We start from the raw sequence: 57,055 nt of genomic DNA on the forward strand, positions 1-57,055 counted from the left end.
ACCCGGTGCGCACCGGAGTCGCCCTGCTCGTGACCGCCCGGCGCGTGTGGCCGGGCTTCGCCTGGCGCCCGGACCTGTGGATCGACCGGCTCGCGGGGACGGCGGCTGTGCGCACGATGACCGACGCGGGGGCCTCGGTCGACGACATCGTGGAGGCGTGGCAGCCCGGCCTGGAGGCCTTCCGTACGACGCGCGAGGAACACCTCCTGTACGACTGAGCCGCCGCGTACGGGCCCGGGGCGCACGGGGCACGGACACGGAAGCGTGAACGGCGTGACGGGCGTCTGGACAGGCCCTCTTGACGGCGGGACGATGCGCCAGCACCGGACCGCTCAAGGGGGAATGCCATGTCCGGCATGAGTGTGGATCCTTACTGGGAGCTCACGTTCGACGCCGACGGGGACGTCGACGCGGGCGAGTACGACGCCCTGATACGCGGAGTCGCCGAGGCCGGTCTGACCGACCTGGTGGTCTTCGCGCACGGCTGGAACAACGACAGGCCGATGGCCACGCGCTTCTACTCGCGCTTCTTCGAACCCTTCCCGGGCCTGCTCGCCGGCGCGCCCGGCGCGCGCGTCGGATACGCCGGCGTGATCTGGCCGTCCATGCGCTTCCCGGGGGAGGCCGTTCCCGACTTCCCGTCGGCGGCGGCCGCCGGCGGCCCCGACGGCGTTCCCGCCCCGCCCGTACTCGACGCCGCCACCCGCGAGGCGCTGGTCAGGACCCTGCCGTGCGATCCGGCCGTGGCGGACCGGCTCGCGGAGCTGGCGGCCGGGCAGCCCGACGACCCCGCACGCCTGGAGGAGTTCGTCTCCCTCGTGCGCGGCCTCGCCCCCGCCCTGCCGCAGGGAGCGGCGGCGGCCACGGGGGAACCGGAGGACGGGGACGCCGAGCCCTACCTGCTCACCGGTGACACCCAGGAGGTGTGCGAGGCGTTCGCCTCCGCCCTGGGGCACCTGGGCGCCCTGCCGCCCGCCTTCCTCGGCGGCGGCCTGAAGCGGCTGTGGGGAGGCGCCCTCGAAGTGCTGCGGCAGATGTCGTACTACACGATGAAGAAGCGGGCGGGCACGGTCGGCGAGAAGGGCCTCGGGCCCGCGCTCGCCCGGCTGGCCGCCTCCGCCCCCGCCCTGCGCGTCCACCTGGCGGGGCACAGCTTCGGCGCGCGCCTGGTGTCGTTCGCGCTGCGCGGACTGCCCGACGACAGCACCTGCCTGGCCGGCGTGACCCTGCTCCAGGGGGCCTTCTCCCACTACGCCTTCTCCTCGCGCCTGCCGTTCGACACCGGCAACGGCGGGGCGCTCGACGGGCTGTACCGGCGGGTCCGCGGCCCGCTGGTCTCCTGCCACTCGCTCCACGACTCGGCCCTGGGCGTCCTCTACCCGCTCGCGTCCCGCGTCTCCCGCCAGGACGACAGCGTGCTCGGGTCCGACGACAGCCGGTGGGGCGCGGTCGGCCACGACGGCATCCAGGCCGTGGACCCCTGCGCGCGGCTCGGCCTGGACGAGGCGCTGCGCGGCGGACTGCCCGCCGGGGGCTGCGTGAGCGTGGACGCGTCCTCCGTCGTCGCGCGCGGCGGCCCCCCGTCGGGCGCGCACAGCGACATCTGCCACGAGGAGCTGGCCCGCGTCATCCTGCTGGCCGGCCGGCTCCTGCCTCCGTGAACGACGCCCCGCGTCTGTGAACGAGGCTCCGGCGTCCGTGAACGAAAGGTGAGCGGAGAGTGAGGATCCGCCACCTTCGCGCGTTTCCACATCCCCGCGCGACTTCGGGGTAGCAGAGCGGAGTCGGCCGTGCACCGCGGCCGATGGATCCGAATGGCGATGAGTTACGTCCCTTCCATGTCGATCCGAGTCCGCGCTGTCGGAGGTGGGATGCAGTGGCAGGTTTCAGAGCACTCGCACGAGAGGTGCGCAATCCACGGAACACCATCGCCTTGCGGCGGACCTCCCTGCGCAAGTGCCTTGAGCGCTTCGCCCCGTACGGTCACCGGGCGACCTGGCACCACCTGTGCGACCTCGCCGGGATGGACCCCGCCGACCGGGCCCCCGACCCGGCCCGGCTGGTCGTGGCGCTGACGGAGCTGGAGGAGGCCCGCGCGGTCTGGCTCGCCTACGAGGCGGGGTTCGCCGACCGCCGCAAGCGCGAGAAGCACGACGGCATCCGGCAGCCCGCCGGTGTCGACGCCTGGCACCGCCACACCTGGGGCGGATGCGACATCGTCCCCTGCGTCAGCCCCACGGCCTACCCGGCCGCACGCCTGTCCGACGTGCTGCGCCGGGTGATCGCCGCGATGGAGGCCGAGCCCGGGGACGCCTGCCCCGTCTGCTCGCAGGACCGCCTCGAATGGCGGCCCGACCTGGACCGCTGCCCCGCGCAGGGCCCCGTCTGCGCGGACTGCGGCATCGTGGTGCCGGCGCCCGTCCTCACCGCGGGGGCGCTGGCCGCGGCGCGCCGCCGGCTGCTGGAGGACCGGTACGCGGCGGTGTGAGGCGGGCACGCGGGAAGCCGCACGGAAGCAGGTCCGCACGAGCGGACGGCAAGACCGCAGGGACAGCCGAGGCGACCGGGAACAGGGTGTCCGCCGTCGGCCGGTGGTGCGAGGATGCGCGCACGGCACACCGGTTCGAGGAGAAGGCGGACGGCATGGCGCAGTTGCACGATCTGACCGCGTTGGAGCAGGGGGAGGCGGTGCGGACGGGGCGCGTGTCGCCCGTGGAGCTGACCGAGCACTACCTGGAGCGCATCGGCCGGCTCGACGCCACCGTAGGGGCCTTCATCACCGTCACCCCCGATGTCGCGCGCAAGCAGGCGGCCGACGCCGAGAGCACGGCCTCGGCCGCCCGGCGCGAAGGCCGCGCACTGCCGCCGCTGCACGGTGTGCCCGTGCCGGTCAAGGACCTGAGCCAGGTCGCCGGGGTGCGCTGGACGATGGGTTCGGCGGCGATGGCCGGGCACGTCGCGACCGTGGACGACCACGTGGTGACCAAGCTGCGGGACGCGGGGACGATCCTGCTGGGCAAGACCAACACCCCCGAGTTCGGCCTGCCGGCCCACACCGAGAACGCCGTTGCGCCGCCCGCCCGCACCCCCTGGGACCTCGGCCGGTCGGCGGGCGGGTCGAGCGGCGGGGCGGCGGCCGCGGTCGCCGCGGGGCTCGCGCCCCTGGCGCACGCGAGCGACGGGGGCGGCTCCATCCGCATCCCGGCGTCCGTATGCGGCCTGTTCGGCATCAAACCCAGCCGCGGCCGGGTGAGTCCCGGCCCCGTCCTGGACGACGTGACCGGCCTGGTGACGTCCGGGCCCCTGGCCCGTACGGTCGCGGACGCGGCCGCGCTCCTCGACGTGCTCGCGGGGCCGATGCCCGGCGACCCCTACGCCGCTCCCGCGCTCCCGCCCGGTGAGACCTTCACCGGCCACGCCCGGCGCGCCCCGGGGCGGCTGCGCATCGCCCACATCACGGAGGCGCCGATTCCGGGCGTCGAGCTGCACCCCGAGTGCCGGCGGGCCACGGAGGAGGCGGCGGGACTGCTGCGGGAACTCGGCCACGAGGTCGAGGAGTTGACGCTCCCTGCCGACGAGGCTCTCGGCCGGGCCTTCACGACCGTGTGGGAGGTGCTGTCGACGCTCGTGCCCGTACCCCCGGGCGGTTCGGAGCACTTGCTTCCGCTCACCCGGCACCTGCGCGAGCGCGGCGCCCGCGTCACCGGCACGGAGTTCGCCGCCGCCCTGTACCGGATGCGCGGGCTCGGCAGGCTCGTCGCCGACGCCCTCCAGGCGCCCGGCACGGGCTACGACGTGCTCCTGTCACCCACCCTCGCCCAGCTGCCGCTGCCCGTGGGCGCCCTGCGCAACGACGACGACCCGGAGGGGGAGTTCGCCGCCATGGCCGGCTTCACGCCCTTCGCCCCGCTGTACAACGCGACCGGGCAGCCCGCCGTGAGCGTGCCGCTGCACTGGACGCCCGAGGGCCTGCCCGTCGGGGTCATGCTCGGCGGCCGCTACGGCGACGAGGCCACGCTCATCTCGCTCTCCGCGCAGCTGGAGGAGGCCCGCCCGTGGGCCGGGCGGCGGCCCGCCGTGTGGTGACGCGGTGCGGTGCGGGCGCCCGGCGGGCTCAGTGTTCGACCAGCAGGCGGGAGCCCGCGCCCCGCAGGCCGTTGAGGTCGTCCGGGTTGGACAGCGCGCAGTTCTCCAGCGACAGGCAGCCGCAGCCGATGCAGTCGTCCAAGTGGTCGCGCAGCCTGGCCAGCTGCGTGATGCGCTGCTCCAGCTCGCCGCGCCAGGTCTCGGACAGCCGCGCCCAGTCCTCCCGGTTCGGGGTGCGCTCGTCGGGCAGCTCGGAGAGCGCCTCCCGGATCGTGGCGAGCGGGATGCCGACGCGTTGCGCGGCCCGGATGAACGCGACGCGGCGCAGGGCGTCGCGGTCGTAGCGGCGCTGGTTGCCGGACGTGCGGCGGCTGCTGATCAGGCCCTTGGTCTCGTAGAAGTGCAGGGCGGAGACCGCTGAGCCGCTGCGCGCGGACAGCTGACCGACGGTGAGTTCCTGGACCTTGTTCGAAATCTGCGGCACAGCTCAGACCTTACGTGACGGGCGGCCCCCGGCATTGAGACGACGGCCACACCGGCGGCCACCGTGCCCCCTGGTACGCCTTGCGTCCCCGGCGTTAGCTTGGGACCACAGCTGCGGGGGACCTGAGCTGCTGGGACCTTTGATTCCGCTTCCGCGAGGAGACGATCAGTGAACGCGCACGACGGCATGTACATCGACGGAAGCTGGCGGCCCGCCGCGGGGAGCGGCACGATCGAGGTCGTGAACCCGGCCGACGAGCAGGTCATCGCCACCGTCCCGGCCGGGGACGCGGAGGACGTCGACGCGGCCGTACGCGCGGCCCGCGCGGCGCTGCCCGGCTGGGCGGCCACCCCGCCCGCGCGCCGCGGCGAGTACCTCGCCGCCCTGCGCGACGCCCTCGCCGCCCGCCAGGAGGAGATCGCCGCCACCGTCACGGCCGAGCTCGGCGCGCCCACGGGCTTCGCCACGCGGGTCCACACCGGGCTGCCGATCGCCGTCGCCGGCTCCTACGCCGAGCTGGCCGCGAGCCACCCCTTCGAGGAGCGGATCGGCACCTCGACGGTGCTGCACGAGCCGGTGGGCGTCGTCGGCGCCATCACGCCCTGGAACTACCCGCTCCACCAGGTCGTGGCCAAGGTCGCCCCGGCGCTGGCCGCGGGCTGCACCGTCGTCCTCAAGCCCGCCGAGGACACCCCGCTGACCGCCCGGCTCTTCGCCGAGTGCGTCCATGCGGCCGGGATCCCCGCGGGCGTCTTCAACCTCGTCACCGGGCTCGGCCCGGTCGCCGGCCAGGCGCTCGCCGAGCACCCCGGCGTCGACCTCGTCTCCTTCACCGGGTCGACGGCCGTGGGCAAGCGGATCGGTGCGATCGCCGGTGCGGCCGTCAAGCGCGTGGCCCTCGAACTGGGCGGCAAGTCCGCGAACGTCATCCTGCCGGGAGCGGACCTCGCCAAGGCCGTTGCGGCCAACGTCGCCGACGTGTGCCGCAACACCGGCCAGTCCTGCAACGCCCTCACCCGTACGCTCGTCCACGCCGACCAGTACGAGGAGGCCGTCGCCCTCGCGGCGGCGGCGGTCGCGGAGTTCGTGCCGGGCGACCCGACGGACCCCGGGGTCCGGGTCGGCCCCGTGGTCAACGCCAAGCAGCACGCGCGCGTGCGCGGCTACATCGACCGGGGCATCGAGGAGGGCGCGCGCCTCGTGGCGGGCGGCCCGGTCGTCCCGGAGGGCCGGGACAAGGGCTACTACGTCGCCCCGACGGTCTTCGCCGACGTCACCCCGGAGATGACCATCGCCCGGGAGGAGATCTTCGGCCCGGTCCTCTCCTTCCTCAAGTACGAGGACGAGGAGGAGGCCGTCCGGATCGCCAACGACACCGTCTACGGGCTCGCCGCGGCGGTCTGGGCCGCCGACGAGGAGCGGGCCGCCGCCTTCGCCCGGCGCCTGGAGGCCGGCCAGGTGGAGGTCAACGGCGGCCGGTTCAACATCCTGGCGCCCTTCGGCGGCTACAAGGAGTCGGGCGTCGGCCGCGAGCTGGGCGTGCACGGCCTGGGGGAGTACCTGCAGACGAAGTCGCTCCAGTTCTGATCCGACCGGTTCCCGCTGCAGAAAGAGGAATGGCATGGTCCGCGCCGCCGTACTGCCCGCCGTGGGTGCACCGCTGCAGATAGCCGAGATCGACCTGCCCGCGCCCGGCCCCGGCCAGGTGCGGATCCGCCTCGCCGCGGCCGGGGTCTGCCACTCCGACCTCTCGCTCTCCAACGGGACGCTGCGCCAGCCCGTGCCCGCCGTCCTCGGCCACGAGGGCGCGGGCCGGGTCACCGCGGTCGGCGAGGGGGTGACCCACGTGGCGCCGGGCGACCTGGTCGTCCTCAACTGGGCGCCATCCTGCGGCGGCTGCCACTTCTGCGGGCTCGGCGAGCCCTGGCTGTGCGCGGGCTCCGCGGCCGCCGCCACGGTGCCTTACGCGAGCCTCGCCGCCGACGGCAGCGCGCTCTACCCGGGCCTGGGCACGGCCGTCTTCGCCGAGGAGACCGTCGTCCGGGCGGATGCGGCCATTCCGCTCCCCGAGGGGATCCCGCCCGTGGAGGCGGCCCTGCTGGGGTGCGCGGTGCTCACCGGCTACGGCGCGGTGCACCACTCCGCCCGGGTGCGGCAGGGAGAGTCGGTCGCGGTGTACGGCGTGGGCGGGATCGGCCTGGCCACCCTGCAGTCCGCGCGGATCGCCGGAGCGGGCACGATCGTCGCCGTGGACGTCTCCCCGGAGAAGGAGGAGCTGGCCCGGGCCGCCGGCGCCACCGAGTTCGTCGTCGCGGGCGCGGACACGGCCAAGGCCGTCCGGGGGCTCACCGGAGGGCAGGGCGCGGACGTCGCCATCGAGTGCGCCGGACGGGCCGACGCGATCCGTACGGCCTGGTCCTCGACGCGCAAGGGCGGCCGCACCACCGTCGTCGGCATCGGCGGCATGGACCAGCAGGTGACGTTCTCCGCGCTGGAGCTGTTCTACTTCGGACGGACGCTCTCGGGCTGCGTCTACGGCAACAGCGACCCGGCGAAGGACCTGCCCGTCATCGCCGGGCACGTGCGCGCCGGGCGCTTCGACCTGTCCGCCCTGGTGACGGCCCGGATCGGCCTCGACGGCATCGCCGGTGCCTTCGAGGCGATGCTCGCCGGGCGCGGCGGGCGGTCGCTGGTGGTGTTCTCCGAGGAGGCGTAGGCGGGCGGCGGTCCCCCGGGTGCGGCGGTCCTCAGCCCTCGGGGGAGTGCCACTGCGGTGACGGGAGATGGATCAGCACGAGCACGAACCCGGCCACCAGGAAGTTCCGCCCGGCGGCCTCCAGGCCGTTCCACTTCTGGGACTGCCACATGGCGAACCACTCGCCGCCGATGCCGATGAAGCCCGCCCCGAAGAGCAGCAGGACCATCACCAGCCCCAGCGTGCTCACCCGCCGCGCACGCCGGTAGCCGGCGCCCCGCCCCGTGAGGCCGCGTGCCCACAGGACCGTCCCGGCCACGAGCACGGCGGCGGCCAGCGTCTCCCAGATGATGATCGCGACGTAGGCGATGTCCTGCAGGGTGCGGTCCGTGACGGCCCGCCACATCAGGTCGTCGTCCTTGAACGTCGTGTCCATCGCCAGGACGTGGCGGACGAACTCCTGGTTCGTACCGAAGTCGGTGACGTTGCCGAAGGCCACGAGCGCCATGTAGAGCGCGACGGTGGCGGTGAGGGCGGCCGCCGCGAACGGCAGCCCTCCCAGCCGCACGGCGCCCCTCGGTCCGTTCCACCTGGTGGCCATGCGATACCCCCGGTCCGCCGTACGTACGGACTATGTCTGCCCGCTTGTGCGGCCGGTACGCGGGCCGACCGCCGCCCGCGCTAGCGGTACCGCCGCAACTCCCGGCGCGCCAGCGACCGCTGATGCACCTCGTCCGGCCCGTCGGCCAGGCGCAGCGTCCGCGCGGCGGCCCACAGCTCCGCCAGCGGGAAGTCCTGGCCCACGCCGCCCGCCCCGTGCAGCTGGACCGCCCGGTCGATGATGCCGGCGACGGTCCGCGGGGTGGCGATCTTGATGGCCTGGATCTCGGTGTGCGCGCCGCGGTTGCCGACGGTGTCCATCAGCCACGCCGTCTTGAGCACCAGCAGCCGCAGCTGCTCCACGGCCACCCGCGAGTCGGCGATCCACTCCTGGACGACGCCCTGTGCGGCCAGCGGCTTGCCGAAGGCCGTACGGTCCAGCGCGCGCCGGCACATCAGCTCGATCGCCCGCTCGGCCATACCGATCAGCCGCATGCAGTGGTGGATGCGGCCCGGGCCGAGGCGCGCCTGGGCGATGGCGAAGCCGCCGCCCTCCTCGCCGACGAGGTTCGCCGCGGGCACGCGCACGCCGTCGAAGAGGATCTCGGCGTGGCCGCCGTGGTAGTGGTCCTCGTAGCCGTAGACCCGCATGGCGCGGCGGACCTGCAGGCCCGGCGTGTCCCGGGGGACCAGCACCATCGACTGCTGCCGCCGCGGATCGGCCCCGTCCGGGTCGGTCTTCCCCATGACGATGAAGATCTCGCAAGCGGGGTTCATGGCACCGGAGATGTACCACTTGCGGCCGTCGATGACGTAGTCGTCGCCGTCGCGCACGATGCGGGTCTCGATGTTCGTGGCGTCCGAGGAGGCGACGTCCGGCTCGGTCATGGCGAACGCCGACCGGATCCGGGCGTCCAGCAGCGGCTCCAGCCAGCGCTTGCGCTGCTCCTCGGTGCCGAACTGGGCGAGCAGCTCCATGTTCCCGGTGTCGGGGGCCGCGCAGTTCAGGGCGGTGGGGGCCAGCTGCGGGCTGCGGCCGGTGATCTCGGCGAGCGGCGCGTACCGGAGGTTCGTCAGCCCGGCGCCGTACTCCTCGTCGGGCAGGCTGTGCTGGTTCGTGAAGAAGAGGTTCCACAGTCCCCGCCGCCGCGCCTCCTCCTGGAGCTCCGCGACGACCGGCGGCGCCGTCCACGGGTCGGCGAGCGCGGCCCGCTGCTCCTCGGCGACGGCCTCGGCCGGGTACACGTGCTCGTCCATGAACGCGAGCAGCCGCTCGCGCAGTTCCTCGGTGCGGGCGTCGAATGCGAAGTCCATGCCGGTCAGCCCTTCCGCAGGGTGGTGAGTCCGTTGTCGATGAAGAGCGGGACGAGCTGTCCGATGCGGTCGAAGCCCGCGCCGACGGTCTGCCCGAGGGTGTAGCGGTAGTGGATGCCCTCCAGGATCACGGCGAGCTTGAAGTAGGCGAAGGCCGTGTACCAGGGCAGGGCGGAGACGTCGCGGCCGGAGCCGGCCGCGTAGCGCTCGACGATCTCGGCGGGGTCGGGATGGCCGGGTGCGTTGCGCGTGGTGCTGATGGGGGAGCCGGGTACGGGCTCCTGCTCGCTGTACATCACCAGCAGGCCCAGGTCGGTCAGCGGGTCGCCGAGCGTGGACATCTCCCAGTCGAGGACGGCCCGCACCGAGTCGTCGTCGCCCACGAGGACGTTGTCGAGGCGGAAGTCGCCGTGCACGACGGCGGGGGCGGGGGAGACGGGCAGGGCCCCGGCCAGGGCGGAGTGGAGCGCGTCGATGCCGGGCAGCTCGCGGTTGCGGGAGGCCTCCAGCTGCTTGCCCCAGCGCCGCAACTGCCGCTCCAGGAAGCCGTCCGGGCGGCCGAAGTCCGCGAGCCCGGCCGCCTCCGGGTCGACGGCGTGCAGGCGGACGAGCGTGTCGGCGAGGCCGAGCACGACCCGCCGGGTGCGCTCGGGCCCGATCGCGGTGAGCTGCGCGGCCGTGCGGTACGGCGTGCCCTCCACGAACTCCATGACGTAGAAGGGCGATCCGAGGACGCTCTCGTCCTCGCACAGCAGCACCGTCCCGGGCACCGGGACCTCGGTCGGCCGCAGGGCGCTGATGACCCGGTGCTCGCGCCGCATGTCGTGGGCGGTGGCGAGCACGTGCCCGAGCGGGGGGCGGCGCACCACCCAGCGGCCGGTGCCGTCGGTGACGGAGTAGGTGAGGTTGGACCGGCCCCCCTCGATCAACTCGGCCGCCAGCGGCCCCCGTACGAGCCCCGGACGCTCCCGCTCCAGATGGGCGCGCAGCCGGTCCGGATCGAGTCCCGGGGGGTTGTTCCTGCCGGTCGGGCTCATCGAGTGCTCCTCCACGCGTCGTCGGACCCGCCGCCGGGCGGTCCCGGATCATCATGCCGACCAGTCGGTATGGCGTCCAGGGTGCGACGAGGGCGACGGGTCCGACGGGTGCGAGGAGGCGCCGGTCGCGAACGCCTACGCGTGACAGGACATCGGACGCCCGCCGTTCATCGTCGTCATGTCGGCGATGACGGCCGGCATGTCGAGCGGTGCGGCCAGGGGGCGGTCGCCCTCCAGTTCGGCGTAGGCGCGGTGCAGGTTGGCCACGAGGCGCTCGCTCTCGCGCAGCTCCGCGAACTCGCCGAGGTCGGCGCGGCGGGCGGCCTCCAGCGGGGTGCGGCCGGCGGCGTGCTCGGTGCGGGCCAGCTCCTGCAGCCAGCGGAAGTAGCGCTCGATGACGTCGTAGACGCCGGCGTCGGTGACCGGTCCGTGCCCGGGCACGACGGTCTCGGCGCCGAGCCCGCGCAGCACCTCCAGGGAGCGCAGCGAGCCCTCCAGGGACCCCATGAGGAGGAAGGGCGTGCCGCCGTTGAAGACGAGGTCCCCGGTGAAGACGATGCGGTGCTGCGGCAGCCAGGCGATGGTGTCGCCGGTGGTGTGCGCCGGGCCCGGGTGGATCAGCTCGACCTCGGTGTCGCCCACGTGCAGCGAGAGGCGGTCGGCGTAGGTGACCTCGGCGGGCGTGATCCGGACGTCGCCGTACTCGACCCAGGGCCAGATGCCGTGCAGCTGCAGGCCCGCGGCGAGGGTCTCCCGGCGGCACTCGCGGTGGCCGACGACCGTCGCCTCCGGGAAGACGCAGTTGCCGTAGGTGTGGTCGCCGTGGTGGTGGGTGTTGACGATCGTGGAGGGCAGGGGAGCACCGGCGCCGGTGACGGCGTCGCGCAGCAGCCGCGCGCGGCGCTCGGTCGCGGCGGTGTCGATCAGCGCCGTCCGGCCGCCGCCGGTCACGATGCCCGCGTTGTTCAGGCACCAGCCGCCGTCGGGCTGGACGAACGCCGTGACCCCGGGGGCGAGGCCGACGGTGTAGGGCTCGGTCGGCTCCGCGCCGACGGGCGCGACCGGGCTCGTGCTGGACATGGATGACCTCCCCTTGCCGCCGCGCGGGGTGCGCGGATCGGACTGCCCGTCAGAATACGGGCGCGGGGGGAAGGGTCGCGGAGGGTGTCGGCCGGGGCGCCCCGGGGCGGTGGCCGTGCCGCCCGGGGGCGTCGGCCAGGTGGCTCCGGGCCCGTCAGCCGCGGTGGTCCAGGCCCGGGCGCAGCCGCTCCAGCAGCCCGTACAGCGTGGTGCGCTCCTCCTCGTCGAGGGTGTCGAGCGCGCTGTGGGTGGCCTGCATCTCGGCGCGCACCCGGCGGATGGTCTCGCGGCCCTCGTCGGTGGCGACGACGTTCTTCACCCGCCGGTCGCCCGGGTCCGGCTCGCGGCGCACCAGGCCGCGGGCCTCCAGGCGGTCCACGATGCCGGTGACGTTGGAGGCGTCGCACACCAGCAGGGTGGCGAGGCCGCGCATCGGGACGGGCCCCTTGAGCTGGGCGAGGAGCTTGGCCTGGACGGAGGTGAGGCCCTGCCGGGCAGCGGCGGCGGCGAAGTCCTGCCACTGGGCGGTGCCGAGCGCGGCCACGAGCTCCAGGAGCTGGGCCTTGGTCGGGGGCGGGGAGGCGGTGCCGGTCATGGTTCGAGTGTACTCAAGAGCTTCATGACTTAAATCATTAACTTGACTACCTTAAATATCTCGGCCTACGGTGGGCGAGTTGCTTGATTGCCTCAAGCATCCATGTCCTGAAGCAATATCCCGGGCAACGCCGAGTCACTCGAAGGAACACCCCCACCCATGTCCTCCCCAGCGCCCGCCGAACGGGGCACCCAGCGCAACGAGACGGTCATCGTCTTCGCCCTGAGCCTCGCCGCCATGGTCGTCTCGATGATGCAGACCCTGGTCGTGCCGATCCTCGGCCTCATCCAGAACGACCTGCACACCACGTCCGCGAACGTCAGCTGGGTCACCACCGCGACCCTGCTCTCCGCCGCCGTCTTCACCCCGCTGCTCGGCCGCTTCGGCGACCAGCACGGCAAGAAGAAGACGCTGGTCGCCGTGCTGGTCGTCATGGTCGCCGGCTCCGTCCTCGCCGCCGTGACGCACTCGCTGCTCTGGCTGATCGTCGGCCGGGTGCTCCAGGGCGCCGCCACCGCGATCTTCCCGCTGGCGCTGTCCGTGCTGCGCGAGGAGGTGCGCCCGGCCAAGCTGCCCGGCGCCATGGCCATGGTCAGCGGCACCCTCGCCTTCGGCAGCGGCCTCGCGCTCGTCGCCACCGGCCTGCTCACCTCCGGTGACGATCCCGACTACCGCAGCGCCTTCTGGCTGGCCACCGGTCTCGCGGCGCTCGCCCTGATCGCCGTCGCCGCCCTCGTCCCCGCCACCCGGGAGACCACCGGCGGCCGCACCGACGTCCTCGGCGCGCTCACCCTGGCCGCCACCCTCGTCCTGCTCCTGCTGCCCATCACCCAGGGGCACGAGTGGGGCTGGTCCTCCGGCCGGACGATCGGCTGCTTCGCGGGCGCCGTCGTGATGGCGGCGGTGTGGACGCTCGTCGAGCGCAAGGTGCGCGAGCCGCTGGTCGACATGAAGATGTTCGCCCACCGCCCGGTGCTCTTCGCCAACATCGCGGGCCTCCTCGTCGGCTTCGGCTCCTTCGCCCTCTTCATCGGCGTCTCCTACCTCGTCCAGATGCCGGAGAAGATCGCCGGATACGGATTCTCGGCCAGCGTGCTGCGCGCCTCCGTCGCGTACCTGCTGCCCAGCACCATCGTCTCGCTGCTCGCCGCGCCCATCGGCGGCCAGCTCGTCCGGCACAAGGGCCCCCGCCTGGTCCTGATGCTCGCCTCCCTCATCGGCACCGCCGGCTTCGTGTGGATCGCCCTCGACCACGAGCACACGCTCTCCGTGGTCGCCGCCGGGATGTTCGTCGGCGCCGCGATCAGCTTCGGCTACGCCGCCATGCCCGCCGTGATCGTCGCGAGCGTCCCGCACCACCAGACGGGCATCGCCAACGGCATCAACTCCATCTCCCGCTCGACCGGCAGCGCCATCGGCAGCGCCATGATCACCACGGTGCTGGCCTCCAAGAGCCTCGAACACCTGCCGCCGGGCGCGCCCAAGCTGCCCGCCGAGAGCCAGTTCACCCTCACGTTCGTCATCGCCGGCACGGCGTTCCTGCTGGTCGCGCTCGTCGCCGGGCTCGGCCTGCGCACGATCCGCGCCCGGCGCACCGAAGTGGCGGGGGCCGCCCCCGCGGCGGACGCTGAGACCGCACCCGCCTCCGCCTGACCCTGCTAGGAGCACCACCATGAAGGCCATCAGCTACCGCAGCTACGGAGGACCCGAAGTCCTCGAGTACGGCGAGCGGCCCGACCCCAAGGTCGGACCCGACTCCGTCCTGGTCAAGGTCAAGGCCGCGGCGGTCAACCCCGTCGACTGGAAGGCCCAGGCCGGCTACCTCGAGCCCGCCCTCGACGCGGTCTTCCCCGTCATCCCCGGCTGGGACATGGCCGGCGTCGTGGTCCGTCCGGGCGCCGACGCCCCCGAATTCGCCGAGGGCGACGAGGTCATCGGCTACGTCCGCGAGGACTTCCTCTCCCGCGGCACCTTCGCCGAATACGTCGCCGCACCCGTGCGGACCCTCGCCCGCAAGCCCAAGAACCTCACCTTCGAGCAGGCCGCCGGCCTGCCCCTGGCCGGGCTCACCGCCTACCAGGCGCTGGTCAAGGCGCTCCGGGTGTGGGAGGGCGAGACCGTGCTGATCCACGCGGCGTCCGGCGGCGTCGGCGGCATGGCCGTCCAGATCGCGCGGCACTTCGGCGCGCGCGTCATCGGCACCGCCAGTGAACGCAACCACGACTACCTGCGCTCGCTCGGCGCGCAGCCCGTCGCCTACGGCGAAGGGCTCGCCGAGCGGGTCCGGGCGCTCGCGCCGCAGGGCGTCGACGCCGTGCTCGACCTCGCCGGCGGCGAGGCCCTCACGGCCTCGCCCGCGCTGCTCGCCCACGGCGGCCGCCTCGCCTCCATCGCCGACCCGGCCGTCCTCGGCCTCGGCGGCCGCTACGTCTTCGTCCGCCCGGACGCCTCCGACCTCACGGCCCTCACGGACCTGGCCGAGAGCGGCGCCCTCACGGTGGAGGTGGCGAAGGTCTTCCCCCTGGCCCACACAGCAGAAGCCCAACGCCTCAACGCAGAGGGCCACACGCGCGGCAAGATCGTCGTCACGATGGACTAGCCCGGGGGACGTCTCCGGGGCGGGGCCAGGCGGCGCCGCCCCGGCTGGTGGTGCGGGTCTGGCGGTGGCACTAGGGGTGCCGCTTCTGACGTGGTTCGGGGTGCCCGGCACTGCCGGGCATGATGCCCCCGCCGCAGCGGCGAGCAGCCCTTGCGGTGGAGTCCGGCGGTGCCGTCCCGGCTGGTGGTGCGGGTCTGGCGGTGGCACTAGGGGTGCCGCTTCTGACGTGGCTCGGGTGCCCGGTACCGCCGGGCATAACGCCCCGCCGCAGCGGCGAGCAACCCCCGCGGCGGAGTCCGGCGGTGCCGTCCCGGCTGGTGGTGCGGGTCTGGCGGTGCCGCCCGGCGGTGCTGTTCCTGACGTGGTTCGGGGTGCCCGGCACCGCCGGGCGTGATGCCCCCGCCGCAGCGGCGAGTAACCCCCGCGGCGGAGCGTCCCCGCCGGCAGTGCGCGCCGGTGACCGTTACGCCGCGACGGGCGGCCGACGCACCCGCCGGAGCGGCTACGCGTCCCGCCGCCGTTCCCCGGCCCCGCCGGGACGGGCTCCGCCGCCAGGCGACCCCGGGTCAGCGCGCGCGCAAGCGCCGGTACGCCTCCAAGCCGTCCGGGACCCACTCCCACTCCCCGAGGCGCTCTTCCAGTTCCTCCTCGGAGAGGAACGCGTGCCAGGCGACCTCCGACTCCTGGGGCCGCACCGGCACGTCGCAGCGGACCTCGTACACCGCCGACCACCACGAGCCCCCCGGGCCCTCGTACAGGAACCGGAACAGCGGGGCCGGGGCCGGCAGGCCCCGGACGCCCAGCTCCTCCTCGGCCTCCCGCAGCGCCGCCTCGTCGTACGTCTCGCCCGCCCCGACGACCCCGCCCACGAACATGTCGTGGCGCGAGGGGAAGATCAGCTTCCCGGACGTGCGCCGGTGGACGAAGATCCGCCCCTCCGCGTCCCGGGCGAGGACGAACACGCAGCGGTGGCGCAGCCCCAGGGCGTACGACTCGCCACGCGCGGCCTGCCCCACCACCCGGTCCTGCTCGTCGACGATGTCCAGCAGCTCGTCCGCCGGCAGCGGTGTCTGATCGCTCATGCCCCCATGAAACCAGCGTCAGTGCGGCTGGAGGTCGCGCACGCGGTCGAATTCGGAGCTGCCCGACGGCATGGCCGGGTGCCGCCCGATGAGCACGATGCCGATCACGATGGCGACCAGCCCGGCGGCCTCCCAGGCCAGCGCGCCGGGCGAGGTGTGCAGCCGGTCGCCGAGGAAGCCCACGCCGCAGGCGATCCCCGCGAGCGGCTGGGCGGCGGTCAGCGCGGGCAGGGACAGCCGCAGCGGCGCCGTCTCGAAGGCGCTCTGGACGAACACCAGCGCCGTCACGCCGAGGACGAGCACCCCGTACGGCTGCCAGCTCAGGAAGAACGCGGTCCAGCCGTCCTCGGAGAGCCGTTCGCCGCTGACGCGCGTGAGGGCGTCCTGGACGCCGTAGAGCAGCCCGGCGGCCACTCCCAGGAGCGGCGCCTCGACGCTCATCCGCACGCGCTTGGAGACCGCCGCCATCGCGAGCGCGCCCCCCAGCATCACCCCGACGATCAGCCAGTGCCGCAGCGGATCGGTGACGGTGGCGCCGCCGTGCGGCCGGCCCGCGATGATGAACGCCGCGACGCCGCCGGCCAGCAGCCACAGCCCGCCCCAGCCCGTACGGCCCAGGGGCTGGCGGGTCTGCCAACGGGAGAGGGCCATGGCGAACAGCAGGTTCGTCGCGAGCAGGGGTTCGACCAGTGACACCTCGCCCTGGTTCAGCGCGATCGCGCCGAGCGCCATGCCGCACGCCATCATCCCGATGCCGGCCCGCCAGCGCGGCATCCGGACGAGGTCGAGCAGCAGCCGCAGGGAGAGGAAGTCGCTCATCGGGGCCCGCTGCGCGGCGTTCTGCTGGAGGACGAAGCCGATGCCCAGGCAGCAGGCCGCGCTCACGGCGAAGGCGAAGACCAACACGTCGCGCACCTCAAGACCACTCGGCCGTCGGGGACTTGACAGAAAAACGATAGCCGCCTTGTGAGCGGTGTGACGGCCGAGTACCCCTCTTTCGGGCGGCCATCCCCTCCAACGGCCGACACCGCCCGTGAGTGCCCCCCAATCGCTCGAACTGTTGTTCTTCGGCAGGGTGTACCTACGGGTCGGGTGTCACTTTCCGTGCCACCTCCGGCCTGCGCGCGGACCGCCGCGACGGCAGGGGCGCAGGGTGAACGGAGGGGCTGAAGTGAGCGCAAGTGGCCCACGGGATGCGAGGGAGTGAACAACGGTAACCGGAACTGACGGTATGTGAGTTGATGAAGCGTCAGCTCCAAGATCAGGTCTTGACTCGGAGCCGTGACTACCGCTTTGCTGTGCGTGACTGACATGGATGAATGCGGACGCCCCGACCCGGCGGCCGGAGGGGACGTACGCCGTGGAGGAAGCCCGCAGATGACGCCCCCGCCCCCCCTTGGGAAAGCGGCCCGGGCTGCCCGCTCCCGGAACAAGGACGGAGTGACCTTCGACCCCGCCCTCGACGACGCCGAACTGGCCACGGTCCGTGACGCCCTGGCGCGCGGCCGCTGGACCGAGGCCCGCAATCTCCTCGCCGAGACCGGCGACGACTGGGACCGCCGCGGCCACCGCCTCGTCGTCCTCGCCGAAGGCCCCTCCAGCGTCGCCTGGGCCCGCGAGTGGCAGCTCGCCGAGCCCGACAGCCCGGACGCCGCCGCCCTCCTCGCCTGCGCCACCGTCTTCCGCGCCGTGAGCGGCAAGGACAGCCCCGAGGGGGCGCGCGCCGCCTGCCTGGTGGCCGCCAGGATGGCCCCCGCCGACCCGTCCCCCTGGCTCGCCGTCCTCATCCTCGCCCGCCGCACCGGCACCGACGACGAGCGCGTCCGCGCCTTCGACCAGGTCCGCGCCCGCCACCGCGACCACCACCACGCCCACCACCTCATGGCCGCGTGCCTGGCCGAGCACCAGAAGGGCGACCGCGACGACCCCCTGCACGAGGTCTACGACTTCGCCGCCTGGGCCGCCGAACAGGCGCCCGCGGACTCGCCCTTGGCCGTGCTGCCCGTCGTCGCCCACGCCGAGCGCTACCGCGTCCTCGCGCGCGCCGGCGTCGAGCCCGGCGACCCCGCCCGCTCCGGCCACTGGACCAGCCGCCGCGCCCGCCAGGTGATGAAGGCCGCCTTCGACTGGTGGCTCGAATGGGACGTCGACGACAACGCCGCCGGCAGCGCCCACCCCCGGCGCAAGGCCGACCTGAACTACCTCGCCCACGCCAAGCTCCACGAAGGCCGGCTCGCCGAGGCGGCGGCCCTGCTCACCCGCATCGGCCCGCACGCCACCCGCGCCCCCTGGTCCTACCCCGACCGGGACCCCGCGAAGGCCTTCCGCGCCGCGCGCCGCGCCGCCCTCGGCTCGGCCTGACGCCGCCCGGCCGCGCACATCCCCTACGATCACCCCCGCTCACCCATGGGAAGGACCACCCCGCCATGACGACGGGCACGACGAGCGAGATCAGCACGTTCAAGGGGCAGGACAGACGCCTGCGCGCCGACCGCATAGGCCTCGCCGGTCTGCTCCTGTCGGTCGTCGCCGCCAGCGCGCCCCTGATGGTGACGGCGGGCGTCATGCCCACCACCTACGGGACGATGGCCATAGTCGGCCAGCCCCTGCTGTTCGTCATCCTCGGCGTGGTGCTGACCCTCTTCAGCTTCGGCTACGCCGAGATGAGCCGCCACGTCCACAACGCCGGCGCCTTCTACGCCTACATCGCCCGCGGCCTCGGCGGCACGGCCGGCGCCGCCGCCTCCGTCGTCGCCCTCGTCGCCTACAGCCCCATGCAGTTCGGGATATACGGCATCTTCGGCTACGAGCTCTCCGGCCTGCTCGACAAGCACCTGGGCCTCGCCGTCGCCTGGTGGGTGCCCGCCGTGGCCGCCGTCCTCGTCGTCGGCGTCCTCGGCTGGCTGAAGATAGACCTCAGCGCCAAGGTCCTCGGGGTCCTGCTGCTCATCGAGTGCGTGATGGTCGTCGCCTTCGACCTCGCCGGCCTCGCCGACCCGGGCCCGCAGGGCGTCTCCTTCCACGCCTTCGACCCCACCACCCTCGGCGGGGGCGGCCTCGGCACCGCCCTGTGCTTCACCATCGCGGCCTTCGTCGGCTTCGAACAGGCCGCCGTCTACGCCGAGGAGACCAGCCGCCCGAACGTCGTCGTCGCCCGCGTCACCTTCCTCGCCGTCGGCTTCGTCGCGCTCTTCTTCGCCCTGAGCTCCTGGGCCCTCAGCGTCGCGGCCGGCCCGGACTCCATCGTCGGCCTCGCCCAGGAGCAGGGCCCGAACCTGCTCTTCGCCCTCACCGAGGAGCGGCTCGGCGGCACCTTCACCGACGTCATGCACGTCTTCTACGTGACCGGCATGTTCGCCGCGATGCTCAGCTTCCACAACGTCGTCGCCCGCTACGCCTTCGCCATGGGCCGCGAGGGCCTGCTGCCCGCCGCCGTCGGCCGCACCTCCCGCACGAGCGGCGCCCCGGCCCACGGCTCCCTGCTGCAGAGCGCCGTCTCGCTGATCGCCGTCCTCCTCTTCGCCGTGACCGACGGCCGCCCGCACGGCGACCCCACCGCACCCGTCCTGCGCCTGTTCACCTGGAGCGGCAACGTCGGCGCCCTCGGCATCATCGTGCTGATGGCCGCCGCGTCCGCCGCCGTCATCGCCTTCTTCGTCCGGCGCGGCGCCGCGCGCGCGCAGGCGCCGCGCCTGATCGCCTCCGGCGTCGCCGGGGCCGCCCTCGTCGTCATCGCTGTGTACGCGGTCAAGGACTTCGACGTCCTGCTCGGCGCCGACCCCGGATCGCCCCTGCGCTGGATCCTGCCCGGCACCATCGGCGCGGCCGTCCTCGCCGGCATCGGCTACGGCATCGTCCTCAAGTACCTGCGCCCCGGGGTGCACGGCAGCATCGGCCTCGGCAACGAGGCGTTCCAGCTGGAGAAGGCGGCCTCGGCGGCCGGACCGCGCGGGGACTGACGAAGGCGGGACGGTAGCGGGCGCGGGCAGGGCGGACGGAGCGGACGGAGGAGCGGCTCGCGGGCCTACTCCTCCACGCCCTTCCCCACCCGCCGCGACACCGTGAACGTGTACAGGTCCAGCACCCCGGGCGGCTCCGCCAGCCCCGGCCCGCCCGCCCGTATCCAGTCCGCCACGTCCGCGAGCACGTCGTCGTCGTTGACGAGCCCGAGCCACACGGGCCGCCCGCCGGCCGCCCGCCCCGCTGCCGACGGCTGCACGACCACCACGTTCGCCTGGTCGCACACGTCCAGGCACTCGGAGGCCCGCACCTGGGCGGCATCGCCCAACGCCTTCCGCAGCCGCGGGATCTGCCCGGCGTGGTCGACCCCCGGCACCTTCCGCGGATCGCCGCAGCAGCAGCCGCGGCAGACGGTGACGCGGCAGGGGGCGGAGGCGGTTGCCGGCTTCGGGCGGCGGGCATGGTTGGTGATCATCAGCCAGATGATACGCACGGGCCCCTGCGGCCCGGCCGCCCCGGAGAGGAACCCCTCGTGCCCAGCAGAACCGCCCTCGTACGCCGCCCCGGCCCCCGCCTCGCCGAAGGCCTGGTGACCCACCTCGCCCGCACGCCTGTGGACCCCGCCCTCGCCCTGCGCCAGTGGCACGACTACACGGCGACCCTGCGCGACCACGGCTGGCGGACCGTCGAGGTCCCGCCCGCCGACGACTGCCCGGACGCCGTCTTCGTCGAGGACGCCATGGTCGTCTTCCGCAACGTCGCCGTCGTGGCCCGCTCCGGAGCCCCCTCCCGCCGCGCCGAGGCGGCGGCCGCGGAACGGGTCGCCGCGGAACTCGGCCTCTCCCTCAACCGCATCCGCGAACCCGGCACCCTCGACGGCGGCGACGTCCTCAAAGTCGGCGACACCGTCTACGTCGGGCGGGGTGGCCGTACCGATGCGGAGGGGGTGCGCCAACTGCGGGCCGTCCTGGAACCGCTGGGGGCGCGCGTGGTGCCCGTGCCCGTCAGCAAGGTCCTGCACCTGAAATCGGCGGTCACGGCCCTCCCCGACGGCACGGTCATCGGCTACGAGCCCCTGGTCGACACGCGGTCCCTCTTCCCCCGCTTCCTCCCCGTCCCCGAGGAGCCGGGAGCCCACGTCGTCCTCCTCGGAGGCGACCGCCTCCTCCTCTCGGCCGGCGCCCCGAGGACCGCGGACCTGCTCGCGGACCTCGGGTACACGCCGGTCCCGGTGGACATCGGCGAGTTCGAGAAGCTGGAGGGGTGCGTGACGTGCCTGTCCGTCCGGCTGCGGGGGATACCCCTGCGCGGGGAAATCGCCCGGGAAACGGCCCGGGAAGCCTGCGGGGAAGAGGCGGGTAAGAAGCAGGGAAGAGGCCGGGAAAAGCAATAAGGCCCCAGATGAACTGGGGCCTTAGCCTGTGTCCGAGGGGGGACTTGAACCCCCACGCCCGATAAAGGGCACTAGCACCTCAAGCTAGCGCGTCTGCCATTCCGCCACCCGGACTAGGTGTTTTTCGTCTTCCGGGCCGTTGCCCTTCCGACGAGGAAAACAATACCAAAGATCTGGGGGTGCTCGATCACGTGCCCGGTGGAGCGGCTTCCGGCGGGTGTGGCGGGCGGATGTCGGCAGTATTGCGGCCTTGGGCTGCGGCGGCCGGAGAGAGAGGATGGCGGAGGACCCACGCCGCGGGCCGCCCTCAGCGGGGCGGCCGGCGGCAGCGAACCAGGAGGAGGCAGCGTGAGCGAGTCGAAGCCGGCCGGGGCCGGGGCGGGCAAGGGCGGCGGGGGCGGCGAGGGCGAGGTCGTCGACCTCTGCCGCGATCTGATCCGGATCGACACCAGCAACTACGGCGACCACTCCGGGCCGGGCGAGCGCGCCGCCGCCGAATACGTGGCGGAGAAGCTCGCCGAGGTCGGGCTCGAACCGCAGATCTTCGAGTCCCACAAGGGGCGCGCTTCGACGGTGGCGCGGATCGAGGGCGAGGACCCCTCCCGGCCGGCGCTGCTCATCCACGGCCACACCGACGTCGTCCCGGCCAACGCCGCCGACTGGACCCACCACCCCTTCGCGGGCGAGATCGCGGACGGGTGCCTGTGGGGCCGCGGCGCGGTGGACATGAAGGACATGGACGCGATGACCCTCGCGGTCGTCCGCGACCGCATGCGCACGGGCCGCAAGCCCCCGCGCGACGTGGTGCTCGCCTTCCTCGCGGACGAGGAGGCCGGCGGCGTCTACGGCGCGCGCCACCTGGTGGACAAGCACCCCGGGCTCTTCGAGGGCGTGACCGAGGCGATCGGCGAGGTCGGCGGCTTCTCCTTCACGGTCAACGAGAACCTGCGGCTCTATCTGATCGAGACGGCCCAGAAGGGCATGCACTGGATGAGGCTCACGGTCGACGGCACCGCCGGCCACGGCTCGATGACCAACAAGGACAACGCGATCACGGAGCTGTGCGAGGCGGTCGGCCGGCTGGGGCGGCACGAGTTCCCGGTCCGGATGACCAAGACCGTGCGGTCCTTCCTCGACGAGCTCTCCGACGCCCTCGGCACGCCGCTGGACCCCGAGGACATGGAGACGACGCTCGCCAAGCTCGGCGGCATCGCCAAGATGATCGGCACCACGCTCCGCAACACCGCCGCCCCGACCATGCTGGGCGCGGGGTACAAGGTCAACGTCATCCCGGGGCAGGCCACGGCGCACGTGGACGGAAGGTTCCTGCCGGGGTACGAGGAGGAGTTCCTCGCCGACCTCGACCGCATCCTCGGCCCGCGGGTCCGGCGCGAGGACGTGCACGCGGACAAGGCGCTGGAGACGAGCTTCGACGGCAAGCTCGTCGACGCCATGCAGTCGGCCCTGAAGGCGGAGGACCCGATCGCGCGCGCCGTGCCGTACATGCTCTCGGGCGGCACGGACGCGAAGTCCTTCGACGACCTGGGCATCCGGTGCTTCGGGTTCGCGCCGCTGCAGCTGCCGCCGGAGCTGGACTTCGCGGGGATGTTCCACGGCGTCGACGAGCGAGTGCCCCTGGAAGGCCTGAAGTTCGGCGCACGTGTTCTCGACCGGTTCCTCGATCAGTGCTGAGGCCGGGTCTAAATTCCGTAAATTTGTGCCGAGTTAACCGTAACGAGTGAATGATCTGAGGGTTGCGTAGCCCGATTACCTCCTCGTCGTTACAGGTGTGCGGTCCGCGGCTGGGACCGCATTGCCAACAAGGAGGAATCCATGATCAAGAAGGTCGTCGCTTCCGCGGCCGTTACCGGTGGTCTCGTGCTCGCGGGTGCTGGCCTGGCCGCTGCGGACTCCGGCGCCCAGGGGGCCGCCGTGAACTCGCCCGGTGTGGTCTCCGGCAACGTCATCCAGGCTCCGATCAATGTGCCGGTGAACGTCTGCGGCAACTCGATCAACGTCGTCGGGCTGCTCAACCCCACGTTTGGCAACACCTGCGTCAACAGCTGACGTCGTGCCTCAACCCGTAAGGGTCTGACATGGGCGGCTCCGGAGTGACTTGCGTGCACTCCGGGGCCGCCCGGGCTTTCGACACGCGAGCATGTGGGCACTTTGTCCTTATTGCTGGCGTGTATCCGTATAGCGCAAGCAGAGAGGCAGGACTCATGCGACAGGTCACGAAGAAGGGCCTGATCACTGCAGCGGCGGCGAGTGGCGTACTCGCGGCCGTGACCGGCAGCTACGCCCAGGCGTCGTCCGGGGCCGGTGGCCACGCGGCGAACTCGCCCGGTGTGGCCTCGGGCAACACCGTCCAGGTCCCGGTCCACGTGCCGGTGAACGCCTGCGGCAACACGGTGAACGTGATCGGGGCGCTCAACCCGGCCTCGGGCAACACGTGCGTCAACGGCGGGCACCACGGTGGTGGTCACCACGGCGGTGGGCACGGTGGCAAGGGCAACGGCGGCGGCAACCACGGGCACGGCGGTTCCGGCGCCCACGGCGCCGCCACCGACTCGCCCGGTGTGGCCTCGGGCAACACCATCCAGGTGCCGGTCGAGGTGCCGGTCAACGCCTGCGGCAACAGCGTCAACGTCGCCGGCGTGGGCAACCACACCACGGGCAACAAGTGCGCCAACGTGGACGAGGGCGACGGCCACGGATGGCCGGGCCACCCGGGTCACCCGGGCAAGCCTGGTCACCCGGGCAAGCCCGGTCACCCCGGCGGGCACGACGGCACCCACAAGCCGCCGCACCAGAACCCGCCCGGTGGGGACCACGGCCACAAGCCGCCGACGGACCACTCGTCGGACCAGCACAAGCCGGGCGGTCACACCCCGGGCAAGGACAAGCCGGCCGACCACACCTCCGCCGGGCACAAGCCCGCGCGGACGGACGCCGCGCACACCCCCGCCCCCGAGGTGAAGGCCGAGCACAAGGCGGCCCCCGCCGTCGCCGCGGCCACCGGTCCGGCGGCCAAGGCCGTCGAGCTCGCGCACACCGGCGCGGGCCAGCTGGGCATGGCCGGCGCCGCCAGCGCCGGTCTGCTGCTCGGCGGCGCGGTCATCTACCGCCGCGCGCGTGCCGGGCAGAACTGACCCGGATCACCCGGAAGCGGTTCGCACAGCACGGAGCGGGTCCCGCATCGCGGGACCCGCTCCGTCTGCGTGTCACCAGGTGGCGCGCACCTGGCGGATGATCCTGCGGCGCAGCCGCACCTTGCGGCTGCCGTCGGGATAGAGGCGAAGTCGGTCCAACTCCCAGTGTCCGTACTCGGCGTGGTCGGTCAGCAGGCGTGTGGCGGCACCCCGGGAGACCCCCCGCGGCACATACACATCACAGAATTCGTATTCCGGCATCGCATCTATTGTGCGGGAACGGGCCCTGTGCGGATAGCGTCTGCACTATGTCTGATGCTGCGCAGCCATCCGCTGCCGAGGTACGCGCCGCCGCCGAGGCGGTCAAAGCCGCTCTGGACCGCCACCTCGACGCCGTCGAACGCCGGTCGGGGGAGGACGACCCGGCCGTCTACGCCGCGTTCAACGAGCTGGCCGCGACAGCCGAGGCGTACGACGAGCTGCTCTACGACGCCTACGACGAGGTCACCCCCTTCGAGATCCCCGGGGACGACACCCTGCCCGCCTACGCGGGGCCGGAGGAGCCGAGCGCACTCAGTCTGCTGATCCGCCGGGACTACGCGGTGGTGGAGCCGCAGCGGCTCCTCGCCCAGGCCCAGCGCGTGGCCGACCTCGACCCCGACGTCGACGCACCGGCGGGCCCCGCCGGGGCGGCTGCCGTGGGCAACGTGGGCGGCAGCGTGCACGCCGCGCTCGGGGTGATCTTCGGTGAGTACGAGCCGGACGAGATCGCCTCGCGGCACAAGGAATTCGGCCTGGAGGAAGGGGACTCCACGCTCTGGGTCACCGCATCGGACGAGCCCGCCGAGCCGGGGGAGTGGCTGTCGGCGCCCTTCGAGCAGGCCGACCCGCAGCGGGTGATCTGCCGCTTCGACGTCAGCGCGGTCTTCGACGAGGACCTGGACGGCGATGACGACGACAGTGATGACGACGACAGTGATGACGACGGCGACGACGGCATCGACGATGACGGCATCGACGACGACGTCATGGACGAGGATGCCGTGGACGGTGCTCCGGGGAGCGGGGCCGGCGGCGGCGCGCAGCCCTCGCCGACGAAGCCCTGACCCGCTCCGGGCCCGGCGGATGCCCGGGCCCGGAACAGGGCGGCCTCACTCGGACGGGCGCTCCTGGGCCTGCAGCAGCGCCCGCAGCCGGGTCGTCCGCTCCTTCGCCGGGACCTCCGCGACGGCACGAGGCAGCGCCTGGTCCACGCCGTGCACGACGGACAGGTGCCGCTCGGCGCGGCCGAACGCCGTATAGATCCACGAGCGCGTCAGCGTGGAGGCCGCATCGCCCGGGAGGACGACCACGGCCGCCGGCCAGCGCGTACCGGCCGCCTGGTGGGCGGTGACGGCCCAGCCGTGGCGCACGGCCTCGGCCACGCGCTCCCGCGGGACGAGGACGGGGGAGCCCCCGCAGTCCAGCCGGAGCCCCTCCGGCTCCGCTCCGGTCACCGTGCCGGGGAGCATCCGGCCCGGCGCCGGGACGTACGCCACCCGGTCGCCCGGGTCGAAGCCGCCGAAGCGGCCGGGGCCGGGGTTCAGCCGCTCCTTCAGCGCCGCGTTGAGCGCGCGGGTGCCGGCGGGGCCGCCGTGGCCGGGGGTGATCACCTGGGTGTGCTCGGCGGGCACGCCGATGGCACGCGGGATGGAATCCGCCACCAGCTGCACCGTGCGGTGCACCGCCTCGCCGGGATCGCGCACCGGGACGATCACGACCTCCTTGCCGGGGGCCGCCGGCTGCGACAGCTCGCCGATGCCGATGCCCGACACCAGCTCGCCGACCGGGCCCTCGTCCGGCGTGCGCGAGACGACCGCGGGGCAGACGCGGGCCGCCACCACGTCCGCGAACACCCGGCCCGGGCCCGCGGACCACAGCACGGCCGGGTCGCCGCTGAGCGCCAGGCGGGTGCCGTCGGCGAGCGACTCCACGAGCATCGCGGCGGTCTCGACGTCGAGCTGGGGGGCGTCCAGGACGGCCAGCAGGTCGAGGGCGAGGGCGCCGTCCTCGTCGCGGCCGGGGCCCTCCGCGCCGGACAGCAGACCGGCCACCGTGACCGCTTCCGGATCGCCCGTCGCGGCCAGGCGCCGGCGGCCGTCCTCGGTGTGCACGGCGGCGTACGCGCGCAGGCCCAGGGAGCGGGCCGCGGCCACGAGGGCGGCGGGCTCGGCGCGGGCCGCCTCGCCGCCGGTGTGCGTGACGAGGCCGGCGGACGCGGCGGCGCGGATCAGCTCGGCGGCGGACGGGGAGGGGGCGGCGGCCGCCGCGGGCTCCCACTCCTCGGGGCCGGCCGCGAAGGTGCTGATCAGCCGGGCCAGGCCGTCGGCGAGGCTCTCCTCGGCCATGGCGCAGCGGTCCAGGCCCAGGAGCAGCCGGACCGGGACCTCCTCGTCCTCGCCCTGGGGAGCGGGGGCGCCCTGGGCGGGCTCCACGGCCTCCTGGAACACCAGGACCGTGCCCTCGGCGATGGCGGACTGCAGGGCCTCGTCCGGATCCGGCACGGCGTGACGGGCCAGGGCCGCGCGCAAGGCCGGGGCCTCCAGGACCGTGTGCCCCTCGAGCGCGGCGCGCTCCAGCACCCGGCCGGTCAGGGCCCGGGCCCGGCGCTCGTCACCGGGGCCCGCCTCCGGGCCCAGCAGGGCGCGGGCGAACCCGTCCGCCTGCTCGGGCCGCACGCCGGGGACGGCCAGCAGCTGCCAGGGATCCTCGCGCAGGGCCTCGGCGGCCTGCTCGCCCAGGGCCTCGGCGACCGGGATGGCCAGCGACTCGGGTGCGCCGCCCGCGGCGAGAACCTCGCGCACGCCGGCGAGGCCTTCGGCGCCGATAAGGGGGGCCGCGGCGGGGGCCGGCGCGGTGGCCGCCGGGCGGGGCGGGCGCGCGGGCGCCGCCTTGCGGGCGGGGCGCGGAGCCTCCGTGAAGAACGACGCCGCGGAGCGCTCTCCGCTCTCCACGGCCCGCACGGCCGCGGCGAGCGCTTCGGCGACGGCGCTCTTGGGCGAGCCCGGAGCGGGGGCGGGCTCCGCACCAGGGGCGGCCTCGGCGCCTTCGGTCACGGGCGCGGCCGGGGCGCTTGGCGCGGCCTGCGGCTCGCCGGGCTGCTCGGCGCCGCCGGGCGGGGTGGTGGCGGCTTCGCCGTCAGGAGTGTGCGGGCCGCCGGGCGCGGGGGCGTCCGGCTCTGCCCCGGAAGCGGCGCCGGTGTGCTCGGCCGGTGCGCCGTCGCCGTCCGCGGGGGAGCCAGGCGTCGGCTGCACGGCCTGCGGCGCGTCGGAGTGCTCGGCGCTGCCGCGCGACGGAGAAGCGGGGTCTCCGTCAGGGGTCCGGGTGCCGCTCGGCGCGGGTTCGCCGGCGCGGCGATCGGTGCTCACAGGGTGCTCCAGTCCTGATCGGGATAGCGGTGCACGGGCGCCGACACATCGTCCAGCGCACGGCAGATCTCGTCGGGAAGCGTAAGGCTCTCCACTGACAGCGCGGCCCTGAGCTGCTGTGCGGTGCGCGCGCCGACGATCGGGGCGACGACGCCGGGGCGGTCGCGGACCCAGGCGAGGGCGACCTTCAGGGCCGTCGTGGCGAGGCCGTCCGCGGCCGTGGCGACGGCGTCGACCACGCGGCCGGCGGTCTCGTCGAGGTAGGGGGCGACGAAGGGCGCCAGGTGCTCGGAGGCGCCCCGGGAGTCGGCGGGCGTCGCGTGGCGGTACTTGCCGGTGAGCACGCCGCGGCCCAGCGGGGAGGACGGCAGCACGCCGATCCCGAGGTCGAGCGCGGCCGGCAGCACCTCCCGCTCGATGCCGCGCTGCAGCAGGGAGTACTCCATCTGCGTGCCGGCCAGCCGCGTCCGCACGCCGGGGGCGGCGAGCTGCCACGTGGCGGCCTTGGCGAGCTGCCAGCCGCAGAAGTTGGACACGCCGGCGTAGCGGGCGCGGCCGCTGGTGACGGCGATGTCGACGGCCTGCAGGGTCTCCTCGACGGGCGTGTGGGGGTCGAAGGCGTGGATCTGCCACAGATCCACGTGGTCCGTGCCGAGCCGCTCGAGGGAGGCGTCGAGCGCGGAGAGCAGATGGCCGCGCGAGCCGTCGAAGCGCCGGTCGGGGTCGGGGACGCTGCCGGACTTGGTCGCGATGACCAGGTCGCGGCGCGGCACGAGGTCCTCCATCAGCCGGCCGAGCAGATACTCGGCGGCGCCGTCCGCGTACACGTCCGCGGTGTCGACCAGGGTGCCGCCGGCCTCCCAGAAGGTCTTCAACTGATCCGCCGCGCCGTTCTCGTCGGTGTCCCGGCCCCAGGTGAGCGTGCCGAGCCCGATCCGGGATACCCGCAGGCCCGTGCGGCCGAGATGCCTCAGTTCCATGAGCGCTGAGGTTACTGGTCCCGGCCCGCGCCGTGGCCGCCTGTGGACGACGCCCCGCGGCACCCCGTGGACCGCGCGCCGCGGACCCACTCCGGAGGGGGACGGCGGCCGGCCGGTGACGTACCCCGCGTCCGCGCGCTAAAGTCCCCGCAACAACGACGTTACTGATCGGTAAGGGGAGCCCGCCATGAGTGGAATGAGGCTGGGGATCAACCTCGGTTACTGGGGCGCCGGCATGGACGCCGACAACCTCGCCGTCGCCCGCGAGGCCGACCGGCTCGGCTACTCGGTCTGCTGGGCCGCCGAGGCCTACGGCTCCGACGCGGCCACCGTCCTGTCCTGGGTCGCCGCGCAGACCGAGCGCATCGACATCGGCTCGGGCATCTTCCAGATCCCCGCCCGCACGCCCACCATGACGGCGATGACCGCCGCGACCCTCGACTCCCTCTCCGGCGGCCGCTTCCGGCTGGGCCTCGGCGTCTCCGGCCCGCAGGTCTCCGAGGGCTGGTACGGCGTGCGGTTCGACAAGCCGCTCGCCCGCACCCGCGAGTACGTCGAGATCATCCGCAAGGCCATGTCCCGCGAGCGCCTCACCCACGAGGGCGAGAACTGGACCCTGCCGCTCCCCGGCGGCCCGGGCAAGCCCATCAAGCTCACCGTCCACCCCGTCCGCGAGCGCATCCCGCTGTACATCGCCGCCATCGGCCCGAAGAACCTGGAGCAGACCGGCGAGATCGCCGACGGCGCCCTCCTGGTCTTCTTCGCCCCCGAGCACGCCGAGGAGACCACGCTCGGCGCGCTGCGCGCCGGCCGCGCGAAGGCCGGCAAGGAGCTGGAGGGCTTCGACGTCGTCCCGACCGTCCCCATGGCCGTGGGCGACGACGTCGACGGGCTGGCCGACCTCTTCCGCCCGTACACCGCGCTCTACGTCGGCGGCATGGGCAGCGCCAAGCAGAACTTCTACAACAAGCTCGCGCAGCGCATGGGCTACGAGAAGGCCGCCGCCGAGATCCAGGAGAAGTACCTCTCGGGCGACAAGGCGGGCGCCGCCGCGGCCGTCCCGCGCGACCTGATCGACTCCACCACCCTCATCGGCTCCGTGGAGCGCATCGCCGACCGCATGCAGGCCTACGCCGCCGCGGGCGTGACCACCCTGTCGCTCGCCCCGGCGGGCTTCACCCTGGACGAGCGGATCGCGAGCCTGCGGGCGGGCGTCGAGGCCCTGGAGCGCGCAGGCCTGGCGTGACGGACGGGCGGAACCCGTCGGCCGTGGTGGGGGCTCGGGGTGTCTTCCCCGCCACGGCCGGTACAGAGGACAACGCCCGTACGGGCGCCGGGTTACGCGCCTCGCACCGCCTTCGGCGTCGCGCATTCGGCCGAGCGGACGTCGCCCCCCGATTGCCGCTTCCCCGGCATGGCACTTGACTCGGGTTTCACGGGACATACGCGAAATGCGCCGTGAACGGAGGTGTGTCCGGCATGCTCTCGGCCAGAAGCCTGTTCCAGGAGATCCTCGGCAACGACGAGGCCTACCGGCTCTTCTGCTCCATCGCCGCCAGCGGCGAGGCGCAGGGCGGCTGGGAGAACGGCCGGATCGCCGCCCTCGTCCCCGAGGAACAGCGGGCCCTCGCACCGAAGATCGCCCGGCACGGCGCCGACGAGGACAAGCACGGCCGCATCTTCGAGGCCCTGCTGCGCAGACGCGGCCTCGACCCGGCCCCGGTGCCGGCCGGGACCGACTACACGATGCTCCTCGAACGCCGCGGCATCGGCCTGCCCCACGTCCTGCTCCGCGGCGAACGGCCGCTGACCGAGGAGGACATCGTCACCTACCTCGCGCACAGCCGCGTCACCGAACAGCGCGCCGCCGACCAGATGCGGATGCTCACCGCGCGCTTCGGCGACCACCCCGAGGTCGGCAAGGCATTGCGGATGATCGCCCACGACGAGGCCAACCACCTCGCGTACTGCCACGAGGAGCTGCTGCGCCTGGTGCGCGCCGGGCACGGCCGGACGATCCGGGCGGTGCTGCGGGAGAGCGCCCGCGCGGAGACCCGCGTCTACCGGGACGTGAGCCTGGCCGTCATGAAGCGCATGGGCGCCCTCCTGGGCTGGTCCCGGCCGAAGGCCCTCGCGCTGTCGCTCGGCATCCGGGCGGTGCACCGCTACGAGCAGGTCGTCGGCCGGCGGCGGATGGTCACCCTGCGCATGCCGCAGCGCCGCAACGCGCTCGGCGGACCGGCGCAGACGGCACCCGAGTTCGCCTGACGCGGTGCGCCGGCCCGGGCCCCGCCGCCCGTGCCGTCACAGCCAGCCGCGCCGCTTGAACATCCGGTGCAGCCAGAACACCAGCCCCGCCATCACCACGACGACCGCCGGATAGCCCCACGGCTGCCGCAGCTCCGGCATGTGGTCGAAGTTCATCCCGTAGATCCCGGCGATCATCGTCGGGACCGCGGCCATCGCCGCCCACGCCGAGATCTTGCGCATGTCGTCGTTCTGCTGGACGCCCATCTGCGCGAGGTGCGCGGACAGTATGTCCGACAGCAGCCGGTCCAGGCCCTCGACCGACTCGTTCGCCCGCGTCAGGTGGTCGTTCACGTCGCGGAAGAAGGGCTGCGAGCGCTCGGGCACGAACGGCACGCCCGCGCCCGCCAGCCGCGCCATCGGATCGGCCAGCGGGGCCGAGGCCCGCCGGAACTCCAGCACCTGGCGCTTGAACGAGTAGATCCGCGAGGCGGTGTTCCTGGTGTCCCCGCCCAGCGGGGCGAACACCTCCGCCTCCAGCTCCTCCAGGTCCGCCTGGAGCTCGCCCGCCACCTCGATGTAGTGGTCCACGACCGCGTCGCACACCGCGTACAGCACTGACGTCGGCCCGTGCCGCAGCACCTCCCGCTCCTGCTCCAGCCGTTGCCGCACCTGGGCGAGCGGGCTGCCCTCGCCGTGCCGCACGGTCACGACGAAGGAGTCGCCGACGAACAGCATCAGCTCGCCCGTCGTCACGGTGTCCGCGTCGTCGTCGTACGTGACGGGTTTGAGCACCAGGAACAACGAACCGTTGTAGATCTCCAGCTTGGGCCGCTGGTGGGCCTTGAGGGCGTCCTCCACCGCCAGCGGGTGCAGGTTGAACTCGCTGGTGATGAGGTCGAACTCCTTCTCCGTCGGCTCGTGCAGCCCGACCCACAGGAAGGAGTCTCCCGCGGCACGCGCCTCGTCGAGGGCGTCGGAGAAGTCGGCGGGGCCCTCGGTGCGGCACCCGTCCCGGTAGATAGCGCAGTCCACGATCACGCAGGGCATTTTGCCGCCGATCCGCTCCGCGCACACGCCCCGGACACGCCACTGTGGCCGGAACGGCACGGCCGCTGCGGCGGACGACCTCCTCCGCCGCGACGCCGAAGCGCCACCCCGCCGGATGACCGGCGGAGGACGCAGACACCGGAACCCGTGCGCACATCGCGCTCCGCCCGGGACGGCCTACGCTGGGCGCCATGCCCACGCTGATCCTGGTCCGGCACGGCCGGTCCACCGCCAACACCGGGGGAGTGCTCGCGGGACGGACCCCCGGCATCGCCCTGGACGAGCGCGGCACCGCCCAGGCCGCCGCCCTCCCGGACCGGCTCGCGCAGGTACCGCTCGCCGCGGCCGTCACGAGTCCCCTGCAGCGCTGCCGCGAGACCCTGGCGCCCCTCCTCGCCGCCCGCCCCGGCCTGCCGCTGCACACCGACGAGCGCGTCGGCGAGTGCGACTACGGAGACTGGTCCGGCCGCACCATCTCCGAACTCACGGCCGAACCGCTCTGGGAGGTCGTCCAGCGCCACCCGTCCTCCGCCGCCTTCCCGGGCGGCGAGTCCGTCCGGGCCATGCAGGCCCGCGCCGTCGACGCCGTCCGCGACTGGAACGACCGGATGGAGGCCGAGCACGGGCACGACGCCTGCTACGTCGTGTGCACGCACGGCGACATCATCAAGGCGCTCGTCGCCGACGCCCTCGGCCTGCACCTGGACCTCTTCCAGCGCATCGCCGTCGACCCCTGCTCCGTCACGGCCGTCCGCTACACCCGGCTGCGCCCCTTCCTGGTGCGCCTCGGCGACACCGGGGACCTGCGCGGCCTCGTGCCGCCCGGGGAGGCTCCCGCGCAGGCGCGGAGCCCCGAGGCGGACGGTGTCGTGGGGGGCGGGGCGGGGGCACCGTGATCGTGCCGCGCAGTAGGGTGGTTGCGCGGCACTGGCCGCCTCTCCACCCTTGACCTGGCACCCGGAGAAGATCCGACCGCCCGAACCGCCCGAACCAAATGGAGCAGGACGTTGTCCCGTCAGGTGTTCCTCTACGACCCGCCGGACCGTTTCGTCGCCGGTACGGTCGGGCTGCCTGGCCGCCGCACCTTCTTCCTCCAGGCCACCGCGGCCGGCCGCACCACGAGCGTCGCACTCGAGAAGGCCCAGGTCGAAGCGCTCGCCGAGCGCATCGACGAACTGCTCGACGAGGTCGTCCGGCGCACCGGCGGCAGCGCCCCGGTGCCCGCCGTGGCCCCCGCCGAGCTCAGCGACGCGGCCCCGCTGGAGACCCCCGTCGAGGAGGAGTTCCGCGTCGGCACCATGGCCCTGGCCTGGGACGGCGAGCACCAGCGCATGATCGTCGAGGCGCAGGCCCTCGTCGAGCTGGACGCCGACACCGACGAGGACCTCGCCGAGGCCGAGGAGCGCCTCCTGCAGGACGAGGCGAACGGCCCGCCGATGCTGCGCGTGCGGATCACCGGCACCATGGCCCGTGCCTTCGCCAAGCGCGCCCTGGAGGTCGTGAACGCCGGCCGCCCGCCGTGCCCGCTGTGCAGCCTGCCGCTCGACCCGGAGGGACACGTATGCCCGCGCCAGAACGGATACCGCCGCGGGGCGTGACGCCGCCGGGCGTGACCCCGCACGAACTGCTGGCCAAGGGCGAGCTGACGGTGCGCGGCCGGATCAGCGAGGCATCCAACGCGGTGCTGTACTGCACGGTCGAGTACGCGGGCGTGAGCGCCGCCTGCGTCTACAAGCCCGTCGCGGGGGAGCGGCCCCTGTGGGACTTCCCCGACGGCACCCTCGCCCAGCGCGAGGTTGCCGCGTACGAGCTCTCCGAGGCCATGGGGTGGGGGCTCATCCCGCCCACGGTGCTGCGTGACGGCCCCTACGGCCGGGGCATGTGCCAGATGTGGATCGACGCCCCCGAGGACGCGGAGGAGGGCGGTGAGCGGCTCCTGGCCCTGGTCGAGGGCGCGGAGCCGGGCCCGGGCTGGAAGGCCGTGGGCCTGGCCGACGTGGGCGGGGACCGCACCGCGCTGCTCGTGCACGCCGACGACGAGCGGCTGCGGCGGCTGGCCGTCCTCGACGCGGTGATCAACAACGGCGACCGCAAGGGCGGCCACCTGCTGCCCGCCGCGGACGGCCGGCTGTACGCCATCGACCACGGTGTGACCTTCAACGCGGACGACAAGCTGCGCACGCTCCTGTGGGGCTGGGCGGGGGAACCGCTGACGGAGGAGGCGCTGGAGGCGCTGCGGCGGCTTTCGGCCAATCTGGCCGACGGGAGCCCCCTGGCGGCGCGGCTCGCCGAGCTGATCACGCCCGGGGAGATCGAGGCGCTGCGGGTGCGGGTGGCGGAGCTGCTGCGCACGGGGCGGCACCGTGAGCCTTCGGGTGAATGGCCGGCCATCCCGTGGCCACCGGTGTGAGCGCCGGTTACCGCTGACGGCCCGCGCGGGGCGAAGGGGCTCGAAGCACAGCGCGGCGCCCCCGCGCAAGAGCGTCTGTTCGGCCAACAGCCGGATCCGGTTCGTATCCGGAACATGCGTCCGGTTACGCTCGTGACATGCATGCCTGGCCCGCTTCTGAGGTTCCCGCCCTGCCCGGCAGTGGCCGCGACCTCCGGATCCACGACACCGCGACCGGCGGGCGAGTGACCCTCGCCCCCGGCCCCGTCGCCCGTATCTACGTCTGCGGCATCACGCCGTACGACGCCACCCACATGGGACACGCGGCGACCTACAACGCGTTCGACCTCGTTCAGCGCGTGTGGCTCGACACCAAGCGGCAGGTTCACTACGTCCAGAACGTCACCGACATCGACGACCCGCTCCTCGAGCGCGCCGTCGCCAACGGTGACGACTGGACCGAGCTCGCCGAGCGCGAGACCGCCCTCTTCCGCGAGGACATGACCGCGCTGCGGATGCTCCCGCCGCAGCACTACATCGGTGCCGTCGAGTCGATACCGAAGATCGTCCCCCTGGTGGAGCGGCTGCGCGACGCCGGTGCCGCCTACGAGCTCGACGGCGACGTCTACTTCTCCGTCGAGTCCGACACCCACTTCGGCGGGATCTCCGGCCTGGACGCGGAGGCCATGCGCCTGCTGTCCGCCGAGCGCGGCGGCGACCCGGACCGCCCCGGCAAGAAGAACCCCCTGGACCCCATGCTGTGGATGGCCGCCCGCCCGGGCGAGCCCAGCTGGGACGGCGCCTCGCTCGGCCCCGGCCGCCCCGGCTGGCACATCGAGTGCGTCGCCATCGCCCTGGAGTACTTCGGCATGGGCTTCGACGTCCAGGGCGGCGGCTCCGACCTCGTCTTCCCGCACCACGAGATGGGCGCCTCGCACGCCCAGGTGCTCACCGGCGAGCACCCCTACGCCAAGACCTACGTCCACGCCGGCATGGTCGCGCTCCACGGCGAGAAGATGTCCAAATCCAAGGGCAACCTCGTCTTCGTCTCGGCGCTGCGCCGCGACGGCGTCGACCCGGCCGCGATCCGGCTCGCGCTCCTCGCGCACCACTACCGCGCCGACTGGGAGTGGACCGACGCCGTCCTGCACGAGGCCGTGGAGCGCCTCGGCCGCTGGCGCGCCGCCGTCTCGCGCCCCGACGGCCCGTCCGCCGACGCGCTGGTGGAGGAGATCCGCGAGGCCCTCGCGGACGACCTCGACTCGCCGCGCGCCCTCGCGGCCGTCGACCGCTGGGCCGCCGCCCAGGCCGCCGACGGCGGTACCGAGGAAGGCGCGCCCGGCGTCGTCTCCCGGGCCGTCGACGCGCTGCTGGGCGTCGCGCTCTGACGCGCTGACACCGCACGACCTCACAGGGGGCGCTCTCTTCCGGGAGCGCCCCCCTTCTTTTGTGAAGATCTCCGTGTGTGCGGCGTGGGGCGCCGCGGGCTGTGCTTCCGTGAGCCGGTCGGCCGATCAGCCGGCCTCCGGGTCCCGTCGGAAGGACGACCGCCATGGCAGCTCCCATCTCCCGCCGAAGACTCCTGGGCGCCGGTGCGGCGCTGGGGACGCTGGCTGCCGCCGGTCCCCTGGCCACGGCGGCCCGCGCGGAGCCGGCCGGAGGCCTGTGGCCCACCGAGTTCCCCCTCCCGGACGGATTCCGGCCCGAGGGCATCGCGACCGGCCCGGGCCCGTACGCCTGGTTCGGCTCGCTCGGCGGGGGCTCGCTCTACCGCGCGAGCCTGGCGACGGGCCGCGGCGAGGTCGTCCCCACCGGGACGGACGCCATGTCCATCGGTCTCAAGACCGACCGGCTCGGCCGGGTCTTCATCGCGGGCGGGGCCTCGCGCCAGCTGCGCGTCGTCGACGGCCGCAGCGGGCGGATCCTCGCCTCCTACGAGGTCGGCAGGCCCGCCACCGTGATCAACGACGTCGTGCTCACGCCCGGCGCCGCCTGGTTCACCGACTCGACCCAGTCCCAGCTCTACGGCCTGCCGCTCGGCCCGCACGGCGAGCTGCCGGCCCCGCGCGACGTGGTGACCCTGCGGCTGAAGGGCGAGTGGGCGGAGGCCCCCGCCGAGGGCTTCACCACCAACGGGCTGGAGCGCACCCCCGACGGCCGCGGGCTGCTGGTCATCAACGTCTACGCGGACGGCGGGAGCCTCTACCGCGTCGACCCCCGCAGCGGCGACGCGCGCCGCGTCGACCTCGGCGGGGCGAAGCTCCCCGACGGGGACGGCGCCCTGCTGCTCGGCCGCACGCTCTATGTCGTCCAGCAGATCCAGAACGCCGTGGACGTCTTCCACATGGACGCCACGGGCCTGCGCGGCACGGCGGTCACCCGGATCACGGACCCGCGCTTCCGGATCCCGACGACGGTCGCCTCGTACGGCAACCGCCTCTACCTGCCCAACTCCCGCTTCACGGAGCCGCCGACGCCGACGACGGACTACAACGTGGTGGCGGTGCGGCAGGTGCACTGAGGACGTGGGCCCCTGCGCGCCCCTCAGACGGGCAGCACCGGCGGCCGGCCCTGCGTCCAGGCGATGCGCAGCGCCAGCCGCCGGAAGCGCCAGCCGCCGTCGGCGCTCCTGACGGCCTCGGCCTCGCAGTGCCCGCCGGACACGAAGAGGCGTTCCCCTTGTGCCTCGCCGTCCTCCTTCAGGACGTGGGTGCTCAGCTGGTTCCAGCGCAGAGTGGCGCGGTCGCCGTCCAGCTCGACGTCGAGGTCCGTCCCGAAGTGCACCGTCCGCTCGAAGAGCGCCATGGCCCCGCCGGTCGACGACAGCTGGGCGTCGATCCCCTCGTACACGCCTACGGGCGTCTCGCTCCATGCGTCGTCGGTGAAGAAGGTACGGGCCCACGTGGTGTCGAACGGCCCCTCGTCGAGCGAGCGGAGGTAGCGGGTGACGAGGCGTTCGACGGCGGCGCGGTCGGTGAGGGCGCGGAGCTGTTCGTGCATCTGGTTCAGGTCCATGGCCAAAGCTTCTGCCCTCAAGCAAACTTGAGGTCAAGTCCGGTGGAAAAAGTGACGGGCACGCACCGTCGTGCGGTGCGTGCCCGTTCCCTCGACCTGCTGCCTGCGCTCAGCGGGCGTTGAAGTACTTCGCCTCCGGGTGGTGGATGACGATGGCGTCGGTGGACTGTTCGGGGTGGAGCTGGAATTCCTCGGAGAGGTGGACGCCGATCCGCTCGGGCTGCAGGAGGTCGGCGATCTTTGCCCGGTCTTCGAGGTTGGGGCAGGCTCCGTAGCCGAGGGAGAAGCGGGCGCCGCGGTATTTGAGGGCGAACATGTCCTCTACGTCTTGGGGGTCTTCGCCGGCGAAGCCGAGTTCGGCGCGGACGCGGGCGTGCCAGTACTCGGCGAGGGCTTCGGCGAGCTGGACGGACAGGCCGTGGAGTTCGAGGTAGTCGCGGTAGGCGTCGGCGGCGAACAGCTCGGCCGTGGCCTCGCCGATACGGGAGCCGACGGTGACGACCTGCAGGCCCACGACGTCCTTCTCGCCCGACTCCTCGGGCCGGAAGTAGTCCGCCAGGCACAGCCGCCGCCCGCGCCGCTGCCGCGGGAAGGTGAAACGCGTCCGCTCGGTGCCGTCCTCGTCCATCAGGATCAGGTCGTCGCCCTTGCTCACGCACGGGAAGTAGCCGTACACCACGGCCGCTTCCAGCAGGTTCTCCGTGTGGAGTTTCTCCAGCCAGCCGCGCAGGCGGGGGCGGCCTTCGGTCTCGACGAGTTCTTCGTAGGTGGGGCCGCCTGCGCGGGCCTGCTTCAGGCCCCACTGGCCCTTGAAGAGGGCGCCTTCGTCGAGCCAGGACGCGTAGTCCTTCAGCCCGATCCCCTTGATCACCCGCGTGCCCCAGAACGGCGGCTCCGGCACCCGGTTGTCGATCGCGACGTCCGAGCGGCCGGAACCCTCCGGCTCCTCCACCTCCAGCACGGCCGCCGCCGCACGCTTCGCCACCCGCCGCTGCTTCAGCTCCGGCAGCACCGCACCCGGCACACCCCGCTTCACCGCGATCAAAGCGTCCATCAGCCGCAGACCCTCGAAAGCATCACGCGCGTAGCGGACTTCACCCTCGTAGATCTCGTGCAGATCCTGCTCGACGTATGCCCGGGTCAGGGCGGCGCCACCGAGGATCACGGGATACTGCGCGGCGAGCTTGCGCTGGTTGAGCTCCTCCAGGTTCTCCTTCATGATCACCGTGGACTTCACCAGCAGCCCCGACATCCCGATCACATCGGCACGATGCTCCTCGGCCGCCTCCAGGATCGCCGAGACCGGCTGCTTGATCCCCAGGTTCACGACGTTGTAGCCGTTGTTGGACAAGATGATGTCGACCAGGTTCTTCCCGATGTCATGGACGTCACCACGGACCGTGGCCAGCACGATCGTGCCCTTGCCCTCCGCATCCGACTTCTCCATGTGCGGCTCCAGATACGCCACCGCCGTCTTCATCACCTCGGCCGACTGCAGCACGAACGGCAACTGCATCTGCCCCGACCCGAACAACTCACCGACGACCTTCATGCCCTCCAGCAACGTGTCATTGACGATCTCCAACGCCGGACGCCCCGCCAGCGCCTCGTCCAGGTCCGCTTCGAGACCGTTCTTCTCCCCGTCGATGATGCGGCGCTGGAGCCGCTCGTCGAGCGGCAGGGCGAGGAGCTCCTCGGCTTTTCCTGCCTTCATCGACTTGGTGTCGACGCCCTCGAAGAGCTCCAGCAGGTGCTGCAGGGGGTCGTAGCCCTCGCGGCGCCGGTCGAAGATCAGGTCGTGGGCGGCCTGGACCTGCTCCTGCTCCAGGCGGGCGATCGGGAGGATCTTGGAGGCGTGGACGATGGCCGAGTCGAGGCCGGCCTTCACGCACTCGTCCAGGAAGACCGAGTTCAGCACGAGACGAGCGGCCGGGTTGAGGCCGAAGGAGATGTTGGACAGGCCGAGCGTGGTCTGCACGTCGGGGTGGCGGCGCTTGAGCTCGCGGATCGCCTCGATGGTGGCGATGCCGTCCTTGCGGGACTCCTCCTGGCCGGTGCAGATGGTGAAGGTGAGGCAGTCGATGAGGATGTCCGACTCCTGGACCCCCCAGTTGCCCGTGAGGTCGTCGATCAGCCGTTCGGCGATCTCGACCTTCTTCTCGACGGTGCGGGCCTGGCCCTCCTCGTCGATGGTGAGCGCGATCAGGGCGGCGCCGTGCTCGACCGCCAGGCGGGTGATCCTGGCGAAGCGGGAGTCGGGGCCGTCGCCGTCCTCGTAGTTGACGGAGTTGATCACGGCGCGGCCGCCGAGCTTCTCCAGGCCGGCCTGGATGACGGCCGGTTCGGTGGAGTCGAGGACGATGGGGAGGGTGGAGGCGGTGGCGAAGCGGCCGGCGATCTCGGCCATGTCGGCGACGCCGTCACGGCCCACGTAGTCGACGCACAGGTCCAGCAGGTGGGCGCCTTCGCGGATCTGGTCGCGGGCCATCTCCACGCAGTCGTCCCAGCGGCCCTCCAGCATGGCCTCGCGGAACTTCTTCGAACCGTTGGCGTTCGTCCGCTCGCCGATCGCGAGGTAGGAGGTGTCCTGGCGGAACGGGACGGTCTGGTAGAGGGACGCGGCGCCCGGCTCGGGGCGCGGCTGCCGCTCGGTGGGCCGCATGTCGCGGACGCGCTCGACGACCTGCCGCAGGTGCTCGGGGGTCGTGCCGCAGCAGCCGCCGACCAGCGAGAGCCCGTACTCGCGTACGAAGGTCTCGTGGGCGTCCGCCAGCTCGGCGGGGGTCAGCGGGTAGTGCGCGCCGTCCTTGCCCAGGACGGGGAGGCCGGCGTTGGGCATGGCGGAGACGCGCGTACGGGCGTGCCGGGAGAGGTAGCGCAGGTGCTCGCTCATCTCGGCCGGGCCGGTTGCGCAGTTGAGGCCGATCATGTCGATGCCCAGCGGCTCCAGGGCCGTCAGGGCGGCCCCGATCTCCGAGCCGAGGAGCATCGTGCCGGTGGTCTCCACCGTGACCTGGACGAGGAGCGGCAGGTCGGCGCCCAGGGCCTCCAGGGCGCGGCGGGCGCCGATGACCGAGGCCTTGGTCTGGAGCAGGTCCTGGGTGGTCTCCACCAGGACCGCGTCGGCTCCGCCCGTGACGAGGCCTTCGACGTTCTGCTGGTAGGCGTCGCGCAGGGCGGTGTAGGGGGCGTGGCCGAGCGTCGGCAGCTTCGTGCCGGGGCCGACCGAGCCCAGGACCCAGCGCGTGCGGCCGTCTCGGGCGGTGAAGTCGTCGGCGGTCTCGCGGGCGATGCGGGCGCCCGCCTCGGAGAGCTCGAAGACCCGCTGGGGGATGTCGTACTCGCCCAGTGCCGCCAGGTTCGCGCCGAAGGTGTTGGTCTCCACGCAGTCCACGCCGACGGAGAAGTAGGCCTCGTGGACGGAGCGGACGATGTCGGGGCGGGTCACGTTCAGGACCTCGTTGCAGCCCTCCAGCTGCTCGAAGTCCTCCATGCTGGGGTCCTGCGCCTGGAGCATCGTGCCCATGGCTCCGTCGGCCACCACGACCCGGGAGGCGAGCGCCTCCCGCAGTTCGGAGGCTCGGGCGGTGCTTGCGGTCGATGGCGTGAACGAGGCCATGGAAGTGCTCCCGGGGTTGCGACGGCTGTCGGCTTTGCGTCCTCCGGAAGAAGACGCACGCCGTCAGCGTAACCGCCGGAAGCGGAATTCGGGCGGGTGTCCCACACCTCGGATACGCGATGGATACGCGGTCGACGGGGCGGGGCGCAGCGGCCGGAGCCTCTCGGCGATCATGGTTCCGCCGCCGGTCAGCTATCTCCCGGTCGGCATCGGCCGATAGTGTTCAGCAATGCCGAACGGGCATTTCGGAGGAGGTTGAGCGATGGCACGGACCATCCAGTCGCTCGAACGGGCGGCAGCGATGCTACGGCTGCTCGCGGGGGGCGAACGACGGCTGGGTCTGTCCGATGTGGCCTCCGCACTCGGGCTGGCCAAGGGCACGGCACACGGCATTCTGCGCACCCTGCAGCAGGAGGGCTTCGTCGAGCAGGACCCCGCGTCGGGGCGCTACCAGCTCGGCGCGGAGCTGCTGCGGCTGGGCAACAGCTACCTGGACGTGCACGAGCTGCGCGCCCGCGCCCTGCTGTGGGCGGACGACCTGGCCCGCTCCAGCGGGGAGAGCGTCTACCTGGGCGTCCTGCACCAGCAGGGCGTGCTGATCGTCCACCACGTCTTCCGGCCGGACGACAGCCGTCAAGTGCTGGAGGTCGGCGCGATGCAGCCGCTGCACAGCACGGCCCTGGGGAAGGTGCTCTGCGCCTACGACCCCGTGGCGCACAGCCAGCTGCTGGAGGCCGAGCGCGAGGCGTTCACCGTGCAGACCGTCACCGCCCTGCCCGACCTGGAGGGCGTGCTGGACCTGACCCGTGCCCGCGGCTGGGCCGCGGACGTCGAGGAGACCTGGGAGGGCGTGGCCTCCGTCGCCGCCCCCATCCACGACCGGCACCGGATGCCGGTGGGCGCCGTCGGCATCACCGGTGCGGTGGAGCGGGTCTGCGACGACGGGGAGCTGCGGGGGCAGCTGGTCGCCGCCGTCCGGGACTGCGCGCGAGCCGTCTCCCGCGACCTGGGCGCCGGCCGCTTCTGACGTCCGGCCCTTTGGTGTGCCCGGTGGTGACTACCGGGTACTACCGGTCGGTAACCCCGAGTGTCCGCAGCGGCGGTTTTCAGCCACTCCGGCGGAGAGTTTTCGGTCACAGGGCTCTTGACGGGCCCTTAACCGTGCAGAAAACTGCCGTTCATCGGTCGGCATTGTCGAACACCTAACGACAATATTCGCTATGGTGGACACTGCCGCGGGCCGATCGAAGCTCTCCATCGGAGAGCTGCGGACCACCGGAGGGACCCGGGGTTCGCCTTCCCCTGGACGAAGGACAAAGGAGTCGCGGGTGTCCAGCTCCGACATCTTCACCGGTGAGCTCATCGGTACCGCAGTGTTGATCCTGCTCGGCGGCGGCGTGTGCGCCGCCGTCACCCTGAAGCGTTCGAAGGCACAGAACGCGGGCTGGCTCGCCATCACGTTCGGCTGGGGCTTCGCCGTGCTGGCCGGTGCGTACATCGGCACCAAGTCCGGCGCGCACCTCAACCCGGCCGTCACGCTCGGCCTCGCCATCGACGGTGCGACCGAGTGGAAGGACGTTCCGCTCTACATCGGTTCCCAGCTGCTCGGCGCCATGATCGGTGCGACGCTGGTCTGGTTCGCCTACTACGGCCAGTTCAAGGCCCACCTGACGGACCCGGAGCTCGTCGCGAGCCTCAACCCCGCCGAGGGCATGGTCGACCAGACCGCGACGCCGCAGGCCGGCCCGGTGCTCGGCATCTTCTCCACCGGCCCCGAGATCCGCAACGCGGTGCAGAACCTCGTCACCGAGATCATCGGCACCGCCGCGCTGGTGCTCTTCATCCTCACCATGGGTCTCACCAAGGGCCTGGCCACGAGCGGCACGGGCACCCTGATGGTCGCCCTCGTCGTCGTCGGCATCGGCCTCTCGCTCGGCGGCCCGACCGGTTACGCCATCAACCCCGCCCGTGACCTCGGCCCGCGCATCGTGCACGCGCTGCTGCCGCTGCCCAACAAGGGCGGTTCAGACTGGGGCTACGCCTGGGTCCCGGTGGTCGGCCCGCTCATCGGCGCCGCCCTGGCCGCAGGCATCCACAAGATCGCGTTCTGATCCCCCGCCGAGACCTTCAGACCTTCAGGAGCTAGAGACACCATGACCGACGCGCACAGCCAGGGCCCGTTCATCGCGGCGATCGACCAGGGCACCACCTCCTCCCGCTGCATCGTCTTCGACCGCGACGGACGCATCGTCTCCGTCGACCAGAAGGAGCACGAGCAGATCTTCCCGAAGCCGGGCTGGGTCGAGCACGACGCTACGGAGATCTGGACCAACGTCCAGGAAGTCGTCGCCGGCGCCGTCGAGAAGGCGGGCATCACCGCCGCCGACGTCAAGGCCATCGGCATCACCAACCAGCGCGAGACCACGCTGCTGTGGGACAAGAACACGGGCGAGCCGGTCTACAACGCCATCGTCTGGCAGGACACCCGCACCGACGCCCTGTGCAAGGAGCTCGGCCGCAACGTCGGCCAGGACCGCTTCCGCCGTGAGACGGGCCTGCCGCTGGCCTCGTACTTCTCCGGCCCGAAGGTCCGCTGGCTGCTGGACAACGTCGAGGGCCTGCGCGAGCGCGCCGAGGCCGGCGACATCCTCTTCGGCACCATGGACTCCTGGGTCATCTGGAACCTCACCGGTGGCACCGACGGCGGCGTTCACGTCACCGACGTCACCAACGCCTCCCGCACGATGCTGATGAACCTCCGCAGCCTCGACTGGGACGACCGCATCCTGGAGTCGATGGAGATCCCGGCCGCCCTGCTGCCGGAGATCCGCTCCTCCGCCGAGGTCTACGGCACCGCCAAGGGCGGCGCCCTCGCCGGCGTGCCCGTCGCCTCCGCGCTCGGCGACCAGCAGGCGGCCCTCTTCGGCCAGACCTGCTTCTCCGAGGGCGAGGCCAAGTCGACCTACGGCACCGGCACGTTCATGCTGATGAACACCGGCGACGAGCCCGTCAACTCCTACAACGGCCTGCTGACCACCGTCGGCTACCGCATCGGCGACCAGAAGCCGGTCTACGCCCTCGAGGGCTCCATCGCCGTCACCGGCTCCCTCGTGCAGTGGATGCGCGACCAGATGGGCCTGATCAAGAGCGCGGCCGAGATCGAGACGCTCGCCAGCTCCGTCGAGGACAACGGCGGCGCCTACTTCGTGCCGGCCTTCTCCGGCCTGTTCGCCCCCTACTGGCGCTCCGACGCGCGCGGTGTCATCGCGGGCCTGACCCGCTACGTCACCAAGGCGCACATCGCCCGCGCCGTGCTCGAGGCCACCGCCTGGCAGACCCGCGAGATCACCGACGCCATGACCAAGGACTCGGGCGTCGAGCTGACCGCACTCAAGGTCGACGGCGGCATGACCTCCAACAACTTGCTGATGCAGACGCTCTCGGACTTCCTGGACGCACCCGTCGTGCGCCCGATGGTCGCCGAGACCACCTGCCTCGGCGCTGCCTACGCCGCCGGCCTCGCCGTCGGCTTCTGGCCGGACACCGACGCGCTGCGCGCCAACTGGCGCCGGGCCGCCGAGTGGACCCCCCGCATGGACGCGGACACGCGTGACCGCGAGTACAAGAACTGGCTCAAGGCCGTCGAGCGGACCATGGGCTGGATCGAGGACGAGGAGTAATCATGACAACCCCGCAGAGCGTTCCGACCCTGGGAACGCACCCGGCTGCCGGCGCCAACCCGGGCCGCGCCGAGACCCGGGAACGGCTGTCCAAGGCGACGTACGACCTCCTGGTGATCGGTGGCGGCATCCTGGGCACTTCGGTGGCCTGGCACGCTGCGCAGTCCGGTCTGCGGGTCGCGATGGTGGACGCCGGCGACTTCGCCGGCGCCACCTCCTCCGCCTCCTCCAAGCTCGTCCACGGCGGTCTGCGCTACCTGCAGACCGGCGCGGTCAAGCTGGTCGCGGAGAACCACCACGAGCGCCGGGTGCTGGCCAAGGACGTGGCCCCGCACCTGGTCAACCCGCTCACCTTCTACCTGCCCGTGTACAAGGGCGGCCCGGTCGGCGCGGCCAAGCTCGGCGCCGGTGTCTTCGCCTACTCGGCGCTGTCCGCCTTCGGCGACGGCGTCGGCAAGGTGATCTCCCCGGCCAAGGCCAAGGCCGACAACCCCGGTCTGCGCACGGACAACCTGAAGGCCGTCGCGGTCTACTACGACCACCAGATGAACGACTCCCGCGTGGCCGTCATGACGGTCCGCGCGGCGGTCGAGTCCGGTGCCGTCGTCCTCAACCACGCCGAGGTGACCGGCCTGCGCTTCACGCACGGCAAGGTCACCGGCGCGGAGCTCAAGGACCGCATGGACGGTTCGGAGTTCGGCATCGACGCGCGCGTCGTCCTCAACGCCACCGGCCCGTGGGTGGACCACCTGCGGAAGCTGGAAGACAAGGGCGCCGCGCCGTCGATCCGCCTCTCCAAGGGCGCGCACATCGTGATGAAGCGCAAGTCGCCGTGGAAGGCCGCCATGGCCACCCCGATCGACAAGTACCGCATCACCTTCGCCCTGCCGTGGGAGGACCAGCTGCTGCTGGGCACCACCGACACCCAGTACGAGGGTGACCCGGCGGACGTGCGCGCCACGGAGGAGGACATCCAGCAGATCCTCGACGAGGCGGCGTTCTCCATCCAGGACGCGGACCTCGACCGCGACCTGATGACGTACGCCTTCGCCGGTCTGCGCGTGCTGCCCGGCGGCCCGGGCGACGTCTCCCAGGCCAAGCGCGAGACGGTCGTCTCCGAGGGCAAGGGCGGCATGCTGTCCGTCGCCGGCGGCAAGTGGACCACCTACCGCCACATCGGCCGTACGGTCATGAAGAAGCTCGCCCAGGTGCCCGGCAGCCCGCTGACCGAGGACATGGAGCCCATCTCCAGCCTGGTCCGCCGCACCCCGCTGCCCGGTGTCGCGAACCCCAACGCGGTCGCCCACCGCCTGCTCGTCGACCGCGAGCCCGGCGCCCGCATGGACCCGCTGACCGCCCGCCACCTCGCCTCGCACTACGGCTCGCTGTCCTTCGACATCGCGCGCCTGGCCAACGAGAACCCCGAGCTCGGCGAGCGCATCCACCCCGACGGCCCGGAGATCTGGGCCCAGGTCGTCTACGCCCGCGACCACGAGTGGGCCGAGACCGTCGACGACGTCCTGCGTCGCCGCACGACCCTGACCATCCGCGGCCTGGACGACGAGAACGTCCGCGCCCGGGTGAAGGACATGCTGGCCGACAAGGGCTGACCCGCCCGTAGCGCCGCAGCCTCGGGGGAAGGACGCCGCCCGTCCTTCCCCCGAGGCGTTCTCTTTCGGCCACACCGCAACTGACCTGCTGCTTTTCTCGTCCCTACAGAAAACGAGGGGGACGAGATGAAGAATCGGGCCGGCCGGTCCCTGGCGGCCAGGGTGCGCGCGTGGCGTCCCCGCCGGAAGACGCTGGTACGCGTGGCACTCGCGCTGGCCCTGGTGGTGCTGGCGCCCGTCGTCGCCGCGGGCAGCGCCCTGCGGGCGTCCTACGCCGGATCACCTGCGGAGGACGCCGTCACCCGCGGCCGGGACGCCGTGTGGCTGGGCCACGCCTGGCTCGACGGACGGCGCGGCCCGGCGGACCTCGCCGCTCTCAAGCGCCGGCTCGACGGCACGGGCATGCGCGACCTCTACGTCCACGCGGGCCCGCTGGAGCACGACGGCACCCTGCCCGCCACCGCGTACGCGAACTCGCGCAAGCTGGTCGACTCCCTGCACCGCGAACTGCCCGGCATCCGCGTCCAGGCGTGGCTCGGCGACAAGCTCGTGCGCCCGGGCGAGGGCAGCAACGGCCTGCGCCTGGACTCGGCGCCCGCGCGGGCCGCCGTGGTGGAGAGCGCCCGGCAGGTCATGCGGGCCGGCTTCGAGGGCGTCCACCTCGACGTCGAGCCCGTGCGCACCGGCGACCGCGACTTCCTCACCCTGCTGGACGCCCTGCACCCTGCCGTGCGGTCCGCCGGGGGAGTGCTGTCGATCGCGGCCCAGCAGATCGACCCGGTGCCCGCGATGCACGCCGCGGCGCACTTCGTGGGCAGCCCCAAGTGGTGGACCCAGCGCTATTTCGGCCAGGTCGCGCGCCGCACCGACCAGATCGCGATGATGTCCTACGACACCGCGCTGCCGATCGAGAGCCTCTACGGCGGCTACGTCGCGCGCCAGACGGAACTCGCCCTGCAGGTCACGCCGGCCGGTACCGACCTGCTCATGGGCCTGCCCTTCTACCACACCGACGACATGGGCCACCACGGTCACGCCGAGACGGCCGCGGCGGCCGTGCGCGGCGCCCGGCTCGGCCTGACCCGCGAGGACCGGGACCGCAAGCGCTTCGGGCTCGCGCTCTACGTCGACTTCGCGGCCACCGAGGACGACTGGCGTGCCTACCGGACCGGCTGGGGAGCAAGGGGCTGAGGAAGAGCCCGTACAGGGGCTGCGACCGGGCAGCGGGGAAGCCGTAGTCTTGTGGTCGCACAACAGAGCAGCAACAAAAGCACTGCAGAACAGATTGCAGAGAAGGAGGCGCTGGGTGATCGAGCTTGAGGGGGTACCCGAGCTGATCGACCCGGTCATGATCTGTGCCTTCGAGGGCTGGAACGACGCGGGGGACGCCGCCTCCAGCGCGGTCGCGCACCTGGACCGGGAGTGGAAGGGCGAGGTCTTCGGCGCGCTCGACGCCGAGGACTACTACGACTTCCAGGTCAACCGCCCCACGGTCTGGCTCGACGGCGGCGTCCGCAAGATCACGTGGCCGACGACCAGGCTGTCCGTCGTGCGCACCGGAGGCGGCGAGGGCAAGGGCGCGCCCCGCGACCTCGTCCTGGTGCGCGGCATCGAGCCCAGCATGCGCTGGCGCTCGTTCTGCAACGAGATCCTGGGCTTCGCCCACGAGCTCGGCGTGGAGCTGGTGGTCGTCCTGGGCTCGCTGCTCGGGGACACCCCGCACACCCGGCCCGTTCCGGTCAGCGGCGTCACCTCCGATCCGGACCTCGCACGGACCATGGATCTGGAGGAGTCCCGCTACGAGGGCCCGACCGGGATCGTCGGCATCCTCCAGGAGGCCTGCACCCACGCCGGCGTCCCGGCGGTGAGCCTGTGGGCGGCCGTCCCGCACTACGTCTCCCAGCCGCCCAACCCGAAGGCCACCCTGGCGCTGCTGAACCGCCTGGAGGACCTGATCGACCTGCGCATCCCGCTCGGCGAGCTGCCGGAGGACGCGCGGGCCTGGCAGCTGGGGGTCGACCAGCTGGCCGCGGAGGACAGCGAGGTCGCGGAGTACGTGCAGTCCCTGGAGGAGGCGCGCGACACGGCGGACCTGCCGGAGGCCTCCGGCGAGGCCATCGCCCGCGAGTTCGAGCGCTACCTGCGCCGCCGCGACCCGCAGCAGGGCGACGGCTCGTACCTGCGCGACACCACCAGCGGGCGCACGCGCCCGCAGCGGCAGCCCAAGGACGAGGCGGCGGCGCCCGAGGAGGAGACCGAGGGGCCCGAGGACGAGGCCTGAGGCAGCGGCCGGCGGCGCCGACGGGGCCCGGGGGAGGGTCCCCGAAGTGACGAATCCCCGATATCGAAGAGACGTCCGCAACCGTCCGCCGTACACTTGTCGGTCCGGTGAAGGCCGGTTCGTACAACCCCGTGAGGGGCTGCGCGAGCCGGCCTTCTCGTCCCCTCAGGAGGTGTGCCCCGGATGACCAGCAGCATTCCCGCCGCCCCGCCGCGTGCGGCCGCAGGTTCGGCTCTGCAGGCGGTCCTGCTCGACATGGACGGCACCCTCGTCGACACCGAGGGCTTCTGGTGGGAAGTGGAGGTCGCCGTCTTCGCCGAGCTGGGCCACCAGCTGCTGGAGGAGTGGCGCGAGGTCGTCGTCGGCGGCCCCATGACGCGCAGCGCCTCCTTCCTCATCCGGGCCACCGGCGCGAAGATCGCCGTGACGGAGCTGTCCGTCCTGCTGAACCGGCGCTTCTCCGAGATGATCGGGCGCGGCGTGCCGCTGATGCCGGGCGCCCGCAGACTCCTCGCCGAGCTCGCCGCGCACAAGATCCCCACCGCGCTGGTCTCGGCCTCGCACCGGGAGATCATCGACCGCGTGCTGCTGTCGCTGGGCCCGGAGAACTTCACCCTGACCGTCGCGGGCGACGAGCTGGAGCGCACCAAGCCGCACCCCGACCCGTATCTGCTGGCGGCCGCCCGGCTCGGGGCGGAGCCGGGCCGGTGCGCGGTCGTGGAGGACACCCTGACCGGGGTGACGGCCGGGGAGGCGGCCGGCTGCCGGGTGGTGGCGGTGCCGTCGGTGGCCCCCATCCCGCCCGCCGCCGGGCGGACCGTCGTGGGCTCCCTCGAGGAAGTGGATCTCGGTTTTCTCCGGGGGCTGATCACGGGAATGCACTCTCCCGTGCACTGAGCGTGCCCCGGGGAAAGTTCAAGGAACTCTGGGCGTCGGAACGAGTGTTTTCCGTGACGAATGCAGTGACCTAATTCCCACAGCCCGCCGGAAGTCGCCCGAGTGACCTTCGTCACCGCATCCGGCGGCGGTGCGTGCGGGACCGGTCACCCGGTGACGCCCCCGCGAGGGTTGAAGCGCACCCTTGTGTCCGGATTGATGATCGTGTGCGTGGATCGTTCCGGCGTCCGGATATCGCAGATCGCCTCCCTTGTTATCACCGCGTGATATCGCGTCAACTTCTCCGTGTTCCGGCGGCAGTGGCCCCCGGCACTAATCTTTTCGCGAGAACTTCACGGCTTGCCCGTGGGCCCGCGCACCGGTCGCCGGTAGGGTCCCGGGAACCGAACGCACCACAGGGAGAACCCCACACAATGAACCGCAAGACGTTGGTGCTGCCTACCGTGGCAGCCCTGCTGGCCCCCGTGCTCGTCGCCTGTGGCGGGAGCGACGGAGCCGGCAAGGGCAACGGCGCCATCGTCATCGGCACCACCGACCGGTTCGAGGAGACCACGGACGCCCCCGCGCCCTTCGATCCGGCCGCCGCGTACGACATCGGCGCGTGGAACGTTCTCCACAGCACTTTCCAGACACTTCTGCGGCTGCCCCGCTCCGGCACCGCCCCCGTCGCCGACGCCGCCTCCAAGTGCTCCTTCGGCGACCGCAAGAGCGAGCAGTTCCGCTGCACCCTGCGCAGCGGCCTGAAGTTCTCCAACGGCCACGCGCTCACCGCCGAGGACGTCAAGTTCTCCATCGACCGCGCCCGCGCCATCAACTTCGAGAACGGCCCGGTCTCGCTGCTCAGCAACATCGACCGGGTGGAGACGCCGAGCGAGCTCGAGGTCGTCTTCCAGCTGAAGTCGCCCGACGCGACGTTCCCGCAGAAGATCGCGACCCCGGCCGCCGCCATCGTCGACGCCGAGTCCTACGACAAGAACAAGCTCGACAACGGCTTCAAGGTCGTCGGCTCCGGTCCGTACACGCTGCAGACCGAGGAGAAGGACGGCCGCGTCGTCAAGGCCGTGCTCAACAAGAACAAGAACTACCAGGGCGTCGTCCAGCTGCAGAACGACAAGGTCGAGATGCGCTTCTACGACGACGCCACCGCGATGGAGAAGGCCCTCATGGCCGGCGACATCGACATCATGAACCGCACCCTGTCGCCCGAGCAGGTCAACCGCCTGCGCACGGACGCCGGCAAGGACGTGCGCCTGCTCGAGGCCCCCGGCCAGGAGATCAGCTACCTCGCCTTCAACACCGACGACCCGTCGGTGAAGAACAAGGCGGTCCGCCAGGCCGTGGCCCAGGTCGTCGACCGCGCGGCGCTGGCCCGCGACTCCTACGGCCGCACGAACGACCCGCTGTACTCGCTCGTGCCCATGGGCATCACCGGGCACCAGAACTCGTTCTCCAACAAGTACGGTGACCCCAGCGCCGAGAAGGCCCGCAACATCCTGCGGGCCGGCAACGTGAGCACCCCGGTGCCGCTGACCCTCAGCTACACCACCGACCACTACGGTGAGACGACCGAGAAGTCCTTCAAGGCCCTGCAGAAGCAGCTGAACGGCAGCGGGCTGTTCAACGTCAAGCTCCAGGGCGTGAAGTGGTCGGAGTTCCGTCCCGAGGCCGCGGCGGGCAAGTACGCCGCCTACGGCATGGGCTGGTTCCCCGACTTCCCGGACCCCGACAACTTCGTCGCCCCGTTCATCGGCCGGGACAACTTCCTCCGCTCGCCGTACCGCAACAGCAAGATCAGCAACGAGCTGATCCCCGAGTCCCGCGAGGCATCCCAGCGCGAGGCCGCCGCGAAGTACTTCCAGCAGGCACAGGACATCGTCGCCGAGGAGGTGCCGGTGCTGCCGCTGTGGCAGGGCAAGCAGTACGTGGCGACCCGGGGGAACGTCACCGGTGCCGAGTGGGCGCTCAACTCCGCCTCCGAGATGCAGCCGTGGGAACTGGCCCGCGGCGCGTGAGGCACTCAGCCGTCAGACCGGTTCTGCCGACGACCTGTTCACGATTTGTTCAGAGACGAACAAGGAAACTGTGAGGAATGTGCACGTGAGGAAACGTGACCAGTGGCTTGCCGCCCCGATCGGCGCGGGGCTCGCCGCCGCCCTGCTCACCGGGTGCGGTTCGGAAGACGGCAACGCCGGCGGCACCGGTGAGTCGGTGGTCATGGGGATGTCCGACGAGGTCGTTTCCACCGACCCGGCATCCGGTTACGACCCGGGCTCCTGGGTGCTGTTCAACAACGTCTTCCAGTCGCTGATGAGCTTCCCGAAGGGGAGCACCATCCCTCAGCCGGACGCCGCGGACAAGTGCAGCTTCAAGGACGAGAGCAGCACCGTCTACCAGTGCACCCTCAAGGAGGGGCTGAAGTTCAGCAACGGCCACGACCTCACCTCCGAGGACGTCGCCCACTCCTTCAACCGCACCCTGAAGATCAACGACGACAAGGGTCCCGCCAAGTCCCTGCTGTCCTCGATCAAGAGCATCAAGACGCCGGACAAGATGAACGTCGTCTTCGAGCTCAAGCGCTCCGACGCCACCTTCCCGCAGAAGATCGCCTCGGGTGCCGGCTCGATCGTGGACCACCAGGAATACCCCCTGGACAAGCTCCGCACCGACGGCAAGGCGATCGGCTCCGGCGTCTACAAGCTGGACTCGTACGACGAGAAGCAGGCCAAGTTCTCGGTCAACAAGAACTACAAGGGTGGTGCGGTCGTCCAGAACCGCGGCGTCACGATGAAGTTCTTCCACGGCGAGCAGGTCGCGCTCAAGGACGCCGTCCAGAAGGGCGACATCGACCTCGCCTACCGTGGTCTGGCCATGAAGGACATCGCCGACATCGACTCGTCCGCCGGCAAGCACAACCTCAAGGTGGTCGAGGGCACCAGCGCCGAGGTCCAGCACCTGGTGTTCAACACCAAGGACCCGGTGGTCGGCAAGGTCGGCGTGCGCAAGGCCATCGCCTACCTGGTCGACCGCAGCGCCCTGGTCCGCGACGTCTACAAGCGCACCGCCGAGCCGCTGTACTCGATCGTCCCCAGCGGCATCACCGGCCACAAGACCCCGTTCTACGACACCTACGGGGACCGGCCGCAGCCCGACAAGGCCGCCGCCGCCCTGAACTCCGCGGGCATCAAGGACAAGGTCAAGCTCACGCTGTACGCCACGCCGATCCGTTACGGCCCGGGCACCGTCCCGGAGTTCCAGGCGATCGCGCAGCAGCTCAACAAGAGCGGCCTCTTCGAGGCGGACGTGAAGTCCGTCGCGCTGAAGGAGTACGAGGAGGGTGTGGCCGCCGGCCGGTACGGCGTCTACGTCAAGGGCTGGGTTCCCGACTACCCGGACCCCGACAACTTCACCGCGCCGTTCTTCGGCGAGGACAACGTGCTCTCCAACAACTACGAGTCCAAGGAGATCACCAGCCGCATCCTGGCCACCGCCGCCAACGGCAGCCGGCCCTCCACCGTCGGCGACTACGCCAAGGTGCAGAACACCGTCGCCCAGGACGTGCCGATCCTTCCGCTGTGGCAGGGCAAGCAGTACGCCGTGGCCAACGAGCGGGTCTCCGGTCTCCAGTGGTCCCTCGACGCCTCCACCGTCTTCCGCTTCTGGGAGATCAGCAAGGCCTCGAAGGGCTGACCCGGGGAAGTCCCCACAGCACAGTGCCCTCCTCCGGAGCTCCGGAGGAGGGCACTTGCCGTATGACCGGCGGACGGCCGGGCACGTGACGCCCGGGCACGTGACGCCCGGGGACGTGACGTCCGGGGACGTGAGACCGGCGCGGCGGCTACTGGGCGCCCGGGCGGACCAGACCGCTCTCGTACGCGTACACCGCGGCCTGGACGCGGTCGCGCAGGCCCAGCTTGGTCAGGACGTGCCCCACGTGCGTCTTCACCGTGGTCTCGCTGACGAACAGGTCTGCCGCGATCTCCGCGTTCGACAGGCCGCGCGCCACCAGCTTCAGCACCTCGACCTCGCGGTCGGTCAGCGTGTTCAGCGTGTCCGGCAGCGGCTCCTCGCCCGACGGCAGGTGACCCGCGTACTTGTCCAGCAGCCGCCGGGTGATGCTCGGCGCGAGCATCGCCTCGCCGCCCGCCACCACCCGGATCGCCTGGACCAGCTCATTGGCCGGCGCGTCCTTGAGCAGGAAGCCGCTCGCGCCCGCGCGCAGCGCCTCCACCACGTACTCGTCGAGGTCGAAGGTGGTCAGCACCAGGACCTTCGCCGGGCCGTTGCGGTCCGGGCCGGTGATCTGGCGCGTCGCCTCGACGCCGTCCATCCGGGGCATCCGGATGTCCATCAGGACCACGTCGGGCTGCAGCGCCCGCACCTGGTCCAGCGCCTGCAGACCGTCCCCCGCCTCGCCCACCACCGCGAGGTCCTGTTCCGCTTCGAGAATCATCCGGAAGCCGGTGCGCAGCAGCGGCTGGTCGTCGACCAGTAGGACGCGGATCGCCACAGGAACTCCTTCGCTAGACCGGGTCCATTCTGCCCTGAGCAGTCCCCTGGGCGGGCACCCGGCCGTCCCCCTGCGCCACGACGGGCAGCGGATACGGCGGGGGAGTGCCCCCGAACTCCGGGCAGACCGCCTGGTGATCGCACCAGCCGCACAGCTTCGTCGGCCGGGGCCGCCACTCGCCGGTCTCCGTGGCCAGCACGATCGCGTCCCACAGGGCCCGCAGCTTGCGCTCGACCGCCCTCAGCTCCGCCTCCACCGGGTCGTAGGTGAGGACGTCCCCGCTGCCCAGGTAGACCAGCTGGAGCCGGCGCGGCACCTTGCCCTGCAGCTTCCACAGCACCAGCGCGTAGAACGTCATCTGGAAGAGGGCCTCGGAGCGGAACTGCGGGGCCGGGGCCTTGCCGGTCTTGTAGTCCACGATGCGCACGTCGCCCGTCGGCGCGACGTCCACCCGGTCGATGAAGCCGCGCAGCAGCGGGCCCGACTCCAGCTCCGTCTCCACGTACAGCTCGCGCTCGGCGGGCTCCAGGCGCGTGGGGTCCTCGAGCGTGAACCAGCGCTCGACCAGCCGCTCGGCGTCCCCCAGCCACTTCGCCAGCAGCTGCGGGTCGTGCGCGCCGTCCTCGCCGTGGAAGAGCTCGGCGAGCTCGGGGCGGGAGGCCAGCAGCCGCTCCCACTCGCCCGGCACCAGGCCCTTGGCCCGCGCCGCCGTGCGCTCCGCCGCCGGCGCGTCGAAGAGCCGCTCCAGCACCGCGTGCACCACGGTGCCGCGGGTGGCCGCGGCGCTCGGCTTCTCCGGCAGCTTGTCGATCACCCGGAACCGGTACAGCAGCGGGCACTGCATGAAATCGCCCGCCCGCGACGGGGACAGGGCCTTCGGCCGCCTCGCCCCCGTGCCCGTCTCCGCAGGCCCGCGCCCCACGCCGGCTCCGGCCCGCCCCGCAGGGGCCCCACTGTCCATACCCATGACAGAAAACCCTAAGGCCCGCCACCGACAGCCGGCGTCATACCATCGACCACAGACCCCTTCGCAGCATGATCGGGAGACCGCCGGTCGCCTGCGAGGGCCGCATCGGACGAGGGGACACCGTGGACAACAGCGGGCAGAGCAGGTCCGGCGGCGGGGGCGCCGGTGACCGGCAGCAGCCCGGGGACCGCCCCGAGCGCCCCCGCGAGGGCGGCGGCATCCTCATGGGCCGCCCCTTCGGCGTGCCCGTCTACGTGGCCCCCAGCTGGTTCCTCGTCGCCGCCCTCATCACCTGGGTCTTCGGCGGCCAGCTCGACCGCGTCCTGCCCGAGCTGGGCCGCGCGCGCTACCTGGTCTCCCTCTTCTTCGCCGTCGCCTTCTACGCCTCGGTCCTCGTCCACGAGCTCGCCCACACCGTCGCCGCACTGCGCTTCAAGCTCCCCGTACGGCGCATCCAGCTCCAGTTCTTCGGCGGCGTCTCCGAGATCGAGAAGGAGACCGAGACCCCAGGCCGCGAATTCGTCCTCGCCTTCGTCGGCCCCCTCCTCTCCCTGGTCCTCGCGGGCCTCTTCTACCTCGGCATGCTCGTCGTCGAGCCCGGCACCGTCCCCGGCGTCCTGCTGGCCGGCCTGATGGTCTCCAACCTCCTCGTCGCGGCCTTCAACCTGCTGCCCGGGCTCCCGCTCGACGGCGGCCGCATGCTCCGCGCCGTCGTCTGGAAGATCAGCGGCAAGCCCATGACCGGCACGGTCGCCGCAGCCTGGATCGGCCGCGCCCTCGCGGTCGCCGTCCTGATCGGCCTTCCGCTGCTCGCCCGCGCCGGCGGCATCGGCGCCTCCGGGGACGACCTCGGCGGCCTCGACTCCCTCACCGACGCCCTGCTCGCGGCCATCCTCGCCGCCATCATCTGGACCGGCGCCGGCAACAGCCTCCGCATGGCCCGCCTGCGCGAACGCCTCCCCGGCCTGAGCGCCCGCACCCTCACCCGCCGCGCCGTCCCCGTGCAGGCCGCCACGCCCCTGTCCGAGGCCCTGCGCCGCGCCGGGGAGGCCGGCGCCCGCGCCCTGGTCGTCGTCGACGGCCGGGGCAACCCCACCGCGCTGGTCCGGGAGGCCGCCATCGTCGGCGTCCCCGAGCACCGCCGCCCCTGGGTCGCGGTCAGCGCCCTCGCCCAGGACCTCAAGGACGGCATGCGCGTCTCCGCCGACCTCTCCGGCGAGGAGCTCCTCGACACCCTGCGCGCCACACCCGCCACGGAGTACCTGGTGGTGGAGGCGACGGGGGAGGTCTACGGCGTGCTGGCCACCACCGACGTCGAGCGGGCCTTCGTGGCCGCGATGTCCCGTACGCCCTCCTGACCGCTCACGGCCGCACGCCCCGCCGGACCGGTGCCGCACGCCGCGCCCCGGCGGGCGCCGCCGTGTCCGTAGCCCCGCCGGATGACGGGTAGGCTGGTCACATGTCCGAACCGACCGGTGCCGCCCGCCGTCGCGGGCCCTTCCAGGTCGGGGACCAGGTCCAGCTCACCGACCCCAAGGGACGCCACTACACCTTCACGCTCGAAGCCGGGAAGCAGTTCCACACCCACAAGGGTGCCTTCCCCCACGACGAGCTGATCGGTGCCCCCGAAGGCAGTGTTGTCCGTACCACGGGAAACGTCGCCTACCTCGCGCTGCGCCCCCTGCTCCCCGACTACGTCCTGTCCATGCCCCGCGGCGCCGCCGTGGTCTACCCCAAGGACGCGGGGCAGATCCTGGCCTTCGCCGACATCTTCGCCGGCGCGCGCGTCGTCGAGGCCGGAGTGGGCTCCGGCTCGCTCAGCGCCTTCCTGCTGCGCGCCATCGGTGACCAGGGCATGCTGCACTCCTACGAGCGCCGCGCGGACTTCGCCGAGATCGCCCAGGCGAACGTCGAGCGCTACTTCGGCGGCCCGCACCCCGCCTGGCAGCTCACGGTCGGCGACCTGCAGGACAACCTGTCCGACACCGACGTCGACCGGGTCATCCTCGACATGCTCGCCCCCTGGGAGTGCCTGGAGGCCGTCTCCAAGGCGCTCGTCCCCGGCGGCATCCTCTGCTGCTACGTGGCGACCACGACCCAGCTCGCCCGGACCGTCGAGTCCATCCGCGAGATCGGCTGCTTCGCCGAGCCGCAGCCCTGGGAGTCGATGATCCGCAACTGGCACGTCGAGGGACTCGCCGTCCGGCCGGACCACCGCATGATCGGCCACACCGGCTTCCTCGTCACCGCCCGCCGCCTCGCGGACGGCGTCGAGCCGCCGATGCGCCGCCGCCGGCCCGCCAAGGGCGCCTACGGCGACGACTACGAG

The 57,055-nt window shown here is 72.6% G+C and carries 50 protein-coding genes and 1 tRNA gene (2 of these 51 running past the window's edge); 33 read left to right on the forward strand and 18 right to left on the reverse strand.

All coding sequences use genetic code 11. The features are described from left to right. The 4 genes from AS857_RS22740 to AS857_RS22755 form a co-directional block, all read left to right on the forward strand. On the forward strand, positions 1-218 hold the end of the coding sequence (locus AS857_RS22740; RefSeq protein WP_058045117.1) for an exo-beta-N-acetylmuramidase NamZ family protein. 1,069 nt of this gene lie to the left of the window's left edge; only the last 218 of its 1,287 coding nucleotides appear in the window; its start codon lies beyond the left edge, outside the window; the stop codon is at positions 216-218. A 138-nt stretch (positions 219-356) separates the two neighbouring features. Then, complete coding sequence (locus AS857_RS22745) at positions 357-1,661, forward strand: serine-threonine protein kinase (RefSeq protein ID WP_245700431.1); 1,305 nt, start codon at positions 357-359, stop codon at positions 1,659-1,661. Positions 1,662-1,876: 215 nt separating this feature from the next. Further along, positions 1,877-2,488: a hypothetical protein gene (locus tag AS857_RS22750; RefSeq protein WP_058045119.1), complete on the forward strand. Its 612-nt coding sequence runs from the start codon at positions 1,877-1,879 to the stop codon at positions 2,486-2,488. A 155-nt stretch (positions 2,489-2,643) separates the two neighbouring features. Continuing rightward, positions 2,644-4,086 carry an amidase gene (locus AS857_RS22755; RefSeq protein WP_058046999.1) on the forward strand — a complete coding sequence of 481 codons (1,443 nt, stop codon included), beginning with the start codon at positions 2,644-2,646 and terminating at the stop codon, positions 4,084-4,086. Between the two features lie 28 nt (positions 4,087-4,114). Here the strand turns inward: AS857_RS22755 and soxR are convergent, their stop codons facing one another. After that, entirely contained in the window at positions 4,115-4,570 is a 456-nt protein-coding gene (gene soxR / locus AS857_RS22760) for a redox-sensitive transcriptional activator SoxR (RefSeq protein WP_058045120.1), read from the reverse strand. A gap of 168 nt (positions 4,571-4,738) precedes the next feature. Here soxR and AS857_RS22765 point away from each other — a divergent pair, with 168 nt between their 5' ends. Both AS857_RS22765 and AS857_RS22770 read left to right on the forward strand, forming a co-directional pair. Beyond that, the gene (locus tag AS857_RS22765; RefSeq protein ID WP_058045121.1) at positions 4,739-6,157 is read left to right on the forward strand and encodes an aldehyde dehydrogenase family protein; all 1,419 of its coding nucleotides are present in this window, start codon (positions 4,739-4,741) and stop codon (positions 6,155-6,157) included. A 34-nt stretch (positions 6,158-6,191) separates the two neighbouring features. Further along, on the forward strand, positions 6,192-7,286 hold the full coding sequence (locus AS857_RS22770) for a Zn-dependent alcohol dehydrogenase (protein WP_058045122.1): 1,095 nt from the start codon (positions 6,192-6,194) through the stop codon (positions 7,284-7,286). A 31-nt stretch (positions 7,287-7,317) separates the two neighbouring features. On the opposite strand, the gene AS857_RS22775 is transcribed toward AS857_RS22770, so the two are convergent. The 5 genes from AS857_RS22775 to AS857_RS22795 all read right to left on the reverse strand — a co-directional run bounded on the left by AS857_RS22775 (position 7,318) and on the right by AS857_RS22795 (position 11,891). Further along, positions 7,318-7,866, reverse strand: coding sequence for a DUF2165 domain-containing protein (locus AS857_RS22775; RefSeq protein WP_058045123.1), 549 nt, complete (start codon positions 7,864-7,866; stop codon positions 7,318-7,320). A gap of 80 nt (positions 7,867-7,946) precedes the next feature. Continuing rightward, entirely contained in the window at positions 7,947-9,179 is a 1,233-nt protein-coding gene (locus AS857_RS22780; RefSeq protein WP_058045124.1) for an acyl-CoA dehydrogenase family protein, read from the reverse strand. 5 nt (positions 9,180-9,184) lie between these two features. Then, positions 9,185-10,216 (reverse strand): phosphotransferase family protein, encoded by a 1,032-nt coding sequence (locus AS857_RS22785; RefSeq protein ID WP_058045125.1) that lies wholly within the window; start codon positions 10,214-10,216, stop codon positions 9,185-9,187. Between the two features lie 135 nt (positions 10,217-10,351). Continuing rightward, positions 10,352-11,296, reverse strand: a complete 945-nt coding sequence (locus tag AS857_RS22790) for an MBL fold metallo-hydrolase (RefSeq protein ID WP_058045126.1) — start codon at positions 11,294-11,296, stop codon at positions 10,352-10,354. A 154-nt stretch (positions 11,297-11,450) separates the two neighbouring features. Then, on the reverse strand, positions 11,451-11,891 hold the full coding sequence (locus tag AS857_RS22795) for a MarR family winged helix-turn-helix transcriptional regulator (RefSeq protein ID WP_058045127.1): 441 nt from the start codon (positions 11,889-11,891) through the stop codon (positions 11,451-11,453). 159 nt (positions 11,892-12,050) lie between these two features. Between AS857_RS22795 and AS857_RS22800 the strand changes: the two genes are divergently transcribed. Together AS857_RS22800 and AS857_RS22805 are read left to right on the forward strand one after the other, a co-directional pair. Further along, positions 12,051-13,544, forward strand: coding sequence for an MFS transporter (locus AS857_RS22800; RefSeq protein ID WP_058045128.1), 1,494 nt, complete (start codon positions 12,051-12,053; stop codon positions 13,542-13,544). A 19-nt stretch (positions 13,545-13,563) separates the two neighbouring features. Continuing rightward, entirely contained in the window at positions 13,564-14,490 is a 927-nt protein-coding gene (locus AS857_RS22805) for an NADP-dependent oxidoreductase (protein ID WP_058045129.1), read from the forward strand. A gap of 566 nt (positions 14,491-15,056) precedes the next feature. On the opposite strand, the gene AS857_RS22810 is transcribed toward AS857_RS22805, so the two are convergent. After that, positions 15,057-15,572: an NUDIX domain-containing protein gene (locus AS857_RS22810; RefSeq protein WP_058045130.1), complete on the reverse strand. Its 516-nt coding sequence runs from the start codon at positions 15,570-15,572 to the stop codon at positions 15,057-15,059. A gap of 18 nt (positions 15,573-15,590) precedes the next feature. Then, positions 15,591-16,478 (reverse strand): DMT family transporter, encoded by an 888-nt coding sequence (locus tag AS857_RS22815; RefSeq protein WP_058047000.1) that lies wholly within the window; start codon positions 16,476-16,478, stop codon positions 15,591-15,593. A gap of 471 nt (positions 16,479-16,949) precedes the next feature. On the opposite strand from AS857_RS22815, the gene AS857_RS22820 reads away from it, so the two are divergent. Both AS857_RS22820 and AS857_RS22825 read left to right on the forward strand, forming a co-directional pair. Next, on the forward strand, positions 16,950-17,933 hold the full coding sequence (locus AS857_RS22820; protein WP_058045131.1) for a hypothetical protein: 984 nt from the start codon (positions 16,950-16,952) through the stop codon (positions 17,931-17,933). A 65-nt stretch (positions 17,934-17,998) separates the two neighbouring features. Next, positions 17,999-19,531 (forward strand): APC family permease, encoded by a 1,533-nt coding sequence (locus AS857_RS22825; RefSeq protein WP_058045132.1) that lies wholly within the window; start codon positions 17,999-18,001, stop codon positions 19,529-19,531. A 65-nt stretch (positions 19,532-19,596) separates the two neighbouring features. Here AS857_RS22825 and AS857_RS22830 read toward each other — a convergent pair whose 3' ends face one another. Beyond that, entirely contained in the window at positions 19,597-20,007 is a 411-nt protein-coding gene (locus AS857_RS22830; protein WP_058047001.1) for a hypothetical protein, read from the reverse strand. A gap of 57 nt (positions 20,008-20,064) precedes the next feature. Here AS857_RS22830 and ddaH point away from each other — a divergent pair, with 57 nt between their 5' ends. After that, on the forward strand, positions 20,065-20,925 hold the full coding sequence (gene ddaH / locus AS857_RS22835; protein WP_079110575.1) for a dimethylargininase: 861 nt from the start codon (positions 20,065-20,067) through the stop codon (positions 20,923-20,925). Positions 20,926-20,954: 29 nt separating this feature from the next. Here the strand turns inward: ddaH and AS857_RS22840 are convergent. Continuing rightward, positions 20,955-21,039 (reverse strand) — tRNA-Leu (locus AS857_RS22840). Between the two features lie 234 nt (positions 21,040-21,273). Between AS857_RS22840 and AS857_RS22845 the strand changes: the two genes are divergently transcribed. The 3 genes from AS857_RS22845 to AS857_RS22855 all read left to right on the forward strand — a co-directional run bounded on the left by AS857_RS22845 (position 21,274) and on the right by AS857_RS22855 (position 24,077). Then, positions 21,274-22,617: a M20/M25/M40 family metallo-hydrolase gene (locus tag AS857_RS22845; RefSeq protein WP_058045133.1), complete on the forward strand. Its 1,344-nt coding sequence runs from the start codon at positions 21,274-21,276 to the stop codon at positions 22,615-22,617. A gap of 141 nt (positions 22,618-22,758) precedes the next feature. Further along, the gene (locus tag AS857_RS22850; protein ID WP_058045134.1) at positions 22,759-22,992 is read left to right on the forward strand and encodes a chaplin; all 234 of its coding nucleotides are present in this window, start codon (positions 22,759-22,761) and stop codon (positions 22,990-22,992) included. A gap of 155 nt (positions 22,993-23,147) precedes the next feature. Next, on the forward strand, positions 23,148-24,077 hold the full coding sequence (locus AS857_RS22855; protein ID WP_058045135.1) for a chaplin: 930 nt from the start codon (positions 23,148-23,150) through the stop codon (positions 24,075-24,077). Positions 24,078-24,149: 72 nt separating this feature from the next. Here the strand turns inward: AS857_RS22855 and AS857_RS22860 are convergent, their stop codons facing one another. Next, positions 24,150-24,338: a DUF5703 family protein gene (locus AS857_RS22860; protein WP_058045136.1), complete on the reverse strand. Its 189-nt coding sequence runs from the start codon at positions 24,336-24,338 to the stop codon at positions 24,150-24,152. 47 nt (positions 24,339-24,385) lie between these two features. Between AS857_RS22860 and AS857_RS22865 the strand changes: the two genes are divergently transcribed. Next, positions 24,386-25,183, forward strand: coding sequence for a hypothetical protein (locus AS857_RS22865; protein ID WP_058045137.1), 798 nt, complete (start codon positions 24,386-24,388; stop codon positions 25,181-25,183). A 45-nt stretch (positions 25,184-25,228) separates the two neighbouring features. Here AS857_RS22865 and AS857_RS22870 read toward each other — a convergent pair whose 3' ends face one another. Both AS857_RS22870 and AS857_RS22875 read right to left on the reverse strand, forming a co-directional pair. Further along, entirely contained in the window at positions 25,229-27,484 is a 2,256-nt protein-coding gene (locus AS857_RS22870) for a helix-hairpin-helix domain-containing protein (protein WP_058045138.1), read from the reverse strand. Further along, positions 27,481-28,464 carry an aldo/keto reductase gene (locus tag AS857_RS22875; protein WP_058045139.1) on the reverse strand — a complete coding sequence of 328 codons (984 nt, stop codon included), beginning with the start codon at positions 28,462-28,464 and terminating at the stop codon, positions 27,481-27,483. Before AS857_RS22875 ends, AS857_RS22870 begins: the two co-directional genes overlap by 4 nt. Positions 28,465-28,660: 196 nt before the next feature. Between AS857_RS22875 and AS857_RS22880 the strand changes: the two genes are divergently transcribed. Both AS857_RS22880 and AS857_RS22885 read left to right on the forward strand, forming a co-directional pair. Then, positions 28,661-29,710 (forward strand): LLM class F420-dependent oxidoreductase, encoded by a 1,050-nt coding sequence (locus AS857_RS22880; RefSeq protein WP_058045140.1) that lies wholly within the window; start codon positions 28,661-28,663, stop codon positions 29,708-29,710. Positions 29,711-29,943: 233 nt separating this feature from the next. Next, positions 29,944-30,732 (forward strand): ferritin-like domain-containing protein, encoded by a 789-nt coding sequence (locus AS857_RS22885; protein ID WP_058045141.1) that lies wholly within the window; start codon positions 29,944-29,946, stop codon positions 30,730-30,732. A 36-nt stretch (positions 30,733-30,768) separates the two neighbouring features. On the opposite strand, the gene corA is transcribed toward AS857_RS22885, so the two are convergent. After that, positions 30,769-31,761 (reverse strand): magnesium/cobalt transporter CorA, encoded by a 993-nt coding sequence (corA, locus tag AS857_RS22890; RefSeq protein ID WP_058045142.1) that lies wholly within the window; start codon positions 31,759-31,761, stop codon positions 30,769-30,771. Between the two features lie 191 nt (positions 31,762-31,952). Between corA and AS857_RS22895 the strand changes: the two genes are divergently transcribed. The 5 genes from AS857_RS22895 to AS857_RS22915 all read left to right on the forward strand — a co-directional run bounded on the left by AS857_RS22895 (position 31,953) and on the right by AS857_RS22915 (position 36,671). Then, entirely contained in the window at positions 31,953-32,657 is a 705-nt protein-coding gene (locus AS857_RS22895) for a histidine phosphatase family protein (protein ID WP_058045143.1), read from the forward strand. A 111-nt stretch (positions 32,658-32,768) separates the two neighbouring features. Next, positions 32,769-33,359, forward strand: a complete 591-nt coding sequence (locus tag AS857_RS22900; protein WP_079110576.1) for a DUF3090 domain-containing protein — start codon at positions 32,769-32,771, stop codon at positions 33,357-33,359. Next, on the forward strand, positions 33,323-34,171 hold the full coding sequence (locus AS857_RS22905; protein WP_058045145.1) for an SCO1664 family protein: 849 nt from the start codon (positions 33,323-33,325) through the stop codon (positions 34,169-34,171). The genes AS857_RS22900 and AS857_RS22905 overlap by 37 nt, the downstream gene beginning before the upstream one ends. A 137-nt stretch (positions 34,172-34,308) precedes the next feature. Then, on the forward strand, positions 34,309-35,538 hold the full coding sequence (mshC, locus tag AS857_RS22910; protein WP_058045146.1) for a cysteine--1-D-myo-inosityl 2-amino-2-deoxy-alpha-D-glucopyranoside ligase: 1,230 nt from the start codon (positions 34,309-34,311) through the stop codon (positions 35,536-35,538). Between the two features lie 164 nt (positions 35,539-35,702). Beyond that, on the forward strand, positions 35,703-36,671 hold the full coding sequence (locus AS857_RS22915; RefSeq protein WP_058045147.1) for an NHL repeat-containing protein: 969 nt from the start codon (positions 35,703-35,705) through the stop codon (positions 36,669-36,671). A gap of 23 nt (positions 36,672-36,694) precedes the next feature. Here the strand turns inward: AS857_RS22915 and AS857_RS22920 are convergent, their stop codons facing one another. Next, positions 36,695-37,165 carry a nuclear transport factor 2 family protein gene (locus tag AS857_RS22920; protein ID WP_058045148.1) on the reverse strand — a complete coding sequence of 157 codons (471 nt, stop codon included), beginning with the start codon at positions 37,163-37,165 and terminating at the stop codon, positions 36,695-36,697. Between the two features lie 109 nt (positions 37,166-37,274). Further along, entirely contained in the window at positions 37,275-40,784 is a 3,510-nt protein-coding gene (gene metH / locus AS857_RS22925) for a methionine synthase (protein ID WP_058045149.1), read from the reverse strand. 262 nt (positions 40,785-41,046) lie between these two features. Here metH and AS857_RS22930 point away from each other — a divergent pair, with 262 nt between their 5' ends. The 9 genes from AS857_RS22930 to AS857_RS22970 all read left to right on the forward strand — a co-directional run bounded on the left by AS857_RS22930 (position 41,047) and on the right by AS857_RS22970 (position 52,939). Beyond that, positions 41,047-41,811 carry an IclR family transcriptional regulator gene (locus AS857_RS22930; protein ID WP_058045150.1) on the forward strand — a complete coding sequence of 255 codons (765 nt, stop codon included), beginning with the start codon at positions 41,047-41,049 and terminating at the stop codon, positions 41,809-41,811. A gap of 301 nt (positions 41,812-42,112) precedes the next feature. Next, positions 42,113-42,895: an MIP/aquaporin family protein gene (locus AS857_RS22935; RefSeq protein WP_058045151.1), complete on the forward strand. Its 783-nt coding sequence runs from the start codon at positions 42,113-42,115 to the stop codon at positions 42,893-42,895. A 42-nt stretch (positions 42,896-42,937) separates the two neighbouring features. Beyond that, entirely contained in the window at positions 42,938-44,464 is a 1,527-nt protein-coding gene (gene glpK / locus AS857_RS22940; RefSeq protein ID WP_058045152.1) for a glycerol kinase GlpK, read from the forward strand. A gap of 2 nt (positions 44,465-44,466) precedes the next feature. Then, a complete protein-coding gene (locus tag AS857_RS22945) occupies positions 44,467-46,074 on the forward strand; it encodes a glycerol-3-phosphate dehydrogenase/oxidase (protein ID WP_058045153.1) in 1,608 nt (535 codons plus the stop codon). Between the two features lie 126 nt (positions 46,075-46,200). Next, positions 46,201-47,265: a glycoside hydrolase family 18 protein gene (locus AS857_RS22950; protein ID WP_058045154.1), complete on the forward strand. Its 1,065-nt coding sequence runs from the start codon at positions 46,201-46,203 to the stop codon at positions 47,263-47,265. Positions 47,266-47,380: 115 nt separating this feature from the next. After that, entirely contained in the window at positions 47,381-48,355 is a 975-nt protein-coding gene (locus AS857_RS22955) for a PAC2 family protein (RefSeq protein ID WP_058045155.1), read from the forward strand. A gap of 183 nt (positions 48,356-48,538) precedes the next feature. Then, on the forward strand, positions 48,539-49,252 hold the full coding sequence (locus AS857_RS22960; protein ID WP_058045156.1) for an HAD family hydrolase: 714 nt from the start codon (positions 48,539-48,541) through the stop codon (positions 49,250-49,252). A 413-nt stretch (positions 49,253-49,665) separates the two neighbouring features. Beyond that, entirely contained in the window at positions 49,666-51,264 is a 1,599-nt protein-coding gene (locus tag AS857_RS22965; protein ID WP_058045157.1) for an ABC transporter substrate-binding protein, read from the forward strand. 85 nt (positions 51,265-51,349) lie between these two features. Beyond that, a complete protein-coding gene (locus tag AS857_RS22970; protein ID WP_058047002.1) occupies positions 51,350-52,939 on the forward strand; it encodes an ABC transporter substrate-binding protein in 1,590 nt (529 codons plus the stop codon). A gap of 148 nt (positions 52,940-53,087) precedes the next feature. Here AS857_RS22970 and AS857_RS22975 read toward each other — a convergent pair whose 3' ends face one another. Further along, positions 53,088-53,759 (reverse strand): response regulator, encoded by a 672-nt coding sequence (locus tag AS857_RS22975; protein ID WP_058045158.1) that lies wholly within the window; start codon positions 53,757-53,759, stop codon positions 53,088-53,090. A gap of 13 nt (positions 53,760-53,772) precedes the next feature. Beyond that, the gene (locus AS857_RS22980) at positions 53,773-54,726 is read right to left on the reverse strand and encodes a RecB family exonuclease (RefSeq protein WP_245700433.1); all 954 of its coding nucleotides are present in this window, start codon (positions 54,724-54,726) and stop codon (positions 53,773-53,775) included. Positions 54,727-54,794: 68 nt separating this feature from the next. Between AS857_RS22980 and AS857_RS22985 the strand changes: the two genes are divergently transcribed. Both AS857_RS22985 and AS857_RS22990 read left to right on the forward strand, forming a co-directional pair. Further along, complete coding sequence (locus AS857_RS22985; protein ID WP_107105648.1) at positions 54,795-56,084, forward strand: site-2 protease family protein; 1,290 nt, start codon at positions 54,795-54,797, stop codon at positions 56,082-56,084. 101 nt (positions 56,085-56,185) lie between these two features. Next, positions 56,186-57,055: the 5' portion of a tRNA (adenine-N1)-methyltransferase gene (locus AS857_RS22990; protein WP_058045161.1), read on the forward strand. 18 nt of this gene lie beyond the right edge of the window; the window shows 870 of its 888 coding nt (coding positions 1-870); it begins with the start codon at positions 56,186-56,188; its stop codon lies off the right edge, out of view.

The sequence above is a fragment of the Streptomyces roseifaciens genome, from assembly GCF_001445655.1.
GTDB lineage: Bacteria > Actinomycetota > Actinomycetes > Streptomycetales > Streptomycetaceae > Streptomyces > Streptomyces aureoversilis.

What these genes read in the sequence shown, in the direction of transcription:
- AS857_RS22745 (WP_245700431.1), top strand. Translation starts at nt 357, where the DNA reads ATGAGTGTGGATCCTTACTGGGAGCTCACGTTCGACGCCGACGGGGAC.
- AS857_RS22920 (WP_058045148.1), bottom strand. Translation starts at nt 37,165, where the DNA reads ATGGACCTGAACCAGATGCACGAACAGCTCCGCGCCCTCACCGACCGC.
- AS857_RS22810 (WP_058045130.1), bottom strand. Translation starts at nt 15,572, where the DNA reads ATGAGCGATCAGACACCGCTGCCGGCGGACGAGCTGCTGGACATCGTC.
- corA (WP_058045142.1), bottom strand. Translation starts at nt 31,761, where the DNA reads ATGCCCTGCGTGATCGTGGACTGCGCTATCTACCGGGACGGGTGCCGC.
- mshC (WP_058045146.1), top strand. Translation starts at nt 34,309, where the DNA reads ATGCATGCCTGGCCCGCTTCTGAGGTTCCCGCCCTGCCCGGCAGTGGC.
- AS857_RS22780 (WP_058045124.1), bottom strand. Translation starts at nt 9,179, where the DNA reads ATGGACTTCGCATTCGACGCCCGCACCGAGGAACTGCGCGAGCGGCTG.
- AS857_RS22915 (WP_058045147.1), top strand. Translation starts at nt 35,703, where the DNA reads ATGGCAGCTCCCATCTCCCGCCGAAGACTCCTGGGCGCCGGTGCGGCG.
- AS857_RS22755 (WP_058046999.1), top strand. Translation starts at nt 2,644, where the DNA reads ATGGCGCAGTTGCACGATCTGACCGCGTTGGAGCAGGGGGAGGCGGTG.
- AS857_RS22860 (WP_058045136.1), bottom strand. Translation starts at nt 24,338, where the DNA reads ATGCCGGAATACGAATTCTGTGATGTGTATGTGCCGCGGGGGGTCTCC.
- AS857_RS22875 (WP_058045139.1), bottom strand. Translation starts at nt 28,464, where the DNA reads ATGGAACTGAGGCATCTCGGCCGCACGGGCCTGCGGGTATCCCGGATC.
- AS857_RS22965 (WP_058045157.1), top strand. Translation starts at nt 49,666, where the DNA reads ATGAACCGCAAGACGTTGGTGCTGCCTACCGTGGCAGCCCTGCTGGCC.
- AS857_RS22950 (WP_058045154.1), top strand. Translation starts at nt 46,201, where the DNA reads ATGAAGAATCGGGCCGGCCGGTCCCTGGCGGCCAGGGTGCGCGCGTGG.
- AS857_RS22985 (WP_107105648.1), top strand. Translation starts at nt 54,795, where the DNA reads ATGATCGGGAGACCGCCGGTCGCCTGCGAGGGCCGCATCGGACGAGGG.
- AS857_RS22775 (WP_058045123.1), bottom strand. Translation starts at nt 7,866, where the DNA reads ATGGCCACCAGGTGGAACGGACCGAGGGGCGCCGTGCGGCTGGGAGGG.
- AS857_RS22800 (WP_058045128.1), top strand. Translation starts at nt 12,051, where the DNA reads ATGTCCTCCCCAGCGCCCGCCGAACGGGGCACCCAGCGCAACGAGACG.
- AS857_RS22880 (WP_058045140.1), top strand. Translation starts at nt 28,661, where the DNA reads ATGAGGCTGGGGATCAACCTCGGTTACTGGGGCGCCGGCATGGACGCC.
- AS857_RS22790 (WP_058045126.1), bottom strand. Translation starts at nt 11,296, where the DNA reads ATGTCCAGCACGAGCCCGGTCGCGCCCGTCGGCGCGGAGCCGACCGAG.
- AS857_RS22805 (WP_058045129.1), top strand. Translation starts at nt 13,564, where the DNA reads ATGAAGGCCATCAGCTACCGCAGCTACGGAGGACCCGAAGTCCTCGAG.
- AS857_RS22825 (WP_058045132.1), top strand. Translation starts at nt 17,999, where the DNA reads ATGACGACGGGCACGACGAGCGAGATCAGCACGTTCAAGGGGCAGGAC.
- AS857_RS22770 (WP_058045122.1), top strand. Translation starts at nt 6,192, where the DNA reads ATGGTCCGCGCCGCCGTACTGCCCGCCGTGGGTGCACCGCTGCAGATA.
- AS857_RS22795 (WP_058045127.1), bottom strand. Translation starts at nt 11,891, where the DNA reads ATGACCGGCACCGCCTCCCCGCCCCCGACCAAGGCCCAGCTCCTGGAG.
- AS857_RS22980 (WP_245700433.1), bottom strand. Translation starts at nt 54,726, where the DNA reads ATGGGTATGGACAGTGGGGCCCCTGCGGGGCGGGCCGGAGCCGGCGTG.
- AS857_RS22820 (WP_058045131.1), top strand. Translation starts at nt 16,950, where the DNA reads ATGACGCCCCCGCCCCCCCTTGGGAAAGCGGCCCGGGCTGCCCGCTCC.
- AS857_RS22850 (WP_058045134.1), top strand. Translation starts at nt 22,759, where the DNA reads ATGATCAAGAAGGTCGTCGCTTCCGCGGCCGTTACCGGTGGTCTCGTG.
- AS857_RS22785 (WP_058045125.1), bottom strand. Translation starts at nt 10,216, where the DNA reads ATGAGCCCGACCGGCAGGAACAACCCCCCGGGACTCGATCCGGACCGG.
- AS857_RS22885 (WP_058045141.1), top strand. Translation starts at nt 29,944, where the DNA reads ATGCTCTCGGCCAGAAGCCTGTTCCAGGAGATCCTCGGCAACGACGAG.
- AS857_RS22895 (WP_058045143.1), top strand. Translation starts at nt 31,953, where the DNA reads ATGCCCACGCTGATCCTGGTCCGGCACGGCCGGTCCACCGCCAACACC.
- glpK (WP_058045152.1), top strand. Translation starts at nt 42,938, where the DNA reads ATGACCGACGCGCACAGCCAGGGCCCGTTCATCGCGGCGATCGACCAG.
- AS857_RS22960 (WP_058045156.1), top strand. Translation starts at nt 48,539, where the DNA reads ATGACCAGCAGCATTCCCGCCGCCCCGCCGCGTGCGGCCGCAGGTTCG.
- AS857_RS22945 (WP_058045153.1), top strand. Translation starts at nt 44,467, where the DNA reads ATGACAACCCCGCAGAGCGTTCCGACCCTGGGAACGCACCCGGCTGCC.
- AS857_RS22855 (WP_058045135.1), top strand. Translation starts at nt 23,148, where the DNA reads ATGCGACAGGTCACGAAGAAGGGCCTGATCACTGCAGCGGCGGCGAGT.
- metH (WP_058045149.1), bottom strand. Translation starts at nt 40,784, where the DNA reads ATGGCCTCGTTCACGCCATCGACCGCAAGCACCGCCCGAGCCTCCGAA.
- AS857_RS22865 (WP_058045137.1), top strand. Translation starts at nt 24,386, where the DNA reads ATGTCTGATGCTGCGCAGCCATCCGCTGCCGAGGTACGCGCCGCCGCC.
- AS857_RS22930 (WP_058045150.1), top strand. Translation starts at nt 41,047, where the DNA reads ATGGCACGGACCATCCAGTCGCTCGAACGGGCGGCAGCGATGCTACGG.
- AS857_RS22830 (WP_058047001.1), bottom strand. Translation starts at nt 20,007, where the DNA reads ATGATCACCAACCATGCCCGCCGCCCGAAGCCGGCAACCGCCTCCGCC.
- AS857_RS22905 (WP_058045145.1), top strand. Translation starts at nt 33,323, where the DNA reads ATGCCCGCGCCAGAACGGATACCGCCGCGGGGCGTGACGCCGCCGGGC.